50 protein-coding genes (1 of these 50 running past the window's edge) are annotated in these 57,671 nt (G+C 45.9%); 31 read left to right on the forward strand and 19 right to left on the reverse strand.

What is annotated here, in order from left to right; genetic code table 11:
- Nucleotides 1-1,112, reverse strand: a 1,112-nt coding sequence (locus tag K2Y18_02840; protein MBX9804673.1) for an acyl-CoA dehydrogenase family protein, incomplete at its 3' end; no start/stop codon positions are given.
- Between the two features lie 136 nt (nt 1,113-1,248).
- Here K2Y18_02840 and hemB point away from each other — a divergent pair.
- The 3 genes from hemB to K2Y18_02855 all read left to right on the forward strand — a co-directional run bounded on the left by hemB (nt 1,249) and on the right by K2Y18_02855 (nt 5,792).
- Nucleotides 1,249-2,271 (forward strand): porphobilinogen synthase, encoded by a 1,023-nt coding sequence (gene hemB, locus K2Y18_02845; GenBank protein MBX9804674.1) that lies wholly within the window; start codon nt 1,249-1,251, stop codon nt 2,269-2,271.
- A 126-nt stretch (nt 2,272-2,397) separates the two neighbouring features.
- A complete protein-coding gene (locus K2Y18_02850) occupies nt 2,398-4,074 on the forward strand; it encodes a hypothetical protein (protein MBX9804675.1) in 1,677 nt (558 codons plus the stop codon).
- 26 nt (nt 4,075-4,100) lie between these two features.
- Nucleotides 4,101-5,792 (forward strand): hypothetical protein, encoded by a 1,692-nt coding sequence (locus tag K2Y18_02855; protein MBX9804676.1) that lies wholly within the window; start codon nt 4,101-4,103, stop codon nt 5,790-5,792.
- Here the strand turns inward: K2Y18_02855 and K2Y18_02860 are convergent.
- Complete coding sequence (locus K2Y18_02860) at nt 5,701-6,780, reverse strand: ATP-dependent 6-phosphofructokinase (protein ID MBX9804677.1); 1,080 nt, start codon at nt 6,778-6,780, stop codon at nt 5,701-5,703. The two genes, K2Y18_02855 and K2Y18_02860, sit on opposite strands and share 92 nt — an antisense overlap.
- A gap of 106 nt (nt 6,781-6,886) precedes the next feature.
- The gene (locus K2Y18_02865) at nt 6,887-7,951 is read right to left on the reverse strand and encodes an anhydro-N-acetylmuramic acid kinase (GenBank protein ID MBX9804678.1); all 1,065 of its coding nucleotides are present in this window, start codon (nt 7,949-7,951) and stop codon (nt 6,887-6,889) included.
- An 87-nt stretch (nt 7,952-8,038) separates the two neighbouring features.
- Between K2Y18_02865 and tyrS the strand changes: the two genes are divergently transcribed.
- Nucleotides 8,039-9,271 (forward strand): tyrosine--tRNA ligase, encoded by a 1,233-nt coding sequence (tyrS, locus tag K2Y18_02870; protein MBX9804679.1) that lies wholly within the window; start codon nt 8,039-8,041, stop codon nt 9,269-9,271.
- A 291-nt stretch (nt 9,272-9,562) separates the two neighbouring features.
- Here tyrS and K2Y18_02875 read toward each other — a convergent pair whose 3' ends face one another.
- From K2Y18_02875 to K2Y18_02890, 4 genes are all read right to left on the reverse strand, one after another.
- Nucleotides 9,563-10,339, reverse strand: a complete 777-nt coding sequence (locus tag K2Y18_02875; protein ID MBX9804680.1) for a response regulator transcription factor — start codon at nt 10,337-10,339, stop codon at nt 9,563-9,565.
- A 220-nt stretch (nt 10,340-10,559) separates the two neighbouring features.
- Nucleotides 10,560-13,778, reverse strand: a complete 3,219-nt coding sequence (gene putA, locus K2Y18_02880) for a bifunctional proline dehydrogenase/L-glutamate gamma-semialdehyde dehydrogenase PutA (GenBank protein MBX9804681.1) — start codon at nt 13,776-13,778, stop codon at nt 10,560-10,562.
- A gap of 162 nt (nt 13,779-13,940) precedes the next feature.
- Entirely contained in the window at nt 13,941-14,765 is an 825-nt protein-coding gene (gene rsmA / locus K2Y18_02885; GenBank protein ID MBX9804682.1) for a 16S rRNA (adenine(1518)-N(6)/adenine(1519)-N(6))-dimethyltransferase RsmA, read from the reverse strand.
- Between the two features lie 21 nt (nt 14,766-14,786).
- Entirely contained in the window at nt 14,787-15,728 is a 942-nt protein-coding gene (locus tag K2Y18_02890) for a SurA N-terminal domain-containing protein (protein ID MBX9804683.1), read from the reverse strand.
- A gap of 223 nt (nt 15,729-15,951) precedes the next feature.
- On the opposite strand from K2Y18_02890, the gene K2Y18_02895 reads away from it, so the two are divergent.
- The 11 genes from K2Y18_02895 to K2Y18_02945 all read left to right on the forward strand — a co-directional run bounded on the left by K2Y18_02895 (nt 15,952) and on the right by K2Y18_02945 (nt 30,911).
- Nucleotides 15,952-17,112 (forward strand): LptF/LptG family permease, encoded by a 1,161-nt coding sequence (locus tag K2Y18_02895; GenBank protein ID MBX9804684.1) that lies wholly within the window; start codon nt 15,952-15,954, stop codon nt 17,110-17,112.
- The gene (gene lptG, locus K2Y18_02900) at nt 17,109-18,209 is read left to right on the forward strand and encodes an LPS export ABC transporter permease LptG (protein ID MBX9804685.1); all 1,101 of its coding nucleotides are present in this window, start codon (nt 17,109-17,111) and stop codon (nt 18,207-18,209) included. Before K2Y18_02895 ends, lptG begins: the two co-directional genes overlap by 4 nt.
- Nucleotides 18,210-18,212: 3 nt before the next feature.
- A complete protein-coding gene (gene lptD, locus K2Y18_02905; protein MBX9804686.1) occupies nt 18,213-20,702 on the forward strand; it encodes an LPS assembly protein LptD in 2,490 nt (829 codons plus the stop codon).
- 10 nt (nt 20,703-20,712) lie between these two features.
- The gene (locus tag K2Y18_02910; protein ID MBX9804687.1) at nt 20,713-21,192 is read left to right on the forward strand and encodes a tRNA (cytidine(34)-2'-O)-methyltransferase; all 480 of its coding nucleotides are present in this window, start codon (nt 20,713-20,715) and stop codon (nt 21,190-21,192) included.
- Nucleotides 21,179-22,063 (forward strand): oxygen-dependent coproporphyrinogen oxidase, encoded by an 885-nt coding sequence (gene hemF / locus K2Y18_02915; protein ID MBX9804688.1) that lies wholly within the window; start codon nt 21,179-21,181, stop codon nt 22,061-22,063. The genes K2Y18_02910 and hemF overlap by 14 nt, the downstream gene beginning before the upstream one ends.
- A 211-nt stretch (nt 22,064-22,274) precedes the next feature.
- Nucleotides 22,275-23,477, forward strand: a complete 1,203-nt coding sequence (locus K2Y18_02920) for a multidrug effflux MFS transporter (GenBank protein ID MBX9804689.1) — start codon at nt 22,275-22,277, stop codon at nt 23,475-23,477.
- Nucleotides 23,478-23,799: 322 nt separating this feature from the next.
- The gene (pheS, locus tag K2Y18_02925; protein ID MBX9804690.1) at nt 23,800-24,837 is read left to right on the forward strand and encodes a phenylalanine--tRNA ligase subunit alpha; all 1,038 of its coding nucleotides are present in this window, start codon (nt 23,800-23,802) and stop codon (nt 24,835-24,837) included.
- 3 nt (nt 24,838-24,840) lie between these two features.
- Nucleotides 24,841-27,216 carry a phenylalanine--tRNA ligase subunit beta gene (pheT, locus tag K2Y18_02930; GenBank protein ID MBX9804691.1) on the forward strand — a complete coding sequence of 792 codons (2,376 nt, stop codon included), beginning with the start codon at nt 24,841-24,843 and terminating at the stop codon, nt 27,214-27,216.
- Complete coding sequence (gene lepA / locus K2Y18_02935; protein MBX9804692.1) at nt 27,213-29,015, forward strand: translation elongation factor 4; 1,803 nt, start codon at nt 27,213-27,215, stop codon at nt 29,013-29,015. Before pheT ends, lepA begins: the two co-directional genes overlap by 4 nt.
- A gap of 64 nt (nt 29,016-29,079) precedes the next feature.
- Nucleotides 29,080-29,883: a prolipoprotein diacylglyceryl transferase gene (lgt, locus tag K2Y18_02940; protein ID MBX9804693.1), complete on the forward strand. Its 804-nt coding sequence runs from the start codon at nt 29,080-29,082 to the stop codon at nt 29,881-29,883.
- A complete protein-coding gene (locus K2Y18_02945; GenBank protein MBX9804694.1) occupies nt 29,874-30,911 on the forward strand; it encodes an SAM-dependent methyltransferase in 1,038 nt (345 codons plus the stop codon). The genes lgt and K2Y18_02945 overlap by 10 nt, the downstream gene beginning before the upstream one ends.
- 27 nt (nt 30,912-30,938) lie before the next feature.
- On the opposite strand, the gene K2Y18_02950 is transcribed toward K2Y18_02945, so the two are convergent.
- Entirely contained in the window at nt 30,939-31,817 is an 879-nt protein-coding gene (locus K2Y18_02950) for a hypothetical protein (GenBank protein MBX9804695.1), read from the reverse strand.
- 257 nt (nt 31,818-32,074) lie between these two features.
- Here K2Y18_02950 and secG point away from each other — a divergent pair, with 257 nt between their 5' ends.
- Genes secG through K2Y18_02975 form a run of 5 tightly spaced genes read left to right on the forward strand, consistent with a single transcriptional unit; the run spans nt 32,075 to nt 36,537 of the window.
- The gene (secG, locus tag K2Y18_02955; protein MBX9804696.1) at nt 32,075-32,347 is read left to right on the forward strand and encodes a preprotein translocase subunit SecG; all 273 of its coding nucleotides are present in this window, start codon (nt 32,075-32,077) and stop codon (nt 32,345-32,347) included.
- 25 nt (nt 32,348-32,372) lie between these two features.
- Entirely contained in the window at nt 32,373-34,025 is a 1,653-nt protein-coding gene (locus tag K2Y18_02960) for a CTP synthase (protein ID MBX9804697.1), read from the forward strand.
- A gap of 1 nt (nt 34,026) precedes the next feature.
- On the forward strand, nt 34,027-34,863 hold the full coding sequence (kdsA, locus tag K2Y18_02965) for a 3-deoxy-8-phosphooctulonate synthase (GenBank protein MBX9804698.1): 837 nt from the start codon (nt 34,027-34,029) through the stop codon (nt 34,861-34,863).
- 36 nt (nt 34,864-34,899) lie between these two features.
- The gene (eno, locus tag K2Y18_02970) at nt 34,900-36,228 is read left to right on the forward strand and encodes a phosphopyruvate hydratase (GenBank protein MBX9804699.1); all 1,329 of its coding nucleotides are present in this window, start codon (nt 34,900-34,902) and stop codon (nt 36,226-36,228) included.
- A gap of 12 nt (nt 36,229-36,240) precedes the next feature.
- Nucleotides 36,241-36,537, forward strand: a complete 297-nt coding sequence (locus K2Y18_02975; protein ID MBX9804700.1) for a septum formation initiator family protein — start codon at nt 36,241-36,243, stop codon at nt 36,535-36,537.
- Here the strand turns inward: K2Y18_02975 and lysA are convergent.
- The 4 genes from lysA to K2Y18_02995 form a co-directional block, all read right to left on the reverse strand.
- Nucleotides 36,528-37,856 carry a diaminopimelate decarboxylase gene (gene lysA / locus K2Y18_02980; GenBank protein MBX9804701.1) on the reverse strand — a complete coding sequence of 443 codons (1,329 nt, stop codon included), beginning with the start codon at nt 37,854-37,856 and terminating at the stop codon, nt 36,528-36,530. The genes K2Y18_02975 and lysA overlap by 10 nt on opposite strands.
- Nucleotides 37,857-38,109: 253 nt before the next feature.
- Entirely contained in the window at nt 38,110-39,324 is a 1,215-nt protein-coding gene (locus K2Y18_02985; GenBank protein ID MBX9804702.1) for an insulinase family protein, read from the reverse strand.
- An 88-nt stretch (nt 39,325-39,412) separates the two neighbouring features.
- The gene (locus K2Y18_02990; GenBank protein ID MBX9804703.1) at nt 39,413-39,808 is read right to left on the reverse strand and encodes a hypothetical protein; all 396 of its coding nucleotides are present in this window, start codon (nt 39,806-39,808) and stop codon (nt 39,413-39,415) included.
- 148 nt (nt 39,809-39,956) lie between these two features.
- Entirely contained in the window at nt 39,957-40,100 is a 144-nt protein-coding gene (locus K2Y18_02995) for an Hsp20/alpha crystallin family protein (protein ID MBX9804704.1), read from the reverse strand.
- A gap of 74 nt (nt 40,101-40,174) precedes the next feature.
- Between K2Y18_02995 and K2Y18_03000 the strand changes: the two genes are divergently transcribed.
- On the forward strand, nt 40,175-40,612 hold the full coding sequence (locus K2Y18_03000; protein ID MBX9804705.1) for a host attachment protein: 438 nt from the start codon (nt 40,175-40,177) through the stop codon (nt 40,610-40,612).
- 23 nt (nt 40,613-40,635) lie between these two features.
- Here the strand turns inward: K2Y18_03000 and K2Y18_03005 are convergent, their stop codons facing one another.
- From K2Y18_03005 to K2Y18_03015, 3 genes are read right to left on the reverse strand one after another with little or no spacing between them, the layout of a single operon-like run.
- Nucleotides 40,636-40,935, reverse strand: coding sequence for a YdbL family protein (locus tag K2Y18_03005; GenBank protein ID MBX9804706.1), 300 nt, complete (start codon nt 40,933-40,935; stop codon nt 40,636-40,638).
- 15 nt (nt 40,936-40,950) lie between these two features.
- Complete coding sequence (locus K2Y18_03010; GenBank protein MBX9804707.1) at nt 40,951-41,142, reverse strand: YnbE family lipoprotein; 192 nt, start codon at nt 41,140-41,142, stop codon at nt 40,951-40,953.
- On the reverse strand, nt 41,135-43,174 hold the full coding sequence (locus tag K2Y18_03015) for a YdbH domain-containing protein (protein MBX9804708.1): 2,040 nt from the start codon (nt 43,172-43,174) through the stop codon (nt 41,135-41,137). Before K2Y18_03015 ends, K2Y18_03010 begins: the two co-directional genes overlap by 8 nt.
- A 67-nt stretch (nt 43,175-43,241) precedes the next feature.
- Here K2Y18_03015 and K2Y18_03020 point away from each other — a divergent pair, with 67 nt between their 5' ends.
- The gene (locus K2Y18_03020) at nt 43,242-44,585 is read left to right on the forward strand and encodes a sodium:proton antiporter (GenBank protein ID MBX9804709.1); all 1,344 of its coding nucleotides are present in this window, start codon (nt 43,242-43,244) and stop codon (nt 44,583-44,585) included.
- On the opposite strand, the gene K2Y18_03025 is transcribed toward K2Y18_03020, so the two are convergent.
- Entirely contained in the window at nt 44,511-46,364 is a 1,854-nt protein-coding gene (locus tag K2Y18_03025) for a diguanylate cyclase (GenBank protein ID MBX9804710.1), read from the reverse strand. The genes K2Y18_03020 and K2Y18_03025 overlap by 75 nt on opposite strands.
- Before the next feature lie 240 nt (nt 46,365-46,604).
- Here K2Y18_03025 and K2Y18_03030 point away from each other — a divergent pair, with 240 nt between their 5' ends.
- The 6 genes from K2Y18_03030 (at nt 46,605) to K2Y18_03055 (ending at nt 51,954) form a co-directional block, all read left to right on the forward strand.
- Nucleotides 46,605-46,883, forward strand: coding sequence for an integration host factor subunit beta (locus K2Y18_03030; GenBank protein ID MBX9804711.1), 279 nt, complete (start codon nt 46,605-46,607; stop codon nt 46,881-46,883).
- Between the two features lie 13 nt (nt 46,884-46,896).
- Nucleotides 46,897-47,763: an acetyl-CoA carboxylase, carboxyltransferase subunit beta gene (gene accD / locus K2Y18_03035; GenBank protein ID MBX9804712.1), complete on the forward strand. Its 867-nt coding sequence runs from the start codon at nt 46,897-46,899 to the stop codon at nt 47,761-47,763.
- A gap of 239 nt (nt 47,764-48,002) precedes the next feature.
- Nucleotides 48,003-48,602: a TlpA family protein disulfide reductase gene (locus tag K2Y18_03040; protein ID MBX9804713.1), complete on the forward strand. Its 600-nt coding sequence runs from the start codon at nt 48,003-48,005 to the stop codon at nt 48,600-48,602.
- A complete protein-coding gene (locus tag K2Y18_03045) occupies nt 48,603-49,187 on the forward strand; it encodes a thymidine kinase (protein ID MBX9804714.1) in 585 nt (194 codons plus the stop codon).
- A 90-nt stretch (nt 49,188-49,277) separates the two neighbouring features.
- Nucleotides 49,278-50,777 (forward strand): aldehyde dehydrogenase family protein, encoded by a 1,500-nt coding sequence (locus K2Y18_03050; protein MBX9804715.1) that lies wholly within the window; start codon nt 49,278-49,280, stop codon nt 50,775-50,777.
- Nucleotides 50,770-51,954 (forward strand): acyl-CoA dehydrogenase, encoded by a 1,185-nt coding sequence (locus tag K2Y18_03055; GenBank protein ID MBX9804716.1) that lies wholly within the window; start codon nt 50,770-50,772, stop codon nt 51,952-51,954. The genes K2Y18_03050 and K2Y18_03055 overlap by 8 nt, the downstream gene beginning before the upstream one ends.
- Nucleotides 51,955-52,077: 123 nt before the next feature.
- Here K2Y18_03055 and K2Y18_03060 read toward each other — a convergent pair whose 3' ends face one another.
- Nucleotides 52,078-52,986: a rhodanese-related sulfurtransferase gene (locus K2Y18_03060; GenBank protein ID MBX9804717.1), complete on the reverse strand. Its 909-nt coding sequence runs from the start codon at nt 52,984-52,986 to the stop codon at nt 52,078-52,080.
- Between the two features lie 175 nt (nt 52,987-53,161).
- On the opposite strand from K2Y18_03060, the gene K2Y18_03065 reads away from it, so the two are divergent.
- Genes K2Y18_03065 through dprA form a run of 3 tightly spaced genes read left to right on the forward strand, consistent with a single transcriptional unit; the run spans nt 53,162 to nt 56,427 of the window.
- Entirely contained in the window at nt 53,162-53,509 is a 348-nt protein-coding gene (locus K2Y18_03065; GenBank protein ID MBX9804718.1) for an FKBP-type peptidyl-prolyl cis-trans isomerase, read from the forward strand.
- Nucleotides 53,510-53,517: 8 nt separating this feature from the next.
- Nucleotides 53,518-55,332: an aspartate--tRNA ligase gene (gene aspS, locus K2Y18_03070; GenBank protein MBX9804719.1), complete on the forward strand. Its 1,815-nt coding sequence runs from the start codon at nt 53,518-53,520 to the stop codon at nt 55,330-55,332.
- 6 nt (nt 55,333-55,338) lie between these two features.
- Complete coding sequence (gene dprA, locus K2Y18_03075) at nt 55,339-56,427, forward strand: DNA-processing protein DprA (protein ID MBX9804720.1); 1,089 nt, start codon at nt 55,339-55,341, stop codon at nt 56,425-56,427.
- Here the strand turns inward: dprA and K2Y18_03080 are convergent.
- Together K2Y18_03080 and K2Y18_03085 are read right to left on the reverse strand one after the other, a co-directional pair.
- Nucleotides 56,424-56,687 (reverse strand): usg protein, encoded by a 264-nt coding sequence (locus K2Y18_03080; GenBank protein MBX9804721.1) that lies wholly within the window; start codon nt 56,685-56,687, stop codon nt 56,424-56,426. The genes dprA and K2Y18_03080 overlap by 4 nt on opposite strands.
- A gap of 127 nt (nt 56,688-56,814) precedes the next feature.
- Nucleotides 56,815-57,671 carry the 3' portion of a hypothetical protein gene (locus K2Y18_03085; protein MBX9804722.1) on the reverse strand. 172 nt of this gene lie beyond the right edge of the window, so 857 of the gene's 1,029 nt are visible here — the last part of the coding sequence; the start codon falls outside the window, past its right edge; its stop codon occupies nt 56,815-56,817.

Here is a 57,671-nt window from a genome sequence, read left to right on the forward strand (position 1 = left end):
ATGACACGCATGATTTCATTCGTCCCTTCAAGGATTTGGTGGACGCGTAAATCTCGCAAATACCGTTCTACCTGATACTCCTTAATATAGCCATACCCTCCATGAAGTTGAAGAGCCTCGTTCACCACATGAAAGCCGACATCCGTTGCAAAGCGTTTGGCCATGGCACAATGGAGCGTTGCCTGCGTGTGCTTTGTATCCAATAGGGTTGCAGCTTTATGTACCAGAAGACGGGCGGCAGTCAACTCTGTCGCCATGTCCGCCAATCGAAACTGTAGTGCTTGAAATTCTTTGATTTTCTTGCCAAATTGCTCCCGCTCCCCCACATACGCCAAAGCCATATCCAGGCAGGCTTGGGCGCCCCCCAATGAACAGGCGGCAATGCTCAAGCGCCCCCCATCAAGGCCCGTCATCGCAATTTTGAAGCCCTCCCCCTCTTCCCCCAAGCGATTTGTCACAGGGACCCGCACTTGATCCAACATCACCGTTGTTGTGGGTTGGCTGCGCCACCCCATTTTTTCTTCCCTCTTGCCAAAACTGAGGCCTGACGTGTCTTTTTCTACGATTAGAGCGGTTATTCCTTTTGGTCCCGCTTCACCAGTTCGAACCATCACAAGGTAAAGATCGCTCACCCCACCCCCGGAAATAAAAGCCTTTGTTCCTGTCAGGATATAATGATCTCCATCCCGAACCGCCTTTGTTTTTAACGATCCCGCATCACTCCCAGATCCGGCCTCTGTGAGGCAGTAGCTGGATAACCATTCCATGGAAGTCAATTTCGGCAGCCATTGTTGATGTTGGGCGGGAGATCCAAACCGATCGATGAGATATCCCACCATATTGTGAATCGAGAGATAAGCGGCCGTTGACACGCAAGCTTTTGAAAGTTCTTCAAAAATCAATACGCTATCAAGGCGTTTGAGGCCCGTTCCCCCATGACTTTCTTGCACCAACAACCCCCCAAAGCCAAGCTCCGCAGCTTTGCGTATGGTTTCTACGGGAAAGATTTCCTGCTGATCCCACAGTGATGCATGAGGGGCAAGCTGGTCTTTCGCAAAATTGCGCGCAAGCTCTTGAAAGGACACTTGTTCAGGCGATAAAGAAAAATCCATGATGGGCTCCTCAGGACGTTCGGCTCCTAATTAAACGTAAAGCAGACTTTGCGAAATGTCTATAAGAGGACGTATTGCGAAAGGGGAAAGATTCTTCTATAAATCTTACAGGCATTAGAAAAAGAAGGACAAAAACATGAACTTTTACGGTCAATTTCCCCAGACTCGCTTGCGCCGCCTTCGCACCCAAAACTGGCTGAGGGAAATGGTTCAAGAAACCCGCCTTCACCCTTCTGACTTGATTCTCCCCTTGTTTATCCGAAACCCCGATGGGCCCGCTGAAATTGCCAGCATGCCGGGTGTCCGTCGCTGGACCATTGAGGAGCTTCCTCAGATTATTGACCAAATTCTTAGCCTGGGTATCCCTGCCGTTGATTTATTTCCCCTCACCCCTTTAGAGCTCAAAACTCCAGATGGCCGAGAAGCCTTCAACCCTGACAATCTTATTTGTCAAGCAATCCGGGCCATTAAGAAGATTTCACCTGATCTTGGGGTTATTACAGATGTGGCCTTGGACCCCTACACTAGTCATGGGCACGATGGCGTCTGGAATGGCAAAACCATTGATAATGATTTGACCCTCGATCAACTGGCCAAGCAATCCCTGGTTCAGGCAAAAGCGGGAGCGGACATCATAGCCCCCTCAGACATGATGGATGGTCGCATTGCCGCAATACGAGGCGCTCTAGATAGTAATAATTTTCAAGACGTCGCCATCATGAGTTATGCCGCCAAATACGTTTCCTCGTTTTATGGCCCATTCCGTGAAGCTGTTGGGGCCGTAAAGCTCCCTGGCCAAGACGGGAAGTCGGTTGGGGACAAAAGGACCTATCAAATGGACCCTGCGAACGTTGAAGAAGCTTTACGAGAAGTGGCACAAGATTTGGCCGAAGGGGCCGATATGGTTATGGTCAAGCCGGGCCTGCCCTATTTGGATGTTGTCTCGCGGGTTCGGCAAACTTTTAACGTTCCTACGTTCGCCTATCAGGTGAGCGGGGAATTCAGCATGATCAAAGCTGCTGCCGCCAACAACTGGATCAATGAACAAGCGGTCATGTATGAAAGCCTCATCGGCATTAAGCGCGCCGGCGCTACCGGAATCTTTACTTACGCTGCTTTAGAAGTTGCAAAGCAATTGAGAGAACAGATGGGGAAGTAAGGCTCGCCTCGAGCTATTATCACACAACCCAATTCCTTTTTAATAAATAAAGGACATTTCTTTAATAATTCATTAAGAATTTATGCTTTACAATTATTTATTATAACTTAAATGAAGTGAATTATAATGAATAAAGGGCTTTCTTTTATTGCGGCATTCTGTTTCACGATAATTCTACTAAAAGGTTTCATCGTTGATTCTTCGGCCAGTGAAGAACTGGACGAGAAAGAATTTAAAGACCTATTGGGCGAGTTAGCTACCTTTATGAAGGAGCCATCTAAAGCTTCAGGAACAGGTGTTAATAATCAAGAAGCACCCTTACTTCACGAATCAAGTCGACAAAGCCCAGCACCCGCAAGTCCGAAACAGACTCATAGTGGTTCGAGCCCTGGAAGATCTGACTCTGACGAGCCCGTTCAAGAAGCTAAAGAGGTTGAAAAGCCAAGCTTCTCAAGCCTACGCCTAAAAGGCCCCAGAGAGCAAAGCCCAAGGGTTAGCCAAACATTTTTGGCAAGAACATCCCGAAGCCAAAGTACGATTACTCGAGGGACACGTAGTCACAGTGAGTCACCTGCGGATGCCGGGAGTCCAAAACTGGATAATCCAAGGAGTGAAGCTCGCAACAATAGACCTCTCTTTCAAACCTTAAAAAACGTTAATGACGACACTTGGGATATCGATTTTATGATGGGATTGGTTCTTCCAAGACCCACGACCCTGCCCTCCCCAGCCTTCCCAATTGGCGAATCAATCGAACCAGAGAAAAAGGTCATGGAACAACCCTTACAAGGTTCAGTGTTCTTTTTAAAGCTTGAAGAATGTCTCGCTTATGAAAGACCTTCAAATTCAATCCTTGAGCAATTGAGACCCCTTGATAAAACAAACTATAAGGACCCTGAGGTAATCATAACTCTTGCCGGAATCACGGACCAAAAAACACAACGAATCATTCGACTCTATTTTCAAAACTTTAATGATCCTGAAACAATTATCAAACTTTCTGGCACCAACGATGAAAAGCTCAAGAAAAGCATCCGTAAGTATTTTGAAACCAAAGATCAGGTTCTCAAAAAGAAAAAGTTTGTTGATGATCTTCGCAACAAAATTAAAGAAAAGACTCAAAAAGTAGATATCAAGGGTTATGTTGAGGATATTATACTTAAAAATAAACCGAATGTTCAAGAAACAGAACGTGTAAAAGCTATCATATCAAGTCTTAAATCCATTTGGGTTACCTTTTCAAGGGAAATAACTGGTGATAAGAAAGTTCACTTTGAAACTGCAAAGCACCTCGCCTCTATGCGCCAATTGAAGGTTGAGCGTTTTGGTGCAAAGGCAAATCGCATATTTGAAACTGTGTATGAGCCTATGCAAGATAGTATGGTCTATTTGTTTCCTCGCCTCCGTGCCCTCGGGGCAACTTTGGTCTTATATGGTGACTCCCCTTATACACCCACAATAGGACAATTTATGAGTGGAACTGGATTCATTCAGGAAGGTTGCTTGCCTGAAAATTTCTATTGCCACATCAAAGACCCCAATGAAAATTCAGAAATCCAAATTTTCTTAGAACCTCAACCTTCAAGAATTGTTTTTGTTGGCAGTTCTGTCGATAGATTAACCACTGATCGGCAAACAGTTAAAAGGCATTTCGAAGAGAGGCAAAGATTGGGGGTTGTCATTGATACCCTCCATTACGACTCATTTTCTTCGTTCATCACCGGGCCTCTCTTGCTTTTGCAATACGAATTAATGGCTGAATGGGAAAAGAAATTAGACCCGGCACGTGAATTAATATATTAATAATGGTCCTAAACAAAGTGATTAAGATGACAAATTTTTTTCGTAAACTCTGCACCGTCCTGATTGGTCTATCTTTTACTACCTCTTTAACTTATGCCATGGAAGAAGTGACTGATGGTCCTTTCCCTGAAGAAACAAATAACTCCAATCATAAGAATGAAGCAGACAAAGAAGAAAATGGAACCCCCCCACTGAATCTAGACGTAGTTCATAGAATGCAAGACATACACAAACGAATGAAAGACCATAAGCGTGCAATAAAAGAACAATATTATAGGGAATTTTTGGCCCCGAAATTTCCCAACTTATTACCTCATCATTTCAAAGTCAAACAACTCCATCTAGAAGGTTTATCAAAGCTACTAGAGATTTTAAAACCAAAAAGGGTTTTAAGGCGAGAAAGAATTGTCCTAAAGTTTGCAGAAGCTGGAGATTCGCCAACGAAACATGCCGTATCCCTTAAAGGAACGCTGATTTTCTTTGATCTTGAGGGATGCCTTACTTGCATGAGTCCAACAGATGAAGTGCTAGCCCAAATGAGGGCCCTTGACCACACAAACTACAATGATCCAGAGACCATCATCAGATTGGCGGATATTAAGGATGCAGATATGCAAGCCAGAATTCGAGGTTGTCTTAGAAATTATGAGGATCCAGAGACCATTATCGAATTAGCGGGTGTTAAAGACAAGAAGACCAAGGCAAAAATTAGGGATTACTATAAGTGCAAGCATGACCATCGTTACAATGAAGATCTTTTTAATACCTCTCTCGATAAATATATGAATATTGACACGGCAACAGTCGATTGCGAAGAAGACTTCTTCTTTGGAATGCCTATGGAGATATCCAAAAATACTGTTATTAAACAAGACCCCCATTTAAGCAGGTTTTTGTACCATGGGTATACAAGAGAAGATTTTGAAGAAGTGAGCCAGATAATTGCAAGGATTTTACCCAAAGGAGAAGACACCCTTTTTGTTAGAAAGATCGTTGACAGAATCAAAAATTCTTGGGGTTTATTCAGCTATGAAGGGCTTGAAGACTCGAACGACATGTACAAAGAAGCCGCAGCCAACTTGGGCTTGAGTCTTAAAGACTTCCTAAAATCACGACACCCCAAGAATCTCCCATCCACCTTCCGACCTATCGAGGACGGCATCGAATACCAGATTCGTAAACTTAAGGATTTAGGCGCAACTCTGTATGTATATTCTTCGCTACCCTATAATGATGCCATTGACCCCCTCTTAGCGAGGTTGGGATTCGGTGACACAAAGGAGAGCCGAAGAGACCTCTATCGGAATTCAAAACCCATACATATTTGGAATACTTTTGCCACAAACAAAAGTCTTTTTGAAAGGGTTGTCGTAGTTGATAACAGGATCTCCAATGTTTTCTTAAGCCTGAATGCACTTCGATTGGCAAAATTGGAAACACAAAAAATTGTGGGAATTACGAATGAGTATTATTTAATGAATCCAGCCCTCCTCGAACATCAGTACAAGCTTGTTCAAGCCTGGCGTCAACGGAATACTGTGGTTGAACCAATCAGAAAGAACGTGTGGGGTAAGCCATATGATGCAAGAGATGAACAGCTCAAGCTTAAAGGATATAAGCGCTCAGCTAATCTCCTAAAGAAATCCCAAGGCCCCGTGCCGTGCGAATCATCGTCCCCTTGCGATCGACCGCTTGGAATTGTTCGATCGCCTCAATAATTGGAACATCCACGATTTGACGGTTTTTCCAGGCCACCATCCGATCAAATTTGCCCTTTTCGATTAAATCTACCGCATGGACGCCAAAAGCCGAGGCGAGGATGCGATCTTGAGCGCACGGCTGCCCTCCCCGCTGCACATGGCCCAAAACCATTGTTCGGATATCCGCACCTGTCACAGCAGATATTTTCTCCGCAAGATAGTGGCCGATGCCCCCATAACGTGGACGGCCTCCCTCATCAGAAAGTACAACTTGTTTGCCATCCTCGGTTTTCACAGCCTCAGCGACCACGATCAGCGCAAAGGTACGCCCCAAGTCCGCAAGGGAAGATATCTTTTGGGTAATTTTGTCCAAAGAATAAGGAATTTCAGGAAGCAGGATGATATCAGCACCTCCCGCAATGCCAGCACTCAAAGCAATATGACCCGCATCGCGTCCCATCACCTCCAGGATCATAACCCGCTGATGACTAGCGGCCGTCGGTTGGAGGCGATCGAGCGCTTCCGTTGCAACTTCCACCGCTGTTGGATACCCAATCGCACTTTCCGTATGGCCTAAGTCATTATCGATGGTCTTCGGGATGGTCACGAGGTTCAAATCCCCTAGTTGGGCCAAATGACGCAAGATGCGCATGCTTCCATCACCCCCAATGCCAATTAAAGCATCCAGCTGAAGTTCCCGATATCCTTCAATAAAGTCTTGGGAGCGATCGGTGCGATTTCCTTGAGCGTCTGGAAAACTAAAGGGGTCATTCTTATTCGTTGAGCCCAACATCGTGCCACCACTGCGCATCATCATGCTATTGCACGTCTCGATGGTCAGCTCTTGATAATCAAGGGGACGCACAATGAGACCCGTCGTCCCATTATGGATCCCCACCACATGCCATCCATAGGTTTGAATCGCGCGATAGGTAATCGCTCGAATCGCCGCGTTCAACCCCGCACAATCGCCACCACTTGTTAAAACACCAATTTTTTTAACCAAGTTCCCATCTCCCGAATTATTGCTCAAGTCGCCCTGTAAGTTGGACCATAAGAGCACTCCCACTGCCGTAACCTAACACTATTTTTGAGGGATTGTTAAGGCGTATTTAAGAGGGCCTTAGGACCTTTTTTCCACCAACAATAGGATGCTTCACGCCTGTCGTCGTCGGAAAGCTGATAGGCAATCCTGCCTTGACGCGAGCCGCCAGATAAGCAAATGCATAGGCTTCAAGCAAATCGCCATCCCAGCTAAGAGCTTCAATAGCCTCTACTGGACATGGGCTCATAGTGGAGAGGCGATTCATGAGATGTTTGTTCCGACGCCCACCTCCAGCAACATATATTTTTGTCGGGTGCTCTGGAACATGATCCAAGCTTTTGATGATCGCTTTCGCTGTGAACTCAACGAGTGTTGCCGCCCCATCAGCAAGCGAGAGTCCTCTGATATCCTTAACACGTGTGGCAAAGTCATTGCGATCCAAAGATTTTGGTGCCGACTTTGTAAAATAGGGATGACGCATCCACGTCTCTAGTATCCCTTCATGCGGCTTCCCTTGAGCTCCTAATTGACCATCCTGATCATAAGATGCTCCCGTCTTTTGCATGACCCAGTCATCCAAAATAGCCCCTCCAGGACCTGTATCACAGGCAATCAAGGGGTTCCCTCTCTTGATCCAGGTGATGTTCGCGACACCCCCAATGTTCACAACAACCACAGGATCATCTTCGTGAAGCATCGCCTGATGGAAAATCGGAACCAGGGGCGCCCCTTGACCGCCGTTGGCCACATCTTCTGAACGAAAGTCATAGATAACCTCTTTCCCGGTTTCCCTTGAAAGAAGCTCACCATCCCCCAGTTGGTGGGTTAGAGGTGGGCTATGAAAAATCGTCTGTCCATGAAATCCTATTAAATCAATGCGATGCTGTTTCAGGACTTGTCGAGCAACATCCGCATGGAAAAGGGTGATGTCTTGTTCAATGGCTTGAATATCCTGGTTCAGATCCCTTTGCCCCAAGACTGATCGGATTCTTTCACGCAGATCATTTGGGTAGGGCACTGTCATCCCCCCACCAATCTCCTGAATCGTCTCCCCATCCGTGCGCAACCAAGCCGCATCAACGCCATCCAGGGACGTTCCACTCATAAATCCTAACGACCAGATGGGTTCCATTTTGCCAATCACCTTCAAATGTGATACACCATATTTAAGACTCTTTATATTACTAAGATAAGCGTATCATACCCTGAAAGATGAATGATGAAATCAGAATTTTTGCATATTATTAAATCCCGTGGCTTTTTTCACCAGGCCACGGACTTCGAAGCCCTTGATGAAATGATGGCAACGCAACCTGTCACGGGATACATCGGATTTGATTTAACGGCCGACAGTTTGCATGTGGGAAGCCTCATTCAAATCATGATGCTCCGTTGGATGCAACGAACTGGTCATCGCCCCTTGATTCTTTTGGGTGGGGGTACCAGCAAAGTGGGAGACCCGTCCGGCAAAGATACGGCGCGCCAAATATTAGATGATGATACTATTGAGAGAAATACGGCAGGTATCCGCCAATCCTTCGCCCCGTTCCTTGACCTCGATCATGCCCTTATGCTGAACAATGACGACTGGTTAAGCAACATCAACTACATTGAGTTTTTACGGGATTATGGTCGGCATTTTTCCATCAACCGAATGATGTCCTTTGATAGCGTCAAGTTACGCCTCGAACGCGAGCAAAACCTGAGCTTCCTTGAATTCAACTATATGATATTGCAAGCTTATGATTTTCTTGAATTATACCGCCGATATGGGTGCGTCCTTCAGATGGGCGGCTCAGATCAATGGGGCAATATCGTAAATGGCGTTGAACTGACGCGACGATTTTTAGGCAACCACGTGTATGGCTTGACATCCCCCCTCATCACGACCTCGAGCGGAGAAAAGATGGGAAAAACAGCCAATGGGGCTGTTTGGTTGAATGAGGATCGTCTCTCTGCTTACGATTACTGGCAGTTCTGGCGAAACACGGAAGATGCGGATGTGGGGCGTTATTTACGCCTGTTCACAGAAATACCTCTGGAAGAAATTGCGCTGCTCGAACAACTCGAGGGTGCAGAAATAAATGAAGCTAAGAAAATTTTGGCTGACCATGCAACGGCACTTGCTCATGGTCCGGATAGCCTCGATCATATCCATAACACTGTTGCCCAATTGTTTGAGCATCAATCCGGCTCTCTGGATAGCCTTCCCTCTGTTGAGATTTCAATGAAGGATATAGAAGAGGGTCTTATGCTTGTCGATCTTTTGTGCAGGGCTGGATTAACCGCCAGCAAAGGGGAAGCTCGACGCTTGATTCAAGGGCATGGCGTACGCGTGGATGACCAACCCGTACTGGTTGAAACCCTTGAGGTCAATCTTGAGCTGCTGCATGATGGAATGCTGAAATTATCTGCTGGCAAAAAGCGCCATGTCTTAGTGCGCGTTCTGTGAGGGCAAAGTTTTTACGTCACCCCTGAGGCAAATCATAATGCACGTACGTGTACTTTACCTCTCCCCTTGTGGGAGAGGTCGACTCTGAACGAAGTGAAGAGGCGGGTGAGGGGGATGATTCAGAAAATGAGTATCAACATCATAGAATGGAACGTTGTGGATACATCACCCCTCACCCGCTCCACGCCTTGACTACGTCACGGCGTGTCACGACCTCTCCCACAAGGGGAGAGGCAATGAAACAGCCATTCATACTACATTAGAGAATATTAGTGAAGCAATCCAGATTTCCTACCCAAAACTAGGTGTCGATTTTCCAGTATCCCCTTGGGTTCCATTGATTCCGATTGACCCAATCACTGGGGCTGGTGTTTGTGCGGCTTTTTCTTCATCAGATAGCTCACGCAATACATACCCACGTCCCCAAACGGTTTCTATGTAGTCTTCACCATTTAAGGCTTCAGCCAATTTACGACGCAGCTTACAAATAAATACATCAATAATTTTCAATTCAGGTTCGTCCATTCCTCCGTAGAGGTGGTTCAAGAACATTTCCTTCGTAAGGGTCGTCCCTTTACGCAAAGAAAGAAGCTCAACGATCGCATATTCCTTACCGGTCAAATGAAGCGGCTTACCATCAACACTGGCGGTGCGGTGTTGCAAGTTTACGCTCAAACGACCGGTGCGAATAATAGATTCAGAGTGGCCACGAGACCGGCGGATAATGGCGTGGATGCGTGCCAACAGCTCGGTCTTATTGAATGGCTTTGTCAAATAATCATCAGCTCCGAAGCCAAGGCCGCGGACCTTATCATCAATTTCACCCAATCCTGAAAGGATCAGAATTGGCGTTTTAATTTGGGCTGCCCGTAAGCGGCGCAAGACTTCATACCCATCCATATCGGGTAGAATCAAATCAAGTATAATTAAGTCATATTCATAGAGCTTACCAATTTCCAAGCCATCTTCCCCAAGATCTGTTGTATCACAAACAAATCCTTCAGAACGGAGCATGCTTTGTAGTGTTTTGGCTGTTGCGGAATCGTCTTCAATTAATAGTACTCTCATCAAAACCTCCAAATAATTAAACTGCTAAGATGATCGTAACAAATAATTTTTAATATAACTAATAGAATATTTTTATTTTTTTAGACATATTTTAACGATTTGTTTACTATTGTTGTGATTTGACTTTGAAGAAATGTTTATCCTTTGCACCGGCTGGCCTTGAAACATTGTATATATACATATCGCAAGTACGAAATTTAAGAAATTAGACTGTGGGGCCTCAATCCAAATCCGCCAGCAACGTGGCATTGCCCCCGGCGGCGGTTGTATCTTGGGTAAAGGATCGCTCTACGGTGAAGCGCTGCAAATAGTTCGGACCGCCGGCTTTGGGGCCTGTGCCGGAAAGTCCTTCGCCACCAAAAGGTTGAACGCCTACAACAGCACCAATCATACTGCGATTGATATAAAGGTTCCCTACGCGAGCTCTCTTTCGAACGCGGTCGATGGTCTCATCAATCCTGCTATGTACACCCAGCGTCAGACCGTAGCCTGTAGCATTTATCTGATTGATGACTTTGTCCAAATCTTGTGCCTTAAAGCGAACCACGTGCAATATCGGGCCAAAAACCTCTTCTGTCATTTGTGTGGCAGAAGACAACTCCCAAGCCTGAGGAGCAAAATAACTTCCCTGGTTATGGGACTCATTTAAGGCAACTCGACAAATCAATTGCGCTGTATCTTTCAAACTCTTCTCATAGGTTTGCAATTGTTTGCAAGCATCATGATCAATCACGGGCCCAACATCCGTCGATAAGAGATGAGGATTGCCTACAGCCAATTCTTCCATGGCCCCTTTCAGCATAGCCAAAAGATTGTCGGCAATCTCTTCTTGTACGAAGACCATGCGCAAGGCGGAACACCTTTGCCCGGCACTTTGGAAAGACGAGACAATCACATCTTGGATCACTTGCTCCGGAAGGGCGGATGAATCCACAATCATGGCATTCATCCCCCCCGTTTCCGCAATTAGCGGCACAATGGGGGAATTCTCCCTTGAAAGGAGGGTTTGGGCGATACCCTTTGCAACACCCGTGGAGCCTGTGAAGGCAACACCCGCTGTGTGAGAATCCCGTGTCAGCTTATCCCCAAGAAGGCTGCCCTTGCCGGGTAAGAAATGCAATACATCCCCTGGAATTCCCGCTTCATGAGCGAGCTGAATAGCGCGGTAGGCAACCAAAGGGGTTTGATGGGCAGGTTTTGCAATGACACAGTTTCCAGCGGCCAAAGCGGCTGTGACTTGTCCGATAAAGATAGCTAGAGGAAAATTCCAAGGACTGATACACACGATGACGCCACGCCCCTGAAGGCTTAATTGGTTCAGCTCCCCCGTGGGGCCTGGAAAATTCATAGGGACACTCATGAGACGTCGAGCCTCCGAAGCATAGTATCGGCAAAAGTCGACCGCTTCCCGAACTTCTGACAGCGCATCAGGAAGCGTCTTCCCCCCCTCATAGACCAATAATGTCATCAGCTCTTCTTGATGGTTCTCCAGGAGAGTTGCAAGGCGTTCCAAATAGTGGGCTCGGATTTCAACATCCGTGCCACTCCAGCTTTCAAACGCGCTATTCGCGCTGTGCATGGCTTTCTCAACATGTTCGGGTGTCGCATTCAAAACTTGCCCAATCATTTGATCATTATCAGAAGGATTCACCAATAAAACGGTTTCTCCCTGACGAACATTTTTCCCCGCTATAATGGGACATGCAGACCAAGGAGCCCCTTTGGGCATAGCGAGCCTCGTTGCTTCCATCTTTTGTGTCAAGTCATGGATACCTTCAACGTCATGAAGATCTATGCCATAAGAATTCTGCCGCTGAGGGCGGAAAAGATCTTGTGGTAAAGGAATCTTGGGGTGCGCAATCGGCACGGCGACGCGTGCTTGTGCAATCGGATCTGCAATCAAAGCCTCTATCGAGACCAAAGGATCATATATCTTATGAACAAACGATGTGTTTGCGCCATTCTCAAGCAATCGTCGCACCAAATAGGGCAACAGATCCCGATATTCCCCAACAGGCGCATAGATACGACAAGGTACATTGAAATTCTTATTTTTCACGACTTGCTCATGAAGAGCCTCGCCCATACCGTGAAGTCGCTGAAGCTCAAATTCCTTAGTTTCGCCTGCCATCTCCAAAAGCATTGCAACTGTTTGGGCATTATGAGTGGCAAATTGAGGATACACAGCCTCACTTTGAGCAAACATTTTTTGAGCACATACCTGATAACACACATCCGTAAAGACTTTTCGGGTGAAAACGGAATATCCCTTTAAACCCCGTTCTTGGGTGCGTTTGATTTCTGAATCCCAGTAGGCTCCCTTAACAAGGCGAATACACAAACGCCGGTCATCCCGCTTAGCCATCTGAATAAGATCATCGATCAGCAGAGGCGCCCGCTTTTGATAGGCTTGAACGGCAACCCCAAACCCATTCCAACCTTCCAGGTCCACATGAGCAGAAATATATTGAATGATGTCCATAGAAATATCTAAACGTTCAGACTCTTCTGCATCAATGGTAAGGCCAATGCCCTTCTCTTTCGCCAGAAGAGCCAACTGCAAAACCAAAGGCCTTAATTCATCGAGAATACGTTGCCTTTTGGCTAACTCATAGCGGGGGTGAAGGGCGGATAACTTCACGGAAATGCTGGGTTGGGAAAATATATCTCCTTTTGTTACCATTTTGCCAATTGATTCAATGGCTTGCGCATAGGACTGATAGTAACGCTTAGCGTCTTCCTTTGTACAAGCAGCTTCCCCTAACATATCGTAAGAATGTCGATAACCTTGACGTTCAGCCGATTTAGCGCGCTGCATGGCCTCACCAATGCTCTCCCCCATGACAAACTGTCGTCCCAAGATTTTCATGGCTTGAGCAATGCTTTGACGAATGACAGGCTCACTAATCCTTCGGGTCAATCCCCCCACCACTTCGAGAAAACCCTTTTTCTCCAAACCCCAATTCATCAAATGATCAGCGGTTGATAAGCCAAAATTAGTGAGTCTTGCAAAAAGGGTGTCCGCAACGCTGACACCCTGATCAGGTTGACCTCCCCATTTGACGGACCCAATTTTATCCCGAATCAACCGTGTTTTTGTTTGCGTGTCAGGGACCCGCAACAAGGCCTCAGCCAAACACATTAACACGATACCTTCTTGGCTATTCAAATGGTAGGTTTGGAGGAAATTCTCAATACTAAAACGATCCTGTTTCTTGGCCCTTACGGCCTCCACAAGACTATGCGCCAGATCATAAATTCGCCTCGATTGTTCAGGAGTCTGTTGAATCTGGTCGAGAAGCAACATAACAACTTCCGCCTCATCTTTTCGATAAAAGTCGTTGAACTTTGAAACAGGGCCGAAATCGTTAAGATCAGAAGAAGGAGGATTTGAAATCTCTTCCTTGGGATGTGACTTCTTCTTCAACTTTGGTTTCATGCCATATTCTCCAGCGATCAAGTTCAATTCAAAGCTTTAACAAGTTTTATCATGGTACCCAATATGTTTTTATGAGTTTGAAGCTTTTATAATAAATTTTTGGTAAACAAAAGCCAATCCCAAAAAAAAGAAGGATCAAATTAATCCTGCAGCCGTTCGAGACTATAGATTCTTCGCCAGAAGCACAAAGTCACCAACAGTCAGCTCTTCGGCTCTGGCGCAAGGATTAAGCCCTAATTCGGTGAGTCTATCTTCCGAAAACAAGGGCTTCAGGCTGGAGCGAATCATCTTTCGCCGCTGGCCAAAAGCGTGTTGGGTCATCTTCTCCATAATTGGAAAAAGAGCTTTATCTGAGGCATCCATGACTTTTGGGAAGAGTTGCACGACGCTGGAGGTAACTTTGGGCGCCGGCGTAAATGCTTTTGGGGAAAGATCAAACAACCGTTTTACCTCACATAACCACTGGATCAAAATCGACAACCGCCCATAAGCTTTTGTCCGCGGTTTGGCAATCAAGCGTAACGCGACTTCTTTTTGAAACATCAATGTCATAGACGAAATGCGATCCAGATTTGAAAGCCACTGGATCAGAAGGGCCGTACCAATATTGTAAGGCAAGTTGGCCACAATTTTAATGTCCCCGTTTGGAATGGCAGATTGAGGGGCCAGTTTGAGAGCATCCCCCTCAATAACATGAAGCTTATTTGGAAATGCTTTTAGAATATCGGCCAATATTTCTAAACAGCGATGGTCCCGTTCAATGGCAACAACTCCCGCTCCTGCCTCCAACAAGGCCCGCGTTAGGCCCCCTGGACCAGGACCTATCTCAAACACTGTCGTTCCCTCGAATGGACCCGCAGCCTTTGCGATCCGACGTGTTACATCCATATTGAGGAGGAAGTTTTGCCCTAGGCTCTTTTTCGCCAAGAGACCATGTTTGTCAATTACTTCACGTAAGGAAGGGAGTGTATTCTTGATGTCACCCAAAAAAGACCCCCTCTCTTGGAATTAGCTACTTTTTGAACTGTTGGCTTGTGCTGATTCTGCTTTCCACTCAATAAAAGCCACACTCTTCAATTTTGCCATTTCTTGAGTAGCACGCTTCCCTAGCTTTTGTTGTTCAACAACACTGGAAGCCATATCCCGCGTAAGTACTGGTGGAGGGGCAACCTTTGGCATCGTTTTTGAACATACCATCGTTAAAACAAGGCCTTCTGGCGTCATGGTAGGCTGCATGCATGTCCCTGTTTTTGTCTTATGGACCATGGCTTTTAAAGGGCCTGGTAATTGCCCTAGCTTAACGATCTGATTTGCTTGAACTTTGGCCCCAAAACCTTTGGCCGCATTGAGGAATGCAGGGCATCCCTTTGCCTGGTGGGTTTCTTCTATTTTTGGCCCCAAAAGCATCATGACTGCTTCCGGTGTTTCGGGAGTCACATCAAAGACTGCCTGGCACAAAGTAATGTCCATAAGTTCTGGAGAAGGCTCTTCTACTTTCACTTCCTTGGCCTTAGACAAGGCTGTGTCTATTTCTACATCCGCAATATGAACTAAGGGGCCATACATTTCCCGTATGTAGCGTCCCCAAGAAATTTGTGCTCTGAGTCGAGTCATCATAGTCTGTTTAGAAATTCCATTAGATTTAAGCATCTTCACCATGGCATCCAAAGACATTTTATTGTCACTCGCGAGACTTTCCAAAGTCTTCTCGACCTCAGCATCACTGATGACAATTTTCTTCGCCTTTGCCGCCTGTAGCTGAAGACACTCATTTACCATTTCTTCAATTACTTGTTTGCGCACTTCATCAGGAACAGGATCATTAGTAGGCCGGCCCGCACCAAGATTTACCAATCGAATCCGCTGTTCAACATCAGCAGCTGTAATAGCGTCCTTATTGACAACAACAATAATACGCGTATCTAACGCTGCATCAAGTGGACAGGCCATGAATGCCATCCCTGTCACAAACAAAATTATACGTAGAAATCTCATCTTTTACGATCCTTTAAGTTAATCACACCTAAACCTATTGGCCATTGCCTTTGATCATTGTTTTATAGTAAACCTGAAGAAAGGTCTATAAATGTTTTTTAGTCGCTTGAATAATATATAAGTTGTCCCGTGCTCAGATGCTTGAAAATAGATGCTTAAACAAGGAAACTTTTTGTAAATGAGTCTCGTTACACGCCATCTTCTTAAGTATCTTCTTACCAGCTTATTTTTTCTGGCAGCCGTTTTAACCACTGGCGTTTGGCTAACACAGTCTTTACGCTTTGTTGAAATTATCGTCAACCAAAATGTATCCATTGGTGGATATTTTTCTTTTGTTGGGTTCTTAATTCCAGACTTACTCGCCATCGTATTGCCCATTTGTATTCTGATCAGCGTCTTATTTACGTACAATAAGCTTATTGCCGATCATGAACTCAGCATATTCCGCACTTGTGGCTTAAGTAATTGGCGTTTGGCACGGCCGGCTCTTATCCTTGCTCTTCTTTTATCCTTTGTAGTGGCATTTATCAACATATACCTGGTTCCAGTCTCTTTTCGTCATTTACGTGACATGGAATACGAACTTCGTAATGAGTTTTCTTCTAACTTCGTCCAAGATGGTATGTTTAATACCCTCAGAGGCGTTACAGTCTACGCACAAACCAGAGCCGTCAATGGCGACTTAGATGGTGTTTTTATTCATAGCATCGGACAAAGCGCAACGGTATCACAACCCAAACGTGATCCTTTCACCATTGTTGCGAAGCACGGCACAATCGTTGAGAGGGAGGGAAAGAAGTCCCTCCTGATGCTTTTTGATGGAACCCGCCAGATCAAGGATCAAAAAACAGGAAATGTCAGTTTTTTTCATTTCAAGACCTTGAGCTATGACTTGGATCAGCTTGCAGCAAATATCCAAGAGCGAATCATCAAACCCCATGAGCGCTCCCTAAAAGATCTCTTAACTCCCCCAGATGCAGACAATATATCTCCTACAACAAAAGCACAGCTTCGCTCAGAGGGTCACCAACGCCTTGTTCCCCCCCTGCTTGTCCTCTTATTTACCCTGATTGGATTGTGTTCCCTTCTCCCCCAAGAGTTGAACCGTCGAGGACGGCAAAAGAAAATCGCTTTTGCCATCGGGTTAGCTGCCTGCATTCATATCGGATTGATTTTTCTTATTAATCTCAATGGTCGTTGGCCGATAACGATTCCCCTTGCCTATCTATCCGTTATCTTTATAGGCGTTATTTTACTTGTGATATTAGAGAAACAGAATTTACAAGCCTTGTGGCAGGAGTATACTCAAAACAGGAATGATTTGAGGGCCACCCAATGATCTATTTATTTTCAACACTCAACTTCTATTTTTGTCGGGTTCTACTGGTCTGGTTAGGGGCGTGCACAATTATCATAAGCACCCTCATTTCGTTATTTGAAGGATCAGAGCTTATTCGTCGCTCTATAGGAAAGCCGAACATTGATCTTTCAATTATTTTTGAGATGATTATCTTAAAGCTACCAAATCATTTTCAAATACTCCTCCCATTTATAGTTCTCATGTCGACAATGGTGGTCTTCTATCGATTGAATCATACCCAAGAAATTGTTGCTGCGCGAAGCTCTGGGTTATCTATATGGCAATTCTTATCTGGTCTTATGGTCTTTGTCTTAACCTTAGGATTCTTACAACTCGTCATTCTCAATCCCTTAAGCGCTGCCATGAGCAATCGCCTTGAGAACCTTGATGCTGCATACTTTTCTGGCGCAAGCAGTCGCATTGCCATCTCTGAAACAGGTTTGTGGCTTAGAGAAAGCACGACCAACAGACAAACCATTATTCATACAGGATTTGTGCAACCCAATACAAAAACCTTTACCAATGTGACATTTCATAACTATCAACCCAATGGAACCTATGAAACTCGTATTGATGCCACCTCTGCTATTTTACAAAAAGGGCATTGGGAGCTGCGGGATGCTGTTATTTGGCAAGACAAGGAAGGCGCCTTTAAAAACTACCCGATCATGAAGATTGCTACCCCCTTAACCATAGAGAAAATTCAAGATAGCAATACGTCACCTGAAACAATTTCCTTTTGGTCGTTGCCCAAATTTATTGATATTCTTGATAAATCAGGCTTATCAAGCATCAACTACCGGCTTTATTGGCATGGTCAAATCGCAAAACTGGGAATTATGATGGCCATGATATTGCTTGCTGCTGCCTTTGGAATACGCCCGATCCGACAAGGAGGCACCGTCTTATACATAACGATGGGAATCTGCAGTGGATTTGCACTCTACTTTTTGAATGATATCGTTTATGCTTTGGGGCGAGGAGGTCAGATCCCAATTCTCCTGGCCGCCTGGGCGCCAACGCTGATCATGACACTTTTGAGCCTTGCACTCCTTCTCCACCTAGAAGATGGTTAAAAAATGACATTTTGTACTTACTTATTTCATGCGTTGCTTTTATGTGCAACATTATTACCTTCTGCGAATTTAGCCGTGGCTAGTCCACGTCTGAATCAGGCCCAACAGGATGAAGACGAAGTTTTGTCTCAAGAAGAAAAGGTAGAACTATCAAAGATTTCTTCTAAGGGTGTTTCCCCAATTCTTATGCGTGCTGACAATATCAACTATGATCAAGAAACCGAGATTGTCGTTGCGACAGGGAATGTTGAAATTGCTCAAGGTGATCGTCTTCTTATGGCACAAAAGATTATTTATAATAAAAAAACAGGGAAAATGACTGCCGAAGGTAAGGTCCTCTTAAAAGAGACGCAAAAGCTAAGGATTGCCCCAAATCCCGATGACACTCGAAGAAGGGAATTTTTGAGTCATCAAGATCTCATTGTAAACCGATTGCGCCAAACAAGCCTTTTAATGTCAAATCCATTAAATCTGCCTGATTTAGGAAAACAGCTCACGCTCACACCAAATGAAGATCTGCCCAAGAAAGTTCTTCCAGACTATAATTTATCATTTGCACCCTACGCCGAATTTAATGATAAATTTCAAGACGGATTTATTCGGGACGCAAAGATGCTTTTGTCGGACAATGCTCGCCTCGCTGCCAATTCAGCTAAGCGTATCGGGGGTCAAAAAGTTATTTTTCGTCAAGCTGTTTATAGCCCTTGCGACGTATGCCGAATGAATCCGTTAAAAAGCCCCCTTTGGCAATTAAAAGCAGACAAGGTCATCCACAGCAAAGTTGACCAAATAATCATATATCATCACGCCCGCTTAGAAATGGGTGGCATTCCCGTTTTTTATCTGCCTTATTTCCGCCACGCAGATCCAACTGTTAAGCGCAAAACAGGGTTCTTGATGCCTGCGTTTGGTCGCATCTCTGACTTGGGTATGATTGTGAGCACCCCGTTTTATTATGTTATTGAACCCAATCGAGATTTAACTCTGATCCCGATCATTACAACGAAACAAGGCCCCCTCATGGTTGCTGAGTATCGTCACCTTTTCCTTAACGGGCACATTACGGGTAGTACAAGCTATACCCAAACACATGACCTAAAAAAGATTCCCAAAGGGTCCAACCTTCCGGGAAGTGATCGCTGGCATATTTTCACACAAGGGCGCCTCGATTTGAATGATGAGAATGTAGCCACTTTCGACATCAATCGAGCCAGTGACACGACATACTTACGCCGGTATCCAATTTTGCCCCAAGGATTCCGCTTGAAATATCCTGTAAAAAATATGATTAGCACAGCTGCCATTGAACAATTTGGGGTCCACAATTATGGCGTCGTCCGTACAACGGTTTATCAAACAGACAACCAAGCAACAACACCCTATTTGTTACCCCATGCTTGGTATAATTATCAAACCGACCCAGATGCCATGAATGGTATTTGGAATTTTGATGCTAACTTCCTTTCTCTCGGCCGCCGTCTTGATACCCCTGGCAGGAATGCCCGTCATATGCAACGATTATCCTTAAACGGAGGATGGCGCCTTCCCTATATTACCCCCACGGGTCATGTATGGACTCTGCAGATGAATTTAAGAGGAGACAGCTATGTTCTTGAACATTTTCAGCCGAGTCTTTCCAAGCCGCCCCAATCATCTACGTTTAGAGGACGTCTATTCCCAACAGCTTCAGCCCAGTGGCGCTACCCATTAGTAAAACACCTCAGCTTTTCACAATGGGTGGTGGAACCGACAGCCATGATTGTTGGAACACCTCGAGTCAGCAATCGCTCCATTCCCAACGAAGATTCGTTGAACATTCAAGTTGAAGACACATCCCTCTTCTTGCCTCAACGCTTTTCTGGACTTGATCGGGTGGATACCGGTGGCAGGTTCATTTATGGAGCAAACTCTACCTGGTTTTTCCCTAAAAAACGTCTCATCCAGCTCTTCTTAGGGCAAAGTGTTCGCATGGATCACAATCAAGTTTTGCCCATAGGCGCAGGTGAAAACAAACATGCATCAGATATCGTCAGCCGATTTCGGCTTAACCCGATGGATGGTATACAGTTGCTTAATCGAATGGCTATTCATTACAAGAACGGCCACCCACGTATTTCAGATACTTCTGCAATCTTTGGGAAAAAAATACTTATACTCCAATTAAATCATACATTTGTAAACAAATACTCAACAACAAATGGTGTTGGCATTTCGCAGGCGACTTGGGTTTTGGGAACCCAGCCCGTCGATCATTGGAGCTTTTCTCTTGGAGAAACACGCAATCTAAAACAAAACCAACATGGAGCCCTGTCTAGAACGATTTCTGCCCTTTATCATGATGAGTGTTTCCGGATGACCATGAGTGCCTTTAGAACGCGCTCATCTGACAGAGACATTCGCCCAAATACTGGCCTGATCATCCAGTTTGATTTCAAGAACTTAGGCTCTATAAGTCCGTTAGATACATTTGGTATCAATGCCAATAATCTTTAGAGAAACATGAATGCGTCTTGCGCTATACCAACCAGAAATTCCTCAGAACACAGGAACCCTCATGCGACTATGTGCCTGTATGGGAATCTCTCTTGAGGTCATTCACCCTTGTGGGTTTGTATGGGAAGATCGCCGTCTGCGCCGGGCTGGCATGGATTACATGGATATAGCTGCAGTTCAGCATCACACGTCGTGGGAAGTTTTTTCTAACTGGACCCAAAGAGAAAACCATCGTCTTATTCTCTTGGATGCCAAGGCCCAAACCTCTTATACTGATTTTGTTTTTAAGGAGAGAGATATTTTAATGATGGGACAAGAAAGCTGCGGTGTGCCAGAAGATGTTTTCAAAGAAATTCCACACCGCTTAAAAATTCCCATGATCCCCAACTGTCGCTCCCTCAATGTTTCCCTTGCAGCAGCTATGGTTGTTGGGGAAGCTTTAAGACAATTAAAGATTCAGCCGAAGGACAGAAACCATGACCACACTTGACCAAAAAACACTTCTTTGCGATTGGTTTTCGAGTCTTCAGACGCGGATTTGTTCAGCCCTTGAAAACATTGAGGACGATGCAGATAAACTGGGTATAGTCCCAAATTATATAGCCCCAGGGCGCTTTGAACGCTCGAACTGGAAGCGACAAAGCACAACAAACACAGAAGATTCAGGCGGTGGAACCATGGCCATCATGAAAGGGCGTGTTTTTGAAAAAGCGGGCGTCAATGTCTCTACAGTCTTCGGAGAATTCCCTCCTCACTTTGCCAAAGAAATCCCAGGCGCCAAAGATGATCCCCGGTTTTGGGCTGCTGGCATCTCTCTTGTCATTCATCCCATCAATCCCTTTGTTCCTGCAGTTCATATGAATACCCGGCACATTGTGACCACAAATGCCTGGTTTGGAGGAGGCGCTGATCTCACCCCTACATTTGAATTTGATGAAGATACAACTGACTTTCACAAAGCTTTTCAAAATGCATGCGATGCCCATGATCCGGAGTACTATGCCCGCTTCAAGGACTGGTGTGATAAGTATTTTTTCCTTCCCCATCGCCAAGAACCTCGCGGCATTGGGGGCATTTTCTACGATAATTTGAACAGTGGTGATTCTGATGTAGATTTTGACAAAGACTTTGCATTTACTCGGGATGTTGGAGAAGCTTTCCTCGACATATACCCCAAGCTGGTCCGACGCCATATGGAAAAGCCTTGGTCTGAGGGCGACAAACAAAAACAAATGATTAAGCGCGGGCGGTATGTTGAATTTAATCTTCTTTATGACCGAGGGACAAAATTTGGCCTTCAAACAGGGGGAAATGTTGAAGCCATCCTCATGTCCCTGCCCCCCCTGGTCAGCTGGCCTTGAAGTCAAATAAAGCGACAATTTTAAAATTTATTGACGGATATCCTCATTACCTAATATTATTGTGAAGAGTTCAAAACTCATCTCTCCTAATCTTTCCCCAATATACTTGTTGACCCTGATCTTACGTCATCCCTTACCCTTTTCCATTGTTAGCTAATTTTCTGGCAATAGTTGCCTTTACCCCTTACCCTATAAATTGAAAGAGAATTTTATGCCTAAATACTTTTTACCCCTTTTAATCTTGTCCATCATTGCTAGCGCCATTGAGGTGGATATTTCTGTGCCAAGTTTTCCTGACATGGGACACTATTTTAATGTCGCAGATGGTGTCATCCAAATGACCATTGCCTATAACTTTTTAGGGTTTTGCCTTGGCGCTGCCCTTTATGGCCCCCTATCTGACGCTTATGGACGACGCCGTATCATGGTTTGGGGGAATGCGATTTTGATGATTGGCGCCGTTCTTTGTGTGCTAGCACCTTCCATTCCCATTCTCCTTTGGACACGCTTCCTTCAAGGAATTGGCGCCGCCACATCCGCTGTGGTTGTCTTTGCAATGATTGCAGATGCCTATCCCGAAAAAGAAAAAGCTGCCTCTCTTATAGGCTCCATGAATGCCGTGATCACCGTGTTGATGGCCGGAGCCCCGATTGCCGGCGGGTTTATCAATGAAGCTGTCGGTTGGCGCGGAAACTATAGTGTTGTTGCCCTGATCTGTGCCCTATCTTGGATTTGCTTAGCTCTGTTTTTACCAGAAACGAAAAAAGCGACTGAACCGTTTCGTATTCGCAAAATTCGAGATGATTATCAAAAACTCCTGAAGAGTCCTCAATTCATTAGTGCCTCTCTTGTCCCAAGCCTCCTTTATTCAGGATACCTGGCATTCGTTGCTCAAGCTTCCTTTCTCTACACAGAAACTTACGCTTTATCCTTGATTGCATATGTACTCCACCAGGGATTCATCATCATTGTGTTTTCTTTTGTCAGCTTCTTCTCGGGATCTATTATTCAAAAGCTGGGCTCAAGAGGGTGCATCACAAAAGGATTAACGATTTCTGCCATCAGCGCCATTACCATGGTTACTATGAGTTATTCTGATTTAAAGTCTCCCTATTTGATGACGTTATTAATGAGTCTGGTGAGCATTGGCTCAGCCATGAGCTACCCTGTTATCTTTGCAGGATCCTTAGAAATATTCCCCAATATCAAGGGGGCCGCCTCTTCCATGGTGATGAGCATGCGTTCTTTCGTATGCTTTGGGTTCGTAGCATTAACAGGATACATCTACAATGGTGACCCGTTGCGGATCTCCCTGATTGTGTTGGGATCCATCACCTTATGCCTGGCATTTGCCATTCATTTGCTAAAATCAGATCTTTTTGCGAAAGTTCCCTCTCCTAAAATAGTGTCCTAGGCTTCATACACATTGAGTCTTATACGTTCATTGTGCTAAAAAAGATGGAAAGAGGTAGGTTTGTTTTGTATCGTCATAGACAGTAATTGTCTACCGATCTCATTATTACAACCCCTCACCCGCTCCATCGCTAAAGCTCGGAGCGACCTCTCCCAAAAGGGGGGAGGTATAGGTCACGTTTGTATTTTTACCTCTCCCCTTGTGGGAGAGGTCGACACGAAGCAAAGCGTCGTGTCAGGTGAGGGGTATTAACAACTCAAAATGCAAATATGTTTCCTAGTAGACAACCTTTATATGAATACGAGAACTAAGGAATTATTTCATGGCCCAGGCCTTACAAAATTGGAAAGAAGAAATCAACCAATGCGACTCCTTGAAAGCCTTGGAGGATGTGCGGATTCGTCTTCTCGGAAAATCAGGCGAAATTACCCAAATGCTCAAAACATTGGGATCCTTGGACGCAGACCTTCGCCGGGAAAAAGGTGCTGAGATTAACCAACTGAAAGAAATCGTGCATCTTACCCTAGAGGAAAGACGTCATCTTCTGGCATCCCAAGCCTTGCAAGCGCAGTTAGCAACAGAAACCGTTGATGTGACCCTATCCATTCGCCCGGAGTCGGTTGGCACGCTCCATCCGATCACTCGTACCGTTGAAGAAATCACGAGTTACTTTGCAAAAGCAGGGTTTTCCGTAGCAGAAGGGTCCGACATCGAGGATGAAGAGCATAACTTTAATGCCCTCAATATTCCGGAACATCATCCTGCGCGCCAGTCTCATGATACATTCTATTTACAAGGCGCTGAAAAATTGCTTCGCACACACACGTCTCCCGTTCAGATTCGCACGATGAAAAGCACCCAACCCCCCATACGCATTCTGTCTTTGGGCCGTGCCTATCGCTCAGACTTTGATGCAACCCACACCCCAATGTTTCATCAAGTCGAGGGATTGGTCATCGATAAAGCTATTCACATGGGTCATTTGAAGAGCACTTTAAGCGATTTTTTGCGCCATTATTTTGATGTTGCGGATTTGCCGATGCGCTTTCGTCCCAGCTTCTTCCCTTTCACGGAACCGTCCGCAGAAGTCGATATTGGGTGCTCTCGCGAAGGTACCACATTGAAAATTGGTGGCGGGAAGGATTGGTTGGAGATTTTGGGCTGTGGTATGGTCCACCCGAAAGTGTTGATCAATTGTGGTATAGATCCTGAAGTATATCAAGGGTTTGCCTGGGGCATGGGACTTGAACGCATCAGTATGCTGAAATATGGCCTGCCCGATATTCGCCCGCTCTTTGAAGCAGATGCCCGGTGGTTAAAACATTATGGATTCTCACCCTATCTGTCTGCAGGAGCTTAAAATATGAAATTTACCTTATCATGGTTAAAAGACCATCTGGAAACAACAGCGACCTTGCATGAAATTGCTGAAAGACTTGTGAATTTAGGATTGGAAGTTGAGGGCTTCGAAGACCCGGCTGAAAAACTCAAAGGCTTTGTAGTAGCCGATGTTGTTGAAGCGGGACGTCACCCCAATGCGGATCGCTTGAGCCTGTGCTTTGCAAATGCGGGAGATGGAAAACGCATTCAAGTTGTGTGTGGTGCCAGAAATGTCCGCACAGGCATGAAAGTGGCTTTTGCTCCAGAAGGTGTCATCATCCCCTCCACAGGAACGATTTTAAAACGGGGCAAAATCCGGGACGTAGAAAGCTTTGGAATGTTTTGTTCTGCGACCGAATTAGGGATGGGAGAGGAATCAGAAGGCATCCTTGACCTCGATACAACATTGCCGGCTGGAACACCTCTGGCCGAAGCTTTGGGACTTTCGGATCCCATTATTGATGTATCCATAACCCCCAATCGTGGTGATTGTTTTGGGATACGGGGTATCGCTAGAGATTTAGCTGCCAGTGGCCTTGGAACCTTGAAGCCTTTAGTCTATAAGAATCAACCAAAAGCGTTTCCCTGCCCGACGACGGTCACCATTGAAGACAGCAAAGCCTGTGCTGATTTTGGCGGGTTGGTCGTTAGGGGGGTTAAAAATGGACCAAGCCCTGACTGGGTTCAACACCGCTTGAAGGCCGTCGGTTTACGCCCTATTTCAGCACTGGTTGACATGACCAATTACCTGACCTTCGACATTGGAAGGCCTCTCCACGTTTTTGATCTGAATAAAGTGAAAGGGAACCTCACCATTCGCTTGGCAAAAGCAGGGGAGACACTTACAGGGCTTAATTCCAAAGACTACACTCTCGACGAGACAATGACGGTTATTGCTGACGACTCAGGCGTTCTATCTCTTGGTGGTATTATCGGCGGCATGAGTTCGGGGTGTCTTGAAGATACAGTTGATGTCTTAATTGAATGTGCATTGTTTGACCCCATTCGCACCGCTCTTACGGGAAGAAACCTGTCCATCATCACGGATGCGCGGACGCGTTTTGAACGCGGTATGGACCCGACGAGCATCCCCCAAGGTCTCGAAGCAGCGGCTGATTTGGTGGTGCAATGGTGTGGCGGCACCGTCAGTGAACTGACCTTCGCAACACACAAAAATCCTGTGCCTAAACAAAAGCCCCCAACTTATACTCTAACTCATGAGAAACTGTTAAGTTTGGGAGGATGCGATATTCCTTTGACACAAGCAAAGAGTTATCTCGAAGCATTAGGTTTCGTAACGGTTTCTTCAACGTCAAGTGAGCTAACCGTCGTCCCCCCTCCTTACCGGCTTGATATTGAAGGGCCCGCGGATTTGGTAGAAGAAGTGTTGCGTCTCCATGGATATGATAAGATTCCTTTGACGCCTCTTCCCCCACCTGCACTGACATTAGAGCAGATTTCTATTCCCTCTATCGTCAAGCGGGTTTTAGCATCACGCGGTTTGAATGAAGCCATCACTTGGTCATTCATGGATGAACTCTTGGCCGAAAAATTCGGCAAGATAGATCCATCATTACGATTGTCAAACCCCATCAGCATTGAAATGGGTTTTATGCGACCCTCGATAATCCCAAACCTCATTCAAGCCGCCATTCGAAACCACGACCGCGGCCAAGGATCCGTGGCTTTGTTTGAAGTGGGGCCTCAATTCAATGAGGGTGCGCAAGTCTTGGCAGCTACAGGCCTCCTTTCAGGGCAAACAGGTCCTCGCCATTGGGCACAACCGCCACGTGCCGTCGATATATACGATGCAAAAGCCCATGCGTTTGCTGTTTTGGCAACCTTAGGTGTGACAGAATCCTCCACACAAGTTGAGGCAACTGGCCCAGACTACTACCATCCTGGCCGTAAAGGGGTCATCAAACAAGGGAACCGAGTCCTTGCTCTCTTCGGAGAGGTTCATCCAGGCATCATCAATGACTTGGCCGGAGATGGAGCTTTTGCAGGCTTTGAGATATTCTTAGACCAGCTGCCTCCTTTGCGATTGAAGAAATCGCCGCTTCAACTTTCCCCTTATCAATCAGTGGTTCGCGACTTTGCTTTTGTTGTGGATGACGCCATCTTGGCGGAACAAATTGTCAAAGCCGTTGGAAAGGCAGATCGAACATTCATTTCAGCCATTCATATTTTTGATGTGTATAAAGGGGATAAACTTGAGAAAGGCAAAAAGTCTTTAGCCATTCAAGTGCGCCTTGAGCCGCAAAGCGGAACCTTAACAGATGCACAAATTACAGAAGTGTGCGATAAGATAGTTTCAACTGTCTTTCAAGCAACCGGTGGAGTTTTAAGAAGCCTATGAGCGACCTCGCAACCATTCGAAATTTTTCGATTATCGCCCACATTGACCATGGAAAATCAACCCTAGCAGATCGCCTCATTGAATTTTGTGGCGGGCTTGAAATCCGTGAAATGAAGCAACAAATTCTAGACTCCATGGACATTGAGCGGGAACGCGGGATTACCATCAAGGCCCAAACTGTGCGCCTGAAATATAAGGCTAAGGATGGCATCACCTATACCTTGAATCTGATGGATACCCCCGGTCACGTGGACTTTGCCTATGAGGTGAGTCGATCGTTAGCCGCCTGTGAAGGGTCGTTGCTCATTGTCGATGCCAGCCAAGGCGTTGAAGCCCAAACGCTGGCCAACGTCTATCAAGCTATCGATAACAACCATGAAATCATCCCGATCTTGAACAAAATTGACTTGCCCGCTGCCGAACCTGAGCGCGTCAAAGCCCAAATTGAAGATGTCATTGGTCTGGATGCGAGTGATGCCTTGTTGATTTCTGCAAAGACTGGCATTGGAATTGAGGATGTACTCGAAGCCATCGTGACCCGTTTGCCAGCCCCCAAAGGAGATGAAGCGGCGCCATTGAAGGCGATGTTGGTGGATAGTTGGTATGATGCATACCTTGGCGTTATGATCTTGGTGCGTATCAAAGACGGTGTTCTCACGAAGGGTGCCAAAATTCGCATGATGGGTGCTGGGGCAACCTATGAAGTCGAGCGGGTGGGTGTTTTTACCCCAAAGAAAGTTATGGTCGATAAACTTTTCCCTGGAGAGGTTGGTTTTTTCACCGGCAGCATTAAAGCTGTCGCCGATTGCAAAGTTGGGGATACCATAACAGAAGAACGTCGTCCAACGACAGAGCCACTGCCCGGGTTCAAACCGTCTGTACCAGTTGTCTTTTGTGGCCTTTTTCCTGTTGATGCTGCTGACTTTGATCATTTACGTGAGAGCCTTGGGCGCTTACAGCTGAATGATGCCAGCTTCCAATTCGAAGCGGAAAGCTCGACTGCCTTGGGATATGGATTTCGCTGTGGATTCTTGGGCCTCCTGCACCTTGAGATTATTCAAGAGCGTCTTGAGCGAGAATTCAACCTCGATCTCATCACAACTGCCCCCAGCGTTGTCTATCGCTTGCACATGACCAATGGAAAGATGATCGAGCTTCATAACCCTTCCGACATGCCCGACGTCATGAAGATTGACATAATTGAAGAGCCTTGGATCAAAGCAACCATCCTTGTACCTGACACGTACTTGGGATCGATTCTCAATTTATGCACAGAGCGCCGTGGCGAACAGGTCGACCTCACCTATGCTGGAAATCGCGCCATGGTCGTGTATCGCCTCCCCTTAAACGAAGTTGTCTTCGACTTTTATGACCGCTTGAAATCCGTGAGTCAAGGCTATGCCTCCTTCGATTATCACTTGGATAGTTATCGAGAAAGCGATGTCGTAAAAGTGAGCATTCTGGTGAACAACGAGCCAGTTGATGCCTTGTCAATGATCATTCACCGAGGCCGCGCAGAAGCCCGCGGACGCCTCTTGTGTGAACGTTTGAAAGACCTGATTCCACGCCAGCTGTTCAAGATCGCCATCCAAGCCGCCATCGGTGGAAAGGTGATTGCGCGCGAGACGATTTCCGCGATGCGCAAAGACGTCACGGCCAAATGTTATGGCGGTGACATCAGTCGCAAGCGTAAACTTCTTGATAAACAAAAGAAGGGTAAGAAACGCATGCGCCAATTCGGCAATGTCGAAATCCCTCAAAGTGCGTTTATCGCAGCGTTAAAAATGGGGGATGATTGATGGGGGCAAGCACTTCCCAATTCATTACCCTTCGACTTCCCCCCCCAAATTATGAGGCCACTCCATGCTAACATTTCCAAATATTGATCCTGTCCTCGTCCACATCGGGCCCATCGCCGTTCACTGGTACGGCATTGCCTACGTCGTTGGTTTGTTGGTTGGGTGGCAATATGCGGCTTGGATCGCCCGGCGCTTTGTACCAACAATTACCAAAGAGCAGATTGACGGATTCATGATGTGGGCCCTTGGCGGTATCATTGTTGGCGGTCGTTTAGGTCATGTCTTATTTTTTGAACTTGATCGCTATCTCGCCAATCCTGCAGAAATCCTCATGACTTGGAAGGGGGGCATGTCCTTTCATGGCGGCCTGTTGGGCGTCATCATTGCTGTATTCTTCTATTGTCGTAAAACCAGCATCCCTTTCTTTCGTTTTTCAGATATCATGTGCGCCATCGCGCCCTTAGGCATTTTCTTAGGCCGACTTGCCAATTTCATTAATGCGGAACTCCCAGGGCGTGTTACGGATGTTTCTTGGGGAATGGTCTTCCCCAACGCAGGTCCCTTGCCCCGTCACCCCAGCCAAATTTATGAAGCTGCCCTAGAAGGTCTCGCGTTGCTCATCATTCTCCATATTGGCTGGAGAACTGCTGCTTTGCGGGATGTCCCGGGACGATTGACAGGCATCTTTTTCATTTGGTATTCACTCGCCCGTTATCTCGTTGAGTTTGTACGTATGCCAGACACGTTCCACCAATTCTTTGGCTTAGAGTTGACCACTGGACAGTTGCTGTGCATCCCCATGATGATTGCAGGTATCATTTTCTTGGCCCAACCGGTGAGAAATTTTGAGAAAGTCAAATGTCTCTAGACTCTCGTATCAGGGAGCAAATTGACACCACGGGTCCTGTTTCTGTTTTAGAGTTTACGACCCAAGCCCTCTATGATCCCCTTGATGGATACTATGGGAAGAAGGTCCCCATCGGTCGTTCAGGAGATTATATCACCGCACCTGAAATGACCCAAGTCTTTGGGGAAGTCATCGCCCTTTGGTTGATAGATCTTTGGCAGCAAGCCGGCAGTCCCTCCCCCTTTCATCTCGTTGAAATCGGACCTGGGCGCGGCACGATGATGGCGGATATCTTGCGAACCATTGTCTCCTTAAAAATTCCCTTGCCAAATGTTCACCTCGTTGAGGTCAGCCCCTTGTTGAAAGAGCAGCAACGCACAGCTCTCTCCCCTTATTCTACCTCTGTTTTTTGGCACCCAAATTTGACAACCCTTCCTGAAGATCATGGATTTTGTTTGATGGTGGCCAATGAATTCTGGGATGCCTTGCCAATCCAACAATTTGCCAAAACGAAGGATGATTGGATAGAAAGACACGTTGGAAAAGAAGGAGATGACCTGATATTCTTGCCAGAAGAGGCAGAAGCGATTCGCGAAGTCTGCCCTGCCATGCCATCTCTGGTTTCTCAAATTTCCCAACATCTGAAAGCATGTAAAGGCGCTGCCCTCTTCCTCGACTATGGGTATGATCATGAGGGAGCTATCGGTGACACTCTTCAAGCTGTCCATCACCACCAAAAGCAAGGTCCCTTAGTCAATGTTGGCCAAGCCGACCTTACCCACCATGTTGATTTTCATCGACTGAAATCCTTGTTTGAAGAAATCGACCTCATGGTTCATGGGCCAGTCCCCCAAGGTGAATTTTTAAAAAGCATAGGGCTTGAGATCCGAACAGAACAACTCTGTGAGCGCGCCAACCCAAACCAAGTAAGCTCCCTCCAAACCGCTGCGGTACGCTTGATTCACCCCTCCCACATGGGCACCTTGTTTAAGGTAATGTGTGTGAGAGAGGAATCCACACGAAGCCCCGAAGGGTTTTTTATACCTTAATAATTGCAAGCAATTGAATATATAATACTATCTTAACTCCTGCATACAACCAATTTTCATACCATCTGGAATTTCGCGTAAATATGCCGGCAATCTATTACTAAACAGGTAGGTCCCATATTTTGAAGCATCGGGCAAAACATGTCTGGGTAATTTTAAAAAGTCACGGGGTAATCCCCTGAAGTGCACGATGAGCCCACTGAAATAAGTTGATTCTATTCTACTTTGTAAGTTAATTTCATTTGGAAAACATATAGGGGCAACGATATTCGGCAAATTGGGGCGATCAGGAATATCTCTGGTTAAGATAAAAGCAATATTATTCTTCCAACTTTGAATAGCATAGGTACACTTAAGTGTTGTTGGTCCCTGAAGCGTTGGCCTTGCACCTTCTTTTACAAAGGATTTAGGTATACGAGGATGATTATAGATTTCCACAAACACTAATTTTAGAACATTCATATCTGTAGCATTTAACATATCTGTAGCATCTAAACTACTATAAGGTGTAAAGTTCCACTCCCTTTTCATTGAGTCTACCCAAAGATTGTTTACGCTGAGTTCCTCACGTTTTTTACCTTTATTTTCATCAATCCACTGGAGACCCGCTTCCTTAGCCTCTTTCAATGTCGGGCAAGAGATAATGGCCACTGGATAAAGCTCCATGCCCTTTCTTCCCAATTTAGTTCGCAGTTCGGACCCAGCACCCATTGCCTTTCTGAAATTTTCACGATCGGTGGCACTCATATCTTTGCTTTGAATTTCCTTGTTTAAATCTGTAGGTAGTGTCTCGAATATATTTCTTCCATCAGGCTTTGGGGGGGCATTTACATCAGCGCAGGTAACGGACTGAATTCCCAGACCGAGTCCAATGATTAACAACGCAAACAATCTTATGTGTAACATTTTGCATTCCCTTCCTGACTCATTTATTGATAACAACACCATGACTTACATTATAATTTAGACATATTAAGAGCTTGTTAAATTTCCTCAAATCGACATCGAAACCGTTCGCTTCTTGTAGGGGGTTGTGGGTAATAAATGATCCAAAACGCCCCCTCCTGCTGATTCTTGTGGAAATTTTTAGAAGAACCGCTTAAAACAGATGTAATAGATGTGATTCACACCCCTATTGATAGTTTTGAGGAGAGATTTTACAAATGACCGTCCTATTGATTTTACATGTTTTTATTACTCTTGCCATGATTGGCGTGATCTTGATGCAACGCAGTGAAGGCGGTGGCCTTGGCATGGGTGGCGGCGCGTCCAGCAGCATGTTTAGTGCGCGTGGCACATCCAACCTGTTGACACGAGTCACAGGCATCTTGGCTGCCTTGTTTATGGGCAATTGCTTGCTCATGGGGATTATTTCCAAGCACCAGGTGAAGGAATCCACTTCCATTTTGGCCCCTATTGAAGGCCAAAAGAAATAGATACTCTGATATATAGAGGTGTCCTTTGACAAATTTACCAGGAACAAATTTACCAGGGACAAAATTCATTTTTGTTACAGGCGGCGTTGTTTCTTCGTTGGGAAAAGGCATTGCAGCATCAGCATTGGGCGCCCTATTGCAGGCTCGTGGGTACTCTGTCCGCCTTCGCAAGCTTGACCCTTATCTCAACGTTGATCCAGGCACCATGAGCCCTTTCCAACATGGGGAGGTTTATGTCACCGATGATGGAACGGAAACAGACCTAGATCTTGGCCACTACGAACGATTCACGGGCGTTTCTGCTCGCGCAAGTGACAGCACGACAACGGGAAAAATCTATTCAACCGTCCTTGCCAAAGAGCGTCGTGGCGATTATTTAGGCGCCACTATACAAGTTGTTCCCCACATCATTGATGAAATCAAAGCATTTATCACGAGCGATTTAACTGACGAAGATTTTGTCATTTGTGAAATCGGCGGAACCGTTGGTGACATTGAAGGCTTGCCTTTCTTAGAAGCCATTCGGCAGTTGAGCAACGATCTGGGCCGGGAAAATACCCTCTTTGTTCATCTCACCCTCCTCCCCTATATTGCGACCGCCGGCGAGCTCAAAACCAAGCCAACACAACATTCCGTCAAGGAGCTTTTAAGTTTTGGAATCCAGCCGGATATTTTACTTTGCCGCAGCGACCGCCCAATCTCTGAGGATGCAAAACATAAGCTTGGTCTTTTCTGCAATGTGCGACCAGAACGGGTCATTGAAGCTCAAGACATTGATACAATCTACCAAGTGCCTGCCCGCTATCATGAGGAGGGTCTTGATCTCCAGGTATGTCAGTACTTTGGCCTCAAAGCAGAAGATGACCTAGATTTATCAAGATGGAACAAAATTGTGGACCGCATACGCCACCCAGATGGCCAGGTTAATATCGCTATCGTTGGAAAATACGTATCCCTTTTAGATGCTTATAAATCTTTATCCGAGGCCCTCATCCATGGCGGTATCGCCAACAATGTGCGAGTAAAAATCACCTGGCTGGATGCGGAAAACACCAAAGACCTGGAAGATGAACTTGTGGGCATGCACGGCGTTCTTGTTCCCGGTGGATTTGGGGAACGCGGCATCGAGGGTAAGCTCAAAGCCATTCGTATGGCCCGGGAGAAAAAAATCCCTTATTTAGGGATTTGTTTTGGCATGCAACTTGCTGTCATTGAAACAGCGCGTAATTTACTCGGTATCAAGGGAGCGTCCTCCACAGAATTTGGGCCAACAACCGCACCAGTCATTGGATTGATGACTGAGTGGATGGATGGGAAAACCCTTCAACAGCGCTCTCAAGATGGAAATCTTGGTGGCACCATGCGCCTTGGATCCTATCGGTGCAAGTTAAAAGATGGTTCACTTGCCCACAAAATTTATGGCAACTCCTCAATTCTTGAGCGTCATCGTCATCGTTTTGAGGTGAACATGACTTATCTCAAACAATTAGAAAGTGCGGGTCTCCTCTTTTCGGGCCTTTCTCCGGACGGCCAATTACCAGAAATTGTTGAACTTAAGGATCATCCCTGGTTTATTGGTGTGCAGTTTCACCCCGAGTTGAAATCACGTCCCTTTGATCCTCACCCTTTATTTGTCTCTTTTGTAGCAGCCGCTATTCATCAGGAAAGGTTAATTTAACATGACAAAACATATCACCCTCAGAAATCTCACCATTGGAAATGATCTTCCTTTTGTTCTCATCGCAGGTCCTTGTGTTCTTGAAAGCCGCGCTCATGCTTTAGAAATGTCTGCCGCCATCAAGGAAATGACGGACAAACTCAATATCCCATTCATTTATAAAACATCTTTTGATAAGGCCAATCGGACCAGTATCCATGGCGTCCGGGGTTTAGGCATGAAAGAAAGTCTGCCCATCTTGGCTGAAGTGCGTGAAAAAATGGGGTGCCCCATTGTCACGGACGTCCACGCTGCAGAACAGTGCGCACCTGTAGCGGAAGTCGTTGATATCCTCCAAATCCCAGCTTTCTTGTGCCGCCAAACAGACCTTCTGAAGGCCGCGGCTGAAACGGGGAAAGTCATCAACATCAAAAAAGGTCAATTCCTGGCTCCTTGGGATATGGCTAACGTTGTCAAAAAAATGGAATCTTTTGGAAATTCCCAGCTGATGTTGTGTGAACGGGGTGCCTCTTTTGGCTATAACACCCTTGTCTCTGATATGCGCTCGCTCCCAATTATGGCAAAATTTGGCTACCCGATTGTGTTTGATGCTACCCACTCCGTTCAACAACCGGGTGGCGCTGGCGCTTCCACGGGTGGGGAGCGACAATTCGTGCCGATCCTCGCAAGAGCAGCTGTCTCCGTTGGTGTGGCGTCTGTTTTCATTGAAACGCACCAAGATCCAGATCATGCACCCAGCGACGGTCCGAATATGGTTCGACTAAAAGATTTACCTCAGCTATTATCAGAGTTAAAAGAGTTTGATCGATTAGCCAAAGCGTATCCATGCGCTGCCTAACCGATACAACACGTAACCAATAGGGAGGCCGCACTCATGACACAGATCCACAACGTTTTTGCACGAGAGATTTTAGATTCGCGCGGGTTTCCAACTATTGAAGTGGATGTCGAGTTGTTGTCGGGTGCGATCGGCAGGGCAGCAGTTCCCTCAGGCGCTTCAACGGGATCATTTGAAGCCCTTGAGCGTCGAGATGGCGATCAAGGTCGATATATGGGCAAAGGCGTCATGGGTGCTGTCACAAGTGTTAACCGTGATATATTCATGGCTTTAGAGGGTCTCGACGCACAAGATCAACGTCACATTGACCAAGTCATGATTGACCTCGATGCCACAAAAAACAAGTCTAGTCTTGGAGCCAATGCCATTCTCGGCGTCAGCCTCGCCGTTGCAAAGGCGGCAGCCGCATCACAAGAATCCTCTTTTTATCGATACTTAGGTGGTGTTGATGCTCATGTGTTGCCCGTCCCTATGATGAATATTATTAATGGGGGCGCCCATGCGGACAACCCCATTGATATTCAAGAATTTATGATTGTTCCAGCTGGGGCGACCTCTTTACGAGAAGCGATTCGCTTAGGTTCAGAAATCTTTCATAGTTTAAAGACTCTTTTAAAAAAAGCTGGTCACAACACCAACGTTGGAGATGAAGGTGGCCTTGCCCCAGCTTTAAGAAGCAGTCAGGAAGCCCTTGATTTTATTATGCAAGCCATTGATTCAGCAGGCTATGCCGCTGGTAAGGATGTTTTCTTAGCTCTCGATGTGGCGGCTACAGAGTTTTACCGCGATGGCCAATACCATTTGCAAGGGGAAGGAAAAACCCTCTCTTGCGACCAAATGATTGGGTACTATGAAGAACTCCTTGGTCAATACCCGATTATCTCTATTGAAGATGGCTTATCTGAAGAGGATTGGCAAGGATGGGTTTCCCTAACCCAGACCCTTGGAAACCGAGTGCAGCTGGTTGGAGATGACTTGTTTGTAACGAACCCAGAGCGGTTGCGCAAAGGCATTGGAATGGGTGCTGGAAATGCTATTCTGATAAAACCAAACCAGATTGGATCGTTGACAGAAACGTTAGATGCCATTCGCATTGCAAAAGACGCAGGATATAGAACCGTTATTTCACACAGATCCGGCGAGACAGAAGATACAACCATTGCCGATTTAGCCGTTGCCACAAACGCAGGGCAAATTAAGACCGGTTCTCTCTCTCGCTCCGACCGTGTAGCCAAATACAACCAACTCATCCGCATTGAGGAAGAACTGTCAACCATGGGACGATATGCAGGTCTCGACATTTACCAATCATGGATACAAAGTCCTTCATCAAAGAAGACTCCTTTGCGCACTGTTAAAGGTTGAGGGAGTCGATATATGGAATTAACAAGTCGCTTTAATCAGATTGTAGGCCCCTTAATCGCTCTCCTCGTCATGATTTATTTTGGATACCACATTGTGCAAGGGGAACGCGGACTCTTCTCCTGGATGCGCTTGCGTCAGAAAATCAATGAATCAGAACAACATCTGGCCCTTATTCAATCAGAGAAAGAGACACTCGAACGTCAAGTCTACCTCCTTCGTCCCGATAGTTTGGACCCTGACATGTTGGAAGAACGCGCCCGCAAGGTTCTCAATTGGGGCTATCCTGGTGAAGTTGTCATTTATGAATGATTTTGTGCTAAATGTGATGGAACAACATCATTTAATATAAGCTGATCCAGAGGTTGCGGGCGCGTTACCCAATCGTAGGATCCCCCTTCCCGAACAAAAATCATCCCCGGCAGTGTATGCTTGTTATACTGATTCGCTAATGAATAACTATACGCGCCCGTGTGCAAGAGGGCCAGGACATCTCCTTCATGACATTCGGGAAGATATATTTCTGGAATCAACACATCGCCACTCTCACAACAATTCCCAACAACCTTATAGGCTTTGGAATGAAACGGTTGACCTAACCGATTTGCCACAATAGCTAGATAGTGTGCCCCTAAGAGCGCAGGGCGGATATTATCAGACATCCCCCCATGAACGGCAAGAAAAGTTGCTTTCTCTCCTTCTTTGATTCGGCCAATACGATAAAGCGTGCACCCGGTTTCAGACACGATGCTTCGACCAGGCTCAATCATGAGTTCAGGAAGAGGAAGGTTCACTTCATCATAAAGCCGTTTGAGGGTCTCGCACACATGAACAACCCACTGTTCAATGATTTGCGCAGCAGGTAACGTGTCCTTCACACCAAGCCCGCCTCCAATATTTAAGGATTCAATAGTGACCCCTTGGTCATGGAGGCGTTTGATGTAGGACACAAGCTCTTGCAAAGCATCTGTAAAGCATTGAAAGTCCAGTACTTGTGACCCAATGTGGCAATGAAGTCCCTGAAACCTCACTGAAGGACTCTTGTTCATCTGATGGACAAGCTCTTGTGTTTGAGGATTCTCAATGGGGAGGCCAAACTTAGAACCGCGTACTCCTGTGGCAATGGACGGATGAGTATCTACCCGAATTTGTGGATTAACCCGCAGCATCACTCCTGGTATCTTCCCTTCTGTCTTAGCAATTTTCACAACATTGATAAATTCATCGGCAGAATCTACCACGATCGTATGAATAGCGAGACGAATGGCTTCTTGAAGTTCGGAATTGGTTTTATTATTCCCGTGAAGGAGAATACAATCCATCGGAAAACCGGCACTTTTTGCGATATACAGCTCTCCTTCGGAACATACATCAAGCCCTATCCCTTCCTGTTCAACTAGGTGAGCCATACTCAGATTTAAAAAAGCTTTTGAAGCATAAAATATCATGGCTGGTTTTGGATAATGCTGTTGAAGGGCAGTTTTGTAAGATCGTATGTTGGCTCTGATCAACGTTTCATTCATCACATAGAGAGGACTCTCACTGGCAAGAGAAGTAAGATCTACCCCATGCAGCGCCAGGTGGCCTTTCGAAGTCGTGGAATATCCGAGATCAGAATGCAACGAAAACATGTGGTATAGCCTCGTTTATATGTTTTGCTTTTCACTCTTGGTGCAAATGGAGAGACTACGTAATATATACTCTTTTTGTAGGCATTATTAAACCCCGGAAAAGGGGGGGTAAACTTTAGAAATCATTAGTAGAAAAGTATTACCCCAAGGCATAATTACGAGCAAAGCGAAGCAATGACGTCTCTTAAGAAATTGTCTTATACCATCTTAAATAAATTGGAAAAATTAAAACTTGCCCAATCTACATCTAACCTCAGATTCCCTTACCCGGCCCCAAGGTTGTTTTTGTTTGAACACCTGAAAATAATCGCTCAGCTAAAGAAACAACCTGCTCCATCGTAACTGCATCTACTTTCTTTAAGGTTTCTGAAGGAGGGATAGGACGGCCATAAATCATCATATGATTCGCTAACTGTTCACATCGTGCAGTTGTGCTCTCCAGGCTCATCATCATGCCTGCTTTCAGCTGCGCCTTTGCGCGATTCATTTCTGAAGCTTCAACGGTGTTTGAGAAACGTTGGAGCTCCTCATGCACAACGGGCAGGAGTTCCGCCACTTGTTCGGGACTTGTTCCAGCATAAATGCCGAAAACACCGGCATCCTGATAGCTTGAAGTAAATGTATAAATCGAGTAAACCAACCCCCGCTTTTCGCGCACCTCCTGGAAAAGGCGCGACGACATCCCCCCTCCCAATATGGTCGAAAGAACAGAAGCGGCATAATAATCGGGGTGTCCAAAGGGCAGGCCCTCAAACCCTAAAACGACATGTGTTTGTTCTAAATCGCGGGATTGGTGGAAGGTTCCCCCCTTGTAAACGGCAGGAGTCGCAACTTTTGGGCGATCACCAGGAAGGTGGGCAAATTTTTCCGTTACCAGATCGACGATTTCTTGATGGTCCAACTTTCCAGCCGCCGCAAATATCATCTGCTGTGCCCCATAATGACTATGCATATAAGTCTTCACTTGCTCTGGAGTGAGCGAGCGCACAATCTCAGATGTGCCAAGAATAGCCCTCCCCATCGGTTGATCGGGAAAACAGGTCTCTTGGAAATAGTCGAAAACAATATCGTCTGGCGTATCATAGGTTTGGCCGATTTCTTGAATAATGACCGATTGCTCACGCTCAAATTCCGTGGCATCAAAAGTCGAGTTCTGCAAAATATCCGCCAAAATATCAACGGCTAAAGGCAGGTTATCCTTTAATATGCGGGAGTGGTAGGCGGTGGCCTCGCGCGACGTATAGGCATTCAAATACCCCCCAACGGCCTCGATCTCCTCGGCAATTTGCAAGGCAGACCGTCGTTTCGTTCCCTTAAAGGCCATGTGCTCGAGCACGTGAGAAATACCATTGATGTTGGCCGGCTCGTGACGAGCCCCTACATCCACCCACAAGCCACATGTGACTGTCTCTACATGCGGAATCGCATCCGTCACAACACGTAATCCATTGGGCAAAGTCGTAACCATAGGGGTCGCTGGTTTCATAATCAAATCTCCTTTGCCTTTAATTTAAAGGTAATCCGCCCTGCCTCACAATCGAATTCTACAAAAATCCCTAAAAGGAATTATGCATATGGGCAATATACAGCAAAAACACACCAATAAAGAGGGTGAGGAAAGCCGCTAAGTTGTAGGATGTGGGCTTTAGCATCAAATTTTTTTCCTTCGTTGAGATCCATTGAGGAAATAGGCCCCAAATAACTCCTTTGAGAATACTAGTCCAGCCTAAGATGGTGATCACACCACGCCAATCGAATGTCCAAATATTATGAACAAGAACAATAAGAATGCCGATAATGAGTGCCATGAAGCCCCCAAGAAAGGTGACGGCAGGGGCATTCATATAAGCGACAATGGCCGGTTTAATGTTGCGTGCGTTGACAAGCATAGCTGCACCAACAATGCTAAAATACAAACCCAAAGCTTTTGCGAGAAATAGGGAAATATACAAGAGAATCCTCCATTAATTAAGATCTATACAAAAATGGTACGATAAAACATCGAGTAAGGCTACCCCCCTATTTTCATGATAAAGACAGAATAAAAAAAGGGCTCTGCTGCATTGATATAATGCGCCAGAGCCTTAAATTTTGTGAGTACTATATCTTTTTCTTGATCTTAATTGACTGTTTATTTGGTGCGGCTTCTTTTGGCTTTTGAATATAAATGGTCAAAATTCCTTGTTCCAATTCAGCATTCACTTTGTCAGCCTTAACTTGCAAAGGAAGCGGAATAGAACGCATAAAAGGATAATTTGCCTCATCGATTTATCTTATTTTAACCTTTAAAATACATAATGGAGATTAAGGAGAGAACAATGCAGCAGAAAATTACTTGGATATTGGTAGCAGACGCAGGAAATGCAAGAATTATTGAGAGAATTGGCACACTTGGTGGCCTGATTGAGATCCAGAATTTGAGCCATTCACACGAATCAACCCATGAGCATGGTCCCGATCGTCCGGGGCGTGGTTTCGAAAGTTCAGGAACAACGCGTCATGCCTATGAGCCGCGCTCAGACTGGCATGAGCAACAGAAGGACGAATTCGCTAAAGAAATCGTAACCCTGCTTAATGAAGCTCACTTGAACAAGAAGTTTGATGAGCTCTATGTCCTAGCGCCTGCGAAAATGCTCGGGTTGTTGAGGCACCACATCACGAATACAAACCATCACATTGGGCCTAAAGTTGCAAAAGAGCTAACGAAAGACGCCACCAGCTGCACGTTGGATGAGCTTGAACAGTACATAGATTAACCCATTTCAAACTCAATCGTGACCTAGCTACAGAACTTTCCGGGATGCGCTGCCTTTTCATCAGCCGCGCTTTCAGCCGCCACAACGGCAGGATCTAAGCCATCTTTTTGAGCAATGTTTGAGTAGACGTTCGCGCGCTTAGCATTAACTTGATTAACCAACTCAGACACTTCACCTTCATTGCCTGCGGTTGCCTGAATAAAACCATCCGCTTTTTCACAAACTTTCTTTGAACTCAAAGCACTTCCAAGATCTAGAGCTGCGTCTGTTGGAAATATGGATACAAGCCCAAGTCCCAAAATCAACGATACTTTTTTCATCATGATAATATTCCTTTCTTATGCGAAAATTTCAGGGTTTTCTTTCTTCGCGCGTTTCAAATCATTCTTCACTTTGACCCTAACTTTGTGATCAATCTTCATATTCATATTGATTACAATTGGCTTGTCTGGGGCTTCTACCTTAATAGTCGGCGTGCACCCTATAAGCAAACTGCTAAGCCCAAAAAGGGCGAGGGAGTATTTATGCATCTTTTAATTTCCTATTCATTTTTTTTCCAGTTTTCATTGCTTTTCGGCCTTTCGCTCGTTTAGATCTCTTACTTACTTTTCGAGCTTTAGCGGCTTTAGCTATTTTTGGTTTTGACGTAATTTCGGATTTAGAAGATTTAGCTGCTTTAGCATCACTTGTTGCCTTTGCGGCCCTGCTGAGTTCTTTTAAATCTTGTTCTGGTCTCATATGTTGGAGAGTATTAATCACCAAATCTTTTAATTTCCCAGTTGTCACGATATTAAACTCAAATGGATAACCATTCAAGACATTTGGATTAGATCCCAACATTTTGACAATACCTTGCATCTCCGATTCGCTGTTCGGCATGCGATCTATGCGAACATGGAACAAGGTAAAGTTAAGATTATCAAGGACTTGGAACGCCATATTAACTTCCTTTTGATCCGCAGGTATCGCCAGTCCTGTCCCTTGTTGAGGCTTATACTGTATAAGACCTGTCTCAGAAATCGAGTGCAGTTCAGCTTGAAGAACATCCAATCCCCCCTCAAAATCGTAAGACATAGAAGCGCTTCCGGCCAGCCTTCCTTGACCTGAAAGGTTATTTAGATCTGTTAGTTTCAAAATGTCGGCCAAATTAATTTTATCAAAATCAGCTTCAAATTGAAAAGTTGGACGTACTGCCTGTGCCACCCTTTGGAATCGATGAGCCCTTAATGTACCATTTAAAGTCTCAGCATCGAATTGCTTGATTTGCAAAAGACCTTGGTTGTCAAATTCCCCTTTAAGAACCACATTTTTCAAATCAATGCCGGCAACCGACATCTTATTGGCTCGGGCCTGCTGAAGACCTTGGGTTGTCATCGGCTTCATTGTGTTGAAAACAACTTTTGAGGATCCGCCCTCTAGAGCAAACCCGTCACGTTTCAGATTCACGCCTCTCATTTCTATTGCGAGCGCAGAGGTTTTTAAGTGTCCCTTTTCCCAGGCAAGCTCTCCCGTGATGTTCATTTTTCCCTCAACCACAACTTTGTCACCTTCATGAGTCGCCAAGAGGGGAGTAAAGTCCCAAAGGCGGGAAAGTTGAGAAACTTGCGAAGTCATAATGAGTTGTGCAGTAGATTGTTTTGGTTTGAAATTGCCCTCAAGCTCAAGCAAGTTCTTTCCGGCACCGGCTGAGGTAATCTTTAGCTCATCAAGGGTGAAATCATCACCCGAACCTGCGCCTTCAAAGTTCAATTCTAAAGGGCTCTTGAGCCCCCCGTAGGAGGCGAAGCTTAAATTATCAAACTTTGCAAATCCATCTATTTTATATTCTTGCGTCTCCTCGCTTGCCGTCGTTCCCCAAAATGAAATTTCTGGTGCCTTGATTTGGAATGAAGGTGTATTTATATCAACATTGGTTGTGTGAAAATCAACGGTTATCCCTTTTCGACCTAAGTCTACAACAAACTGACCAGAGAAATCGTTGCTTCCATGTTCCCCCCAATCAACGGTCAGAACCTGCTTTCGGGCGACCGTTGTCTCTGTGGTAGCATGAACGGGGACTTTTAATGTCCCTTGTCCCATAGGAACAACCACGAGGCAATCCCGCATACCAATAGCTGGCAACCTCAAGCGTTTAATATTGCTGAAAACGCTCCCTATCTCGGCGACTTTGCTCAGCAAGGCATCCTTAGAAATAAAGAATTTGTGTCCCTCTTTTAGCTCAATAGTACCACCAATAACATCAATTGCTTTCATCTTTAAGAAGAGAGATAAGGCCACATCCATTTCTTGAATATTCAAATTTGCAGCCGCAGAAGACGATTTTGTATGAATCTCACGCAAGTACACTCGCCACCAGCCAAAGTTAACGGAATCAATTTCAACTTCGCTAATCCCTAAGGAAGCAAGACTTTCCTCCAAGGATGCTTTTGCCATATTTCGAACCAAGGATGGAGCCTTCCATGTTAAAACCCCTCCCCCAATTACAATAAGGGTTATAATGAGAATTCCCCCCTGTTTTAGGTAAGAAATCATAGGTTTTTCAAATTTCGGTTTCTCTTCCATGTCTTTTTCCATACTGTTATGGTAGTGTTTCATATTTATAGTGAGCGAAACTGGAGATAGAATCAAGATGCCGTATGATTCCCTATCGTTTTCTTTACCATGGATCTTACCATTTGTGGGATTTCTACTATCTCTTGCTCTGATTCCCCTCGTTGCCTCAAAGTTGTGGCATAAATTCTATAAAGGGATCATTGCCGGTTGGATTGCCTCCTTCCTCATTGCATTCGGTTGGTCGGAAGGGCTCAGCGCTTCTTTGTCAATGCTCTTCCATGCGTTGCTTCACCACTACATCCCCTTTATGGCTCTGATCACTGTTCTATTCACCGTTGGAGGAGGAATTCACATTTCCATGAGGGGAAAGGCGTCTCCCCTTCTGAACGTTTCCTTGCTTGCGTTCGGGGCTCTCTTGGCAAATTTTGTCGGAACAACTGGGGCATCAATGCTTTTGATTCGCCCCCTTATTGCTCTAAATAAATATCGCCTTTATACGACACACGTCGTTATTTTCTTCATTTTCCTTGTCTCAAACATTGGAGGCATTTTAACGCCCATGGGAGATCCGCCCCTTTTTATTGGATTTTTAAATGGCGTTGACTTTTTTTGGACCACGACAAACTTGCTCTATCCCTTTCTTATCGTGGGAGGGGCTGTTTTGGCTTTGTTTTGGCTCATAGATCATTATTATTTTTACCATGACCCGTCAGTTCCAGATCCAGAACATCTTCATGGGGGGGCCAAAGTACATGTAAAGGGAGCTTACAACTTAATTCTCCTGTCTGCTGCGATCGCTATCATTCTCATTGAGAGTATGGCCACACAAAAGCCGCATTTAACGATATGGGGAGAATTTGTAAATTTTGCAGCTTTATCCAGAGACTTGATTTTGTTTGCTTTGGCCTATGCCTCGTGGAGGCTCACTCCTGAAAAGATTCATGAATCAAATCACTTTAATTTTGAGCCCTTAGAGGAAGTTGCCCTTGTCTTTTTAGGAATATTTATCACAGTCATTCCAGTCTTAAGCATACTAAAAGCTGGGGATGCAGGGCCTTTAAGAGATATACTTCATTTAGCAAACCCCAATGGTATCCCAGACGTAACCTTGTATTTTTGGCTCACCGGACTCTTATCCTCAATCTTAGATAATGCACCAACCTATTTGATTTTTTTCAACATGGCGGGAGGCGAGGCTCCTTTTCTGATGACTCAAGGAAGTCAGGTGTTGGCCGCAATCTCCACGGGAGCAGTCTTCATGGGAGCCTTAACCTATATTGGGAATGCCCCCAATTTTATGGTCCGCTCCATCGCCGCCCGATCTCACATTAAAATGCCAAGCTTCTTAGGCTATCTCATTTGGTCCGCTACCATCCTGTTGCCAGTTTTCTGGGGATTTAGTTGGTTTTGGTTTCCTTGAGCGCTTTTCTTTTTGGGTTTCATCATAGAAACGAAATTGACCTTTACCGGTTTGCTTTACTGCATACATTGCAGCATCCGCTTCCTTCAATAGAGATTCACTATCATGATCCCCTAAAGAATAAAGTCCAATGCCAATACTCACCCCAACGGACATTGAAATGTCATTTCGAATGTAGGGCGCCGAGATCGATTTTAATATACGTGTTGCCACCATCTTTACTTTCGATCGACTTTGAGCCTGATTCAAAATTATACAAAATTCATCTCCTCCAAAGCGCGCCAGGGTATCATCTCCACGGATACAGCGTCGTAACCGCAGCCCTACCTGATTCAACAACCAATCACCCATCTCATGACCATGAGTATCATTAACATCCTTGAACCTATCAAGATCAAGGAATAGAAGGGCGAGAAGATGTTTTTTTGCCATCGTCGCATTGTGAATGGATTGAGTCAGTTTCTGATGAAATGATTTACGGTTCGGCAAGCCTGTGAGAGAATCGTGATAGGCCAAAAAGGTTAGATCTTTCTCTTGGGCTTTATCTTTCGATATATCTTTGACAACTAAGGCCCCACCACCGTCAGGGGTGCGATAAGTTGTAACTCCTAAAATCAAACCACATGCTAACATTTCTTCCCATTGACTTGAGGGCAATAGAAAGCTGGCTTCCTTTTCTTCTAACCAGTGACGGCTTGTTTCTGCTTTATTGTCCTGAAATAGGTATATGCCAGCGGCAACATTGGTTTCAAGAAACTTCTCAAAGGTCAACCCCCCCCGAATTATCTCGTTTCGATTGGTGAGATGTGGGTAAAATTCAAATAATTTGTCATTATGCATAACCATATGATTATCTTGATCAAAAACAGCAAACCCGTATGGTAAATCTTGAATGGCGGCTTCTAGCTCTTTGCGGGTCCTTAAGATATCTTGGGATCGTTTCACCCGTAGCTCATAAGCATACTTTTTTTCAAGGACAGCATGAACACGCATCTTTAACAGGACTGGATTGACTGGCTTTGCTACATAGTCTCCAATACCTGACTCCAGAATTTGTTCCATCACTTGAGCATTTTCAGGAGCCCCAATCAGGATAATGGGGATGTAGCCAATGTTGGGATCATTTTCTATTCCCTTGAAAAATTCATAGATGCCATCTTTAAAGCTCTGGTAGTCAACTAAAATTGTCTCAATTTCCTGGGTTCGCAAGCATTCAAAAGCTTGAACCTCGTCCTCAGCATTAAATACTGTATGACCTTCCCGGGTCAAACGACGCATCAAGGCTTGTGAGGTATTGGGATTACTATCCAAAACCAAGAGCGTTCCTTTGCGCGTCATCCATTCAGGTTCTTGGACATAAGCCGCATTAATCATGTTTACAATTTGATCAAACCCCATTGAGTGCAAATATTGGGACCCTGTACTCAATGTTGTCGTATCTAGGTCTCCAACGCGGGGATATTGAAATTGCATTTCTAAATTTTCGAGGATGCTTTTCAAAGCAAAGAAGCGATCATCCTTCTGAACTTCTAAATATTTCTTGATATTCACCAAGCAAATCAAAATTTGCTTCTCTAAATCCTTAAGAAGTGCTTTGTTCTTTTCTGTGCTTTTAAAGGTCCCCATCAATTTATTAAATAATTTGAAGGAGTTTTGAGCTGCCTCAAATGCAGCTGTCCCTACCGGAAGGCCTTGGCAAAGGGCTGTCAGTTGAGAACCTACAGATTGATAGGATGCACTCGACATTATATCTTTTGATGGTTCCTGATTTTGTTGCATTGGCAACAATCTCCTATTCTCAACTTTTAATACTTCCAACGTGTGGCCAGAGCCTGGATAGATCCCTAGGGATAGTGTATTGAAAAAAAATTAAGGAGGCATTAAAACCAACCCAACTGAATTAAATTCGGGTTCAGCAAAAAAATTTCTTGATTCCTCAAAGGGATTTGTGGTTAAGCTGGGGGGCGAATTAATATAATCTATTCCAAGAAAAAACTCTGACTCTAAGGAGATGAAATAATGACACGGTCTGAACTGATTGCAAAAGTATCAGCTTCCTTTCAAAATTTAACTTATGCTCAAGTGGAAGAGATGGTTTGTAAAATTTTTGATGAAGTAATGGATGCCTTGGCCAAAGGTGGTCGCGTTGAATTGCGCGGGTTTGGTACCTTCTCTATTCGCCATCGTAAACCTCGCAAAGGTCGCAATCCACGCACGGGTGAAGTTCTTATGGTGGAAAGCAAAAGCGTTCCCTTCTTCAAAACTGGTAAAGAACTGCGTCAATTACTGAACTCCTAAAAGGGTTTATCTTATGAATTGGCTAACAAACTTCGTTCGTCCTAAAATTCAAGCACTCATGGATAAAAATGAAGTGCCTGATAATTTATGGGATAAATGCGATGCCTGTGAACATATGATCTTTCACCGCGATCTTGTTGAAAACAGTCATGTATGCCATCATTGCCAACATCACATGCGCATGGCTGTTCAAGATCGCTTAGAAGCCTTATTTGATAATAAAACATTTGTAAAAGCACCCTTAGCCAAAGTCATATCAGACCCCTTAAAATTTAAAGACACCAAAAAATATACGGATCGTTTAAAAGATTATCGCCAAAGAACAGGGCAAGATGATGCAATCATCGTGGCAAGCGGCAAAATTGGCGGCCAACAAGCCGTTGTGGCTGCATTTGACTTTTCTTTCATGGGCGGGTCCATGGGTATGGCCGTCGGCGAAGGCATATTGACAGCTGCGGATCTGGCCGTAAACACACACGCCGCTCTTATCATTATTCCCGCGTCAGGTGGTGCCCGCATGCAAGAGGGAGCCCTTTCCCTGATGCAAATGCCCCGCACAACCATTGCTGTTGAAAAGGTGCGCGAAGCCGGCCTTCCCTATATCGTTATTTTGACCAACCCAACAACCGGCGGGGTTTCAGCCTCCTTTGCCATGCTCGGCGACATTGCCATCTCAGAGCCCCAAGCCATTATTGGGTTTGCCGGCGCCCGCGTCATTGAAGAGACCATTCGCCAAAAATTACCGGAAGGCTTTCAACGGGCCGAATATCTCCTTGATCATGGAATGATCGATATGGTTGTACATCGTCACAAACTCCAAGAAACAGTGGGGCGCATTTTAAGCATGCTAAACCCGCGAACGGCAACGACAAGAAGATAAAATTATATTCCAAACTGGTAATTTATTCACTGGATTCCTATATGTATCTTGAGAAGGAATTGTGTCCCTTGCAAGCTCAAAAAAATGGAGAAACCATATTGATAGGTTACTTAGTAGAAATGATTCTTGAAACCATAATATATATTTGGTACTTGCCTTCCAACAGGAAGAAAAAACCAAAAGAAAAGCACAATAATGACCCCGTTCAACGATACAATGATTAGTCAAGGAGAAAAACAATGAACAAAGGCATCTATTTTATTATGGGACTTGTGTTTGCAACCATCGGGACCGCTGGGTTTTGGGCCCTAAAATCAGAAACAAAACCTGTAGAGCCAATCAAGAGGGAAGCCAAGAAGGTCTCCTTGCTGACCATTAACTATATCCCCACAACCCCGGCCAAACCTATTGATGAGGGAAAGTTCTGGGAACTTAAAGCCCTTACGGAGGGCGAAGCTTCTGAACGAAATTTGAAAGATCTTCAAGGAAAGCCCATTATTCTTCACTTTTGGGCAACCTGGTGCGGCCCTTGTGTTCAGGAACTCCCCGAGCTAGACAATTTTGCCAAAAAATATGAAAGTACGGCCCACATCGTTGCCGTCGTCACTGATTTTAAAGATATTGAAAAAATTCGTGAGTTCTATAAAGCCAAAGGAATCAAGAACTTAAGCATTGCCTTTGACAAAAGCGGCATCTTGTCACGTAATTTTCGCCCTTCCGCTTTACCCACAACTGTGTTTATAAATTCAAAAGGACATGAAATTGGACGCATACAAGGTATGGTCGAATGGCAGGGTACAGCAGGTCGAATGTTGAATACCCACTTAAGTAGGAATTAAATGGCAAAGCTTTATTTTTACTATTCCGCCATGAACGCGGGAAAAACAACGACGCTTCTTCAATCAAGCTATAACTATCAAGAACGGGGCATGGACACACTGTTGTTCACCCCGCTTATTGATGATCGCGTCGCCGCGGGTAAAATTGCCTCCCGAATTGGTCTCACTAAGGACGCCGTCCCCTTCAATCAATTTTTTAACTTCCATATTCATGTAGAAAAAGCACAAAAGACACTTCCAAAGCTAAAATGTATTCTTGTCGATGAGGCACAGTTTTTGACCAAAGAACAAGTCACACAGCTCACTCAAGTGGTTGATGAGCTGAAACTTCCCGTCCTAACCTATGGCTTACGCACCGACTTCCTCGGCGAAGTCTTTGAAGGCAGCCGATATCTTTTGTCCTGGGCCGATGAATTGACAGAAATCAAGACCATTTGTCATTGTGGTAGCAAAGCCATTATGAATGCCCGAATTGATGGTCACGGTCACATTGTCCGAAAAGGCAAACAAATCGAAATCGGCGGCAACGACCGCTACATTGCCTTGTGCCGCAAACACTTCCTTGCCGGAAATATCGGCGCTTGAAAGAGTTCACAAAGGCCCTACCCCCTCTTGCCAATCCTTAATTTTTACGACTAGGATTAAAGACAGATACACTGTTTCCAGGGGAGCACTATGGTCCATCAACAAATCCTGTCAAAATTGGATCTCAACCAATACCTCTCCCCAACTGGCTCCATTCGTGTTCATTCCCCCATTGACGGCAAAGAGATTGCCCAACTCAACGAAACACCCCTCGCAGGCATTGATGGTATCATTGCCCAAGCTCATAAAGCCTTCCTTGAATGGCGCTTGGTGCCTGCCCCCAAACGGGGTGAACTCGTTCGCTTATTCGGTGATATCTTGCGCACCCACAAGGAAGACCTCTCAATGCTCGTGACCCTAGAGTCGGGGAAGATTTTGGAGGAAGGCCGCGGAGAGGTCCAAGAAATGATTGACATGTGCGACTTTGCGGTGGGCTTGTCCCGCCAGCTGTATGGTCTGACCATAGCTTCAGAGCGCCCCGGTCATCGCATGATGGAAACCTGGCATCCCTTAGGCGTTGTTGGCGTCATCACCCCTTTCAACTTTCCGGCAGCGGTTTGGGCCTGGAATGCCTGCCTTGCCCTGATCTGTGGCAATACCCTTGTGTGGAAGCCATCCTCAAAAACCCCCCTTACCGCCTTGGCCTGTCATAACTTTCTGAATCAAGCCATCAAACAATATGGCGTTGCACCAACCCCCCTCCAACAACTGGTCATAGGTAGTGAAGCGGTGGGTGAAAAATTGGTCAACAGCCCCCTGATCCCCCTCATGAGTGCCACGGGAAGCACGCGCATGGGGCAAGTTGTTGGCCCAAAGGTAGCTGCACGATTTGGGCAAACGATTCTTGAGCTCGGCGGGAACAATGCCATGATCGTTGCCCCAACGGCTGACTTAAACCTGACCCTACAGGCCATCCTCTTCAGTGCGGTTGGTACCGCCGGTCAGCGCTGCACGAGCCTTCGTCGCCTCTTTATCCATGAATCCCTTTATGACACCCTTGTGAAAGAGCTAAAGAAGCGCTACCAAAACTTGGCTGTTGGGAATCCCTTGGAAAAGGGCAATCTCGTTGGCCCCTTGATCGATGCTACCTCCTATCAAGCCATGCAAAGCGCTCTTACCCAAGCTCGTCAAGAGGGCGGAACGATTCAAGGCGGCGAACGCCTCCATGAAGACATCTACCCGAATGCCTATTATGTACGCCCTGCTATTGTTGAAATGCCAAAACATACCCCCATGGTGTGTTCCGAAACCTTTGCCCCCATCCTATACGTCATGAAGTACACAGACTTCGACAAGGTCCTGGCCCTCCATAACGAGGTGGTTCAAGGGTTATCCTCGTGCATCTTCACCAACGATGTCAGGGAAGCCGAGATATTCCTCTCCGCCAGAGGCAGTGACTGTGGTATTGCCAACGTAAACATTGGCCCGAGTGGCGCTGAAATTGGTGGTGCCTTTGGGGGAAACAAAGAAACCGGCGGTGGTCGCGAATCTGGCTCGGACTCCTGGAAAGCCTATATGAGGCGTGCTACAAATACCATTAACTATTCCAAGTCACTCCCTCTTGCTCAAGGAATTAAATTTGATGTCTAGTCACACCCTCCCCCCCTTCTCTTGGGAAGATCCCCTCCTTCTCGAAGACCAACTCGAATCTCAAGAGCGTGAAATACGCGATGCCGCTCACGCCTATTGTCAAGATAAACTGATGCCCCGGATCCTGGAAGCCAACCGCACAAGCCATTTTGATCGGAACATCCTCACCGAGATGGGGCAGATGGGATTTTTGGGAGCAACATTATCTGCCGAACTGGGCGGATCCGCCGCCGGCTATGTCAGCTATGGCCTGATCGCCCGGGAAGTCGAGCGGGTCGATTCCAGCTATCGCTCCGCCATGAGTGTTCAGTCCTCTCTCGTTATCTATCCGATTGCCACCTATGGCACGGATGTGGTGCAAAAGAAGTATTTACCCAAACTCCTCACCGGTGAGTTTGTGGGATGCTTTGGGCTCACCGAACCAGATGCAGGGTCTGACCCCGCCAGTTTGCGTACGAACGCCAAGAAGGTCGAGGGGGGCTACCTCCTCAATGGCACGAAAACCTGGATCACCAACTCCCCCATTTCAGATGTCATGATTATATGGGCGAAGACCGATGATAGTCTCATCCGAGGCTTTGTTGTGGAAACAAAAACAAAAGGCGTCTCAACCCCAAAAATCGAGGGAAAGTTCAGCTTACGGGCGTCCCTTACAGGCATGATTGCTCTTGAGGATGTGTTTGTACCGGAAGATCATCTATTCCCGACTGTTACAGGCCTTAAAGGGCCCTTTGGGTGTCTGAACAATGCCCGTTATGGCATCGCCTGGGGAGCGTTGGGTGCAGCGGAATTCTGCTGGCATGCGGCCCGTCAATATACGCTCGATCGCAAGCAATTTGGCCGGCCCTTGGCTGCTAACCAACTTATCCAGAAGAAGCTTGCGGATATGCAAACAGAGATTGCCTTGGGGCTTCAAGCGAATCTTCGCGTGGGCCGTCTCAAAGACCAGGGGCATCTGGCCGCGGAAGCGACCTCCCTCATCAAACGCAATTCCTGTGGCAAGGCCCTCGACATCGCTCGGGCTGCCCGGGATATGCACGGCGGCAACGGCATCGTAGATGAATACCACGTCATTCGCCACCTCATGAACCTCGAAGCCGTCAACACCTATGAGGGCACCCACGACATCCACGCCCTCATCTTAGGCCGCGCTCAGACAGGAATTGCTGCGTTTTGAGGGAGGAGTTTGGTTAATTAAAACGGATTCCGTCAGGTATACGAGTATCATCTCTATTGAGCATGTGTATACTACACCTCTCCCACAAGGGGAGAGGTAAAAACAGCCATCCAATATTTAACCTCACCGACCGATGTGCTTGATATTCAGTTCCTTAGCGATCTCAACTTGACGCTGGCGTTCAGCTGCCCGGCGGATTTTTTTGGCTGATGCTTTATCAAGGCACCGAGGACAGGTTATACCAGCCACATACTTTGGGGATTTCTTATCTTCCTCTGAAATTGGATTACGACACCCATGACAAAGTTCAAACTCTCCTTCCTCAAGGCCGTGCTTCAGAGACGTTCGGTTGTCAAAGACAAAGCATTCCCCGTCCCACAAGCTTTCTGCTGGTTTGACGGTTTCCAAATACTTTAATATGCCACCTTGCAGGTGATATACTTCCTCAAAGCCTTGCTCCAGCATATAGGATGAGGCTTTCTCACAGCGAATGCCACCAGTGCAACACATCGCCACTTTCTTATGCTTCTTCGGATCCAAATTTTTGGTAACAAACTCTGGAAATTGGCGAAACGCCTCTGTATTGGGATTCAAGGCGCCGCGGAAGGTTCCAATTTCATACTCATAATTATTGCGCGTATCAATCAGAATCACATCCGGATCTGAAATCAAGGCATTCCAATCCTCAGGCTTCACGTAGGTTCCAACCTTTTTGTTGGGGTCCACCCCGGGCACTCCCAAAGTCACGATTTCTTTCTTAGGCCGCACTTTGAGACGATAAAAGGGCTGCTCACTGGCAGTTGACTCTTTATACTCTAAATTCTGGAGACGGGAGTCACTTCGAATATGTGTCAAAACAGCGTCAATCCCTTGACGTGGGCCCGCAATGGTGCCATTGATCCCTTCTTCCGCCAGCAACAGCGTTCCCATAACCTTGTTGGCAACGCACACAGCCTTCAAGGGCGGGATGATCGCTTCAAAATCGGGGAGAGACGCAAATTTATAAAGGGCAGCAACTACGTATTTAGCCATGAAATCCTCTCTTGGTTTGTCCTCTATTTTGTACATCGCCCCTCACAAAAATGCAACATAATCAAGTTTATTCGACGAATTCTTACTCTTCCTCCTTGGATTTCAAAATAAGACTTGTCTTCGCCGCCCCAGGTATGAGACCTTACAACAAACCATTATTTAGGAGAAAACCACTATGTCACAAACCATTACAACAGCATCTGGCCTTCAATATATTGATGAAATTATTGGCGACGGGGAGACCCCACAAAAAGGCCAAAAAGTAAGTGTTCACTACCGCGGGACCCTACAAGATGGAACCCCTTTTGATAATTCTTATGATCGAGGTGAGCCCATTCAATTTATGGTTGGTGTTGGTCAAGTCATTCCAGGATTTGATGAAGGCCTCGAAACAATGGCTGTGGGTGGCAAACGCCGTCTCCTCATTCCATCGGCCTTAGGGTATGGTGCAAGAGGCGCAGGCGCTGCCATTCCCCCCAATGCAGACTTGATATTTGATATTGAATTGGTTTCTATTGGCTGAGGTTTTCAATGCATCCCTATCGTACACATCATTGCGGTGAACTCCGCAAATCCCATACCGGTGAAAAGATTCGCCTCTCTGGCTGGGTCCATCGCAAGCGAGATCATAGCAATCTGTCATTTGTTGATTTGAGAGATCATTATGGCATTACTCAGTGCGTAATCGATGTTAATCACCCTCTTTTTCCAGTTGTTGACTCAGCGCGTAATGAGAGCGTCATTACCCTGACGGGAACAGTTGTTCAGCGTACTCAGGAAACGATTAATCCCAAGATGCTCACTGGGGAAATTGAAGTCCAAATTGAAAGCGTCACCCTCCAATCACAAGCGGAGATGCTCCCCCTTCAAGTCAACAGCAATGCCGAATTTCCTGAAGAAACGCGCCTGACATATCGCTTCCTTGATTTGCGCCGGGAAAAGTTGCATGCAAACATTATTTTGCGTTCAAACATTATCTCCTCCATTCGTCGTCGCATGATTGACCAAGGGTTTATGGAGTTTCAAACACCGATTCTAACCTCCTCTTCTCCGGAAGGTGCCCGTGACTTTCTCGTTCCAAGCCGCTTGAATCCCGGTCACTTTTATGCTCTTCCCCAAGCGCCTCAACTTTTTAAGCAATTGTTGATGGTGGCGGGATTTGATCGTTACTTCCAAATCGCTCCGTGTTTCCGGGATGAAGATGCTCGTGCTGACCGTTCTCCGGGTGAGTTTTACCAACTTGACCTTGAAATGTCTTTCGTCACGCAAGAGGATGTTTTTGCCGCAACCGAACCTGTCCTTCATGGCGTGTTTGATGAATTTTCAGCTGGTAGGACCGTAACACCTCCTCCCTTCCCTCGGATTCCTTATGATGAGTCCATGTTGAAGTATGGATCAGACAAGCCTGACTTGCGCAATCCTCTTGAAATTTGCGATGTAACAGAAGTGTTTCAGGGATCAACCTTTACGGTCTTTCAAAATATGATCGACAATGGTGCAGTTGTCCGAGCCATTCCAGCACCCAAAGCTGCAGCACAACCGCGCAGTTTCTTTGATAAACTCAATGATTGGGCACGAGGCCTCGGCGCCCCTGGCCTTGGATACATTACTTTTGCTGAAGGGACAGCCAAGGGGCCGATTGCCAAATTCCTGGATGAAGACCGCCTGACTCTCTTGAAAAAGCTTGCCAATATTGCTGAGGGAGATTCGGTATTCTTTGTTTGTGACAAGCCATCCGGCGCTGCCAAACTGGCAGGTCTTGCCCGCACAAAAATTGGCCAAGACCTTGATCTTGTTGAAGGCAATGCCTTTCGCTTCTGTTGGGTTGTGGATTACCCAATGTATGAACTGGACGAAGACACAAAGAAGATCGACTTTAGCCACAACCCGTTTTCCATGCCCCAAGGTGGCCTAGAAGCCTTGAACACACAGGATCCCTTGACCATTAAGGCCTACCAGTACGATATCGTTTGTAACGGTATTGAGCTGTGCAGTGGGGCTATTCGAAACCACCTTCCCGAAGTTATGTTTAAAGCCTTTGGTATTGCGGGTTACTCCCAAAGTGACGTGGAAGAACAGTTTGGGGGATTGGTTAATGCCTTCAAATACGGCGCCCCACCCCACGGAGGCTGCGCGCCCGGCATTGACCGCATTGTGATGCTTCTGGCTGATGAGCCCAACCTTCGCGAAGTGATTGCTTTCCCGATGAACCAGCAGGCCCAAGATCTTCTTATGAAGGCGCCGTCCCATGTGGCACCAGAGCGCTTGAAAGAGCTCTTCATTGAGGTTAAGCTCCCCCCTAAGAAGGTGGAAAACCCCACCCAAAAGGCAACCCAAGCCGGATAGGTTATCATGGTCAAAACGGACGAAGACATACTCTCTTGGTTGCGGCTCATTCGCAGCGAAAAGGTTGGTCCCGTTACGTTTTGGCAACTCCTCCATCGATATGGATCCGCCCCCCAAGCCTTACAGGCTTTGCAGGACTTAAGTCGCCAGGGCAATTACAAATATAAAATCGCCTCGGAAGAGGATGCTGCAAAAGAACTCAGAGCACACCATAAGCAGGGATATTCTCTCATTCCGGCGTTTGATCCCGCCTTCCCCCAACTTCTTCGCCCTCTTCCTGACTGTCCGCCAATGGTGAGTGTTTATGGAAAAGTCGAGATTTTAAACCAACCCACGCTGGGCATTGTGGGGGCCCGTAATTCTTCGCTTAATGGGCGGCACTTTGCCGAACGCCTCGCGGTGGATTTGGGCAAAGCCGGGTGGAAAATTGCCTCTGGCCTGGCGCGCGGCGTTGATCGGTATGCGCACCAAGGAGCCCTTGCCACAGGGACGATTGCTGTGATTGCCGGCGGCATTGACCGGATCTATCCCCCAGAACACCATGATCTCTATCACGCCATAGCAAAGACGGGAGCCGTGATTTCTGAGATGCCCTTGTCCCTCTTCCCGGGCGCAAGCCACTTCCCCCGCCGCAATCGACTCATCTCAGGACTAAGTCGCGGGGTGATTATCATCGAAGCCGCGCTAAAGTCGGGATCCTTGATTACCGCACGGACGACCTTAGAGCAAGGTCGGGAGCTGTTTGCCGTGCCGGGATCACCGCTCGACCCCCGCTGCAAGGGCACGAATAGCTTGATCCGCCAAGGGGCAGGGTTGGTAGAGTCCGCGGAAGATGTCTTGTCGATGATGGAGGGGCCATGCGTCCCGTGTGTGCAAGATGGTGCCACCCAGCCTTATGTGCCTCCCGTTACCTTAGATTGGGAGAGTTTGGAAGCCGATGTTTTTCAAGACTTAAGCCCAACGCCCATCTCTTTGGATGCAATTTTAGACCGCCACGCGGTCCCGCCCCAGACAATCCTAACATTGATGCTGGAATGGGAGCTTCAGGGGCGCATTCAGCGCCATCCGGGCAATATGGTTTCGGTGATTTCTTAATGCATTTCCCCCAAAAAGTCGGTCATCGATACTTTCGGCGTGACCATATGCCCGGCATGCATCAAATATACCGAATGTAATTTCCCATCAATGGACTCAGACCAGAAATCCAAGAAGTGATGCAATTTGGGAAATTTTGGCGGTAAATCATATTCTTGCCAAATAAAGGACTGCAACACATCCGGATGGTCGGGTAGATGATAGATAATTTCAGCCGTCGTTAATCGAAAGTCTTCCAATAAGGTGCGAATCTGCCCCATCTGAGCCTCCTCGTCTTTTTTAATTATTCTACCCTTGGTAATATAGGATAATTTTATTAAAAGTGAAGATGTGGGGCAGAATAAATGATGCGAATCTATAAATTCATGTTCTTTATTATATGTATACTTACCAATCTAAGAGCATATTATTTACAGGCTCATCAACTCTAAGGCTGGGTCTTTCTTCCCTAATTCTTGTAATATCCTCTGGAGTTATGAGGTCACAGTTCTGGACATTCAGCTCTTTAAGAGAAACACAATTCTGTAACACGGCGTCAAGGGCAACAGGGGTGAGAAGAACACATCTATCTAAAACCAGCTTAGTTAGACCCGTGTGACTCTGAGATATACCAACAATTTCATCTGGTGTAAGATTCTCAGAATGGGACAGATCGAGCTCCTCTAATCTCAAAAAGATCCCAGGAAATTTATCAAACTTACCATATTGTAACGTCAGGCTCTTAAGACCTCCACAAATCTGCGACAACTCGAGAACATCCTGTGTTGTGCTGGAGGATATAGTGCATACCAAGCGATCCAATTTAGGGAATTGTGTTACGATTTGTCCTAAACTGAGGTGCTGCACATAAAATTCGTCCCTCATGTGAGCGTCAAAATCATAATCCTCACGAACAACTTCAGTGCCCCACAGATTTAAATCTCTTATTTCAGGAAGGTTGTTTGCTAACTGGTTTAAATAAGTAGCCGACATTTCTTTTTGATAACTTAGGTTAAGCCGTCTCAATCTTGGACAAATCAGAGACACCTGAACCATCAAAGCAGACCAATTATGACTCGGTAGTCTTCCAATCGAGATCAATTTCTCCCCATAAGGTCTAGCAAGAATTAAATAGTCTTCCTCCTTTATCCCCTGCTTTGGGACAAAATAGCATCTTCGAAGAACCATGTCGTGCGTAGCAGTGCATGTTGCAAACCAGTTCACTCTTGTTTTAGGCGTTGATAAATCAATAATTCTTACAAATA

The organism is Alphaproteobacteria bacterium (genome assembly GCA_019746225.1).
Taxonomy (GTDB): Bacteria; Pseudomonadota; Alphaproteobacteria; order Paracaedibacterales; family VGCI01; genus VGCI01.

Coding starts and splice junctions, on each gene's coding strand:
- hemB (MBX9804674.1), top strand. CDS start 1,249: ATGAACTTTTACGGTCAATTTCCCCAGACTCGCTTGCGCCGCCTTCGC.
- pheS (MBX9804690.1), top strand. CDS start 23,800: ATGGCCCAGGCCTTACAAAATTGGAAAGAAGAAATCAACCAATGCGAC.
- K2Y18_02850 (MBX9804675.1), top strand. CDS start 2,398: ATGAATAAAGGGCTTTCTTTTATTGCGGCATTCTGTTTCACGATAATT.
- K2Y18_02950 (MBX9804695.1), bottom strand. CDS start 31,817: ATGTTACACATAAGATTGTTTGCGTTGTTAATCATTGGACTCGGTCTG.
- K2Y18_02875 (MBX9804680.1), bottom strand. CDS start 10,339: ATGAGAGTACTATTAATTGAAGACGATTCCGCAACAGCCAAAACACTA.
- secG (MBX9804696.1), top strand. CDS start 32,075: ATGACCGTCCTATTGATTTTACATGTTTTTATTACTCTTGCCATGATT.
- K2Y18_03040 (MBX9804713.1), top strand. CDS start 48,003: ATGAACAAAGGCATCTATTTTATTATGGGACTTGTGTTTGCAACCATC.
- K2Y18_02920 (MBX9804689.1), top strand. CDS start 22,275: ATGCCTAAATACTTTTTACCCCTTTTAATCTTGTCCATCATTGCTAGC.
- K2Y18_03020 (MBX9804709.1), top strand. CDS start 43,242: ATGCCGTATGATTCCCTATCGTTTTCTTTACCATGGATCTTACCATTT.
- eno (MBX9804699.1), top strand. CDS start 34,900: ATGACACAGATCCACAACGTTTTTGCACGAGAGATTTTAGATTCGCGC.
- K2Y18_03065 (MBX9804718.1), top strand. CDS start 53,162: ATGTCACAAACCATTACAACAGCATCTGGCCTTCAATATATTGATGAA.
- lysA (MBX9804701.1), bottom strand. CDS start 37,856: ATGTTTTCGTTGCATTCTGATCTCGGATATTCCACGACTTCGAAAGGC.
- K2Y18_03045 (MBX9804714.1), top strand. CDS start 48,603: ATGGCAAAGCTTTATTTTTACTATTCCGCCATGAACGCGGGAAAAACA.
- putA (MBX9804681.1), bottom strand. CDS start 13,778: ATGAAACCAAAGTTGAAGAAGAAGTCACATCCCAAGGAAGAGATTTCA.
- tyrS (MBX9804679.1), top strand. CDS start 8,039: ATGAAATCAGAATTTTTGCATATTATTAAATCCCGTGGCTTTTTTCAC.
- K2Y18_02910 (MBX9804687.1), top strand. CDS start 20,713: ATGCGTCTTGCGCTATACCAACCAGAAATTCCTCAGAACACAGGAACC.
- kdsA (MBX9804698.1), top strand. CDS start 34,027: ATGACAAAACATATCACCCTCAGAAATCTCACCATTGGAAATGATCTT.
- K2Y18_03080 (MBX9804721.1), bottom strand. CDS start 56,687: ATGGGGCAGATTCGCACCTTATTGGAAGACTTTCGATTAACGACGGCT.
- K2Y18_02865 (MBX9804678.1), bottom strand. CDS start 7,951: ATGGAACCCATCTGGTCGTTAGGATTTATGAGTGGAACGTCCCTGGAT.
- lptD (MBX9804686.1), top strand. CDS start 18,213: ATGACATTTTGTACTTACTTATTTCATGCGTTGCTTTTATGTGCAACA.
- K2Y18_03030 (MBX9804711.1), top strand. CDS start 46,605: ATGACACGGTCTGAACTGATTGCAAAAGTATCAGCTTCCTTTCAAAAT.
- pheT (MBX9804691.1), top strand. CDS start 24,841: ATGAAATTTACCTTATCATGGTTAAAAGACCATCTGGAAACAACAGCG.
- K2Y18_02895 (MBX9804684.1), top strand. CDS start 15,952: ATGAGTCTCGTTACACGCCATCTTCTTAAGTATCTTCTTACCAGCTTA.
- K2Y18_02945 (MBX9804694.1), top strand. CDS start 29,874: ATGTCTCTAGACTCTCGTATCAGGGAGCAAATTGACACCACGGGTCCT.
- K2Y18_03015 (MBX9804708.1), bottom strand. CDS start 43,174: ATGGAAGAGAAACCGAAATTTGAAAAACCTATGATTTCTTACCTAAAA.
- K2Y18_03025 (MBX9804710.1), bottom strand. CDS start 46,364: ATGCAACAAAATCAGGAACCATCAAAAGATATAATGTCGAGTGCATCC.
- lepA (MBX9804692.1), top strand. CDS start 27,213: ATGAGCGACCTCGCAACCATTCGAAATTTTTCGATTATCGCCCACATT.
- K2Y18_03005 (MBX9804706.1), bottom strand. CDS start 40,935: ATGATGAAAAAAGTATCGTTGATTTTGGGACTTGGGCTTGTATCCATA.
- hemF (MBX9804688.1), top strand. CDS start 21,179: ATGACCACACTTGACCAAAAAACACTTCTTTGCGATTGGTTTTCGAGT.
- K2Y18_03010 (MBX9804707.1), bottom strand. CDS start 41,142: ATGCATAAATACTCCCTCGCCCTTTTTGGGCTTAGCAGTTTGCTTATA.
- K2Y18_03055 (MBX9804716.1), top strand. CDS start 50,770: ATGTCTAGTCACACCCTCCCCCCCTTCTCTTGGGAAGATCCCCTCCTT.
- K2Y18_03050 (MBX9804715.1), top strand. CDS start 49,278: ATGGTCCATCAACAAATCCTGTCAAAATTGGATCTCAACCAATACCTC.
- lptG (MBX9804685.1), top strand. CDS start 17,109: ATGATCTATTTATTTTCAACACTCAACTTCTATTTTTGTCGGGTTCTA.
- accD (MBX9804712.1), top strand. CDS start 46,897: ATGAATTGGCTAACAAACTTCGTTCGTCCTAAAATTCAAGCACTCATG.
- K2Y18_03000 (MBX9804705.1), top strand. CDS start 40,175: ATGCAGCAGAAAATTACTTGGATATTGGTAGCAGACGCAGGAAATGCA.
- lgt (MBX9804693.1), top strand. CDS start 29,080: ATGCTAACATTTCCAAATATTGATCCTGTCCTCGTCCACATCGGGCCC.
- dprA (MBX9804720.1), top strand. CDS start 55,339: ATGGTCAAAACGGACGAAGACATACTCTCTTGGTTGCGGCTCATTCGC.
- K2Y18_02890 (MBX9804683.1), bottom strand. CDS start 15,728: ATGGCCTGTCCACTTGATGCAGCGTTAGATACGCGTATTATTGTTGTT.
- K2Y18_02975 (MBX9804700.1), top strand. CDS start 36,241: ATGGAATTAACAAGTCGCTTTAATCAGATTGTAGGCCCCTTAATCGCT.
- aspS (MBX9804719.1), top strand. CDS start 53,518: ATGCATCCCTATCGTACACATCATTGCGGTGAACTCCGCAAATCCCAT.
- K2Y18_02985 (MBX9804702.1), bottom strand. CDS start 39,324: ATGGTTACGACTTTGCCCAATGGATTACGTGTTGTGACGGATGCGATT.
- K2Y18_02855 (MBX9804676.1), top strand. CDS start 4,101: ATGACAAATTTTTTTCGTAAACTCTGCACCGTCCTGATTGGTCTATCT.
- K2Y18_03060 (MBX9804717.1), bottom strand. CDS start 52,986: ATGGCTAAATACGTAGTTGCTGCCCTTTATAAATTTGCGTCTCTCCCC.
- K2Y18_02995 (MBX9804704.1), bottom strand. CDS start 40,100: ATGCGTTCTATTCCGCTTCCTTTGCAAGTTAAGGCTGACAAAGTGAAT.